Source organism: Pseudomonas sp. PICF6 (assembly GCF_009831705.1).
GTDB lineage: Bacteria > Pseudomonadota > Gammaproteobacteria > Pseudomonadales > Pseudomonadaceae > Aquipseudomonas > Aquipseudomonas rhizophila.
Map to the genome: position 1 here is coordinate 354855 of NZ_WUUD01000035.1, position 43035 is coordinate 397889.

General features: G+C 60.7%; 39 protein-coding genes and 1 pseudogene. 12 read left to right on the forward strand and 28 right to left on the reverse strand.

Going from position 1 to position 43035, the window contains the following annotated elements:
* From GSM73_RS28055 to GSM73_RS26115, 4 genes are all read right to left on the reverse strand, one after another.
* The coding region (locus GSM73_RS28055; protein ID WP_306110031.1) for a condensation domain-containing protein at positions 1–1438 on the reverse strand (1438 nt) is incomplete at its 3' end.
* Between the two features lie 111 nt (positions 1439–1549).
* A complete protein-coding gene (locus tag GSM73_RS26105; protein ID WP_076384134.1) occupies positions 1550–2596 on the reverse strand; it encodes a TauD/TfdA family dioxygenase in 1047 nt (348 codons plus the stop codon).
* A gap of 17 nt (positions 2597–2613) precedes the next feature.
* Positions 2614–6042, reverse strand: a complete 3429-nt coding sequence (locus GSM73_RS26110) for a condensation domain-containing protein (RefSeq protein WP_160894313.1) — start codon at positions 6040–6042, stop codon at positions 2614–2616.
* A gap of 7 nt (positions 6043–6049) precedes the next feature.
* The gene (locus GSM73_RS26115) at positions 6050–7027 is read right to left on the reverse strand and encodes a TauD/TfdA family dioxygenase (protein ID WP_160894315.1); all 978 of its coding nucleotides are present in this window, start codon (positions 7025–7027) and stop codon (positions 6050–6052) included.
* Positions 7028–7275: 248 nt separating this feature from the next.
* On the opposite strand from GSM73_RS26115, the gene GSM73_RS26120 reads away from it, so the two are divergent.
* Both GSM73_RS26120 and GSM73_RS26125 read left to right on the forward strand, forming a co-directional pair.
* Complete coding sequence (locus GSM73_RS26120; RefSeq protein WP_160894317.1) at positions 7276–9336, forward strand: TonB-dependent receptor; 2061 nt, start codon at positions 7276–7278, stop codon at positions 9334–9336.
* Positions 9337–9458: 122 nt separating this feature from the next.
* Complete coding sequence (locus GSM73_RS26125) at positions 9459–10880, forward strand: diaminobutyrate--2-oxoglutarate transaminase (RefSeq protein ID WP_160894319.1); 1422 nt, start codon at positions 9459–9461, stop codon at positions 10878–10880.
* A 115-nt stretch (positions 10881–10995) separates the two neighbouring features.
* On the opposite strand, the gene GSM73_RS26130 is transcribed toward GSM73_RS26125, so the two are convergent.
* Both GSM73_RS26130 and GSM73_RS26135 read right to left on the reverse strand, forming a co-directional pair.
* Complete coding sequence (locus GSM73_RS26130) at positions 10996–11736, reverse strand: NADPH-dependent F420 reductase (RefSeq protein ID WP_257220704.1); 741 nt, start codon at positions 11734–11736, stop codon at positions 10996–10998.
* Positions 11737–11846: 110 nt separating this feature from the next.
* Positions 11847–12605, reverse strand: a complete 759-nt coding sequence (locus GSM73_RS26135) for an SDR family oxidoreductase (RefSeq protein WP_107322857.1) — start codon at positions 12603–12605, stop codon at positions 11847–11849.
* A 122-nt stretch (positions 12606–12727) separates the two neighbouring features.
* On the opposite strand from GSM73_RS26135, the gene GSM73_RS26140 reads away from it, so the two are divergent.
* Entirely contained in the window at positions 12728–13297 is a 570-nt protein-coding gene (locus GSM73_RS26140; RefSeq protein WP_047225855.1) for a TetR/AcrR family transcriptional regulator, read from the forward strand.
* Between the two features lie 70 nt (positions 13298–13367).
* Here the strand turns inward: GSM73_RS26140 and dctA are convergent, their stop codons facing one another.
* Positions 13368–14675, reverse strand: coding sequence for a C4-dicarboxylate transporter DctA (dctA, locus tag GSM73_RS26145; protein ID WP_076384140.1), 1308 nt, complete (start codon positions 14673–14675; stop codon positions 13368–13370).
* 102 nt (positions 14676–14777) lie between these two features.
* The gene (locus GSM73_RS26150) at positions 14778–15947 is read right to left on the reverse strand and encodes a mandelate racemase/muconate lactonizing enzyme family protein (RefSeq protein WP_047225527.1); all 1170 of its coding nucleotides are present in this window, start codon (positions 15945–15947) and stop codon (positions 14778–14780) included.
* A gap of 99 nt (positions 15948–16046) precedes the next feature.
* On the opposite strand from GSM73_RS26150, the gene GSM73_RS26155 reads away from it, so the two are divergent.
* Positions 16047–16922, forward strand: coding sequence for a LysR family transcriptional regulator (locus GSM73_RS26155; protein ID WP_047225528.1), 876 nt, complete (start codon positions 16047–16049; stop codon positions 16920–16922).
* 103 nt (positions 16923–17025) lie between these two features.
* Here the strand turns inward: GSM73_RS26155 and GSM73_RS26160 are convergent, their stop codons facing one another.
* The 3 genes from GSM73_RS26160 to GSM73_RS26170 all read right to left on the reverse strand — a co-directional run bounded on the left by GSM73_RS26160 (position 17026) and on the right by GSM73_RS26170 (position 19842).
* Complete coding sequence (locus GSM73_RS26160) at positions 17026–17952, reverse strand: sugar ABC transporter substrate-binding protein (protein WP_160894321.1); 927 nt, start codon at positions 17950–17952, stop codon at positions 17026–17028.
* Between the two features lie 79 nt (positions 17953–18031).
* Entirely contained in the window at positions 18032–18823 is a 792-nt protein-coding gene (locus GSM73_RS26165; protein WP_160894323.1) for a TIM barrel protein, read from the reverse strand.
* Positions 18820–19842 (reverse strand): Gfo/Idh/MocA family oxidoreductase, encoded by a 1023-nt coding sequence (locus tag GSM73_RS26170; RefSeq protein WP_047225856.1) that lies wholly within the window; start codon positions 19840–19842, stop codon positions 18820–18822. Before GSM73_RS26170 ends, GSM73_RS26165 begins: the two co-directional genes overlap by 4 nt.
* A gap of 194 nt (positions 19843–20036) precedes the next feature.
* Between GSM73_RS26170 and GSM73_RS26175 the strand changes: the two genes are divergently transcribed.
* Positions 20037–22028: a sigma-54-dependent Fis family transcriptional regulator gene (locus tag GSM73_RS26175; RefSeq protein WP_160894325.1), complete on the forward strand. Its 1992-nt coding sequence runs from the start codon at positions 20037–20039 to the stop codon at positions 22026–22028.
* Between the two features lie 117 nt (positions 22029–22145).
* On the opposite strand, the gene GSM73_RS26180 is transcribed toward GSM73_RS26175, so the two are convergent.
* Together GSM73_RS26180 and GSM73_RS26185 are read right to left on the reverse strand one after the other, a co-directional pair.
* Positions 22146–22403 carry an Atu4866 domain-containing protein gene (locus GSM73_RS26180; protein ID WP_047225532.1) on the reverse strand — a complete coding sequence of 86 codons (258 nt, stop codon included), beginning with the start codon at positions 22401–22403 and terminating at the stop codon, positions 22146–22148.
* Between the two features lie 326 nt (positions 22404–22729).
* A complete protein-coding gene (locus GSM73_RS26185) occupies positions 22730–23494 on the reverse strand; it encodes an SDR family NAD(P)-dependent oxidoreductase (RefSeq protein ID WP_160894329.1) in 765 nt (254 codons plus the stop codon).
* Positions 23495–23737: 243 nt separating this feature from the next.
* Here GSM73_RS26185 and GSM73_RS26190 point away from each other — a divergent pair, with 243 nt between their 5' ends.
* From GSM73_RS26190 to GSM73_RS26200, 3 genes are all read left to right on the forward strand, one after another.
* Positions 23738–24679: a helix-turn-helix domain-containing protein gene (locus GSM73_RS26190; RefSeq protein ID WP_372241414.1), complete on the forward strand. Its 942-nt coding sequence runs from the start codon at positions 23738–23740 to the stop codon at positions 24677–24679.
* A 209-nt stretch (positions 24680–24888) separates the two neighbouring features.
* The gene (locus GSM73_RS26195; RefSeq protein ID WP_107322852.1) at positions 24889–25314 is read left to right on the forward strand and encodes a YciI family protein; all 426 of its coding nucleotides are present in this window, start codon (positions 24889–24891) and stop codon (positions 25312–25314) included.
* Between the two features lie 22 nt (positions 25315–25336).
* Entirely contained in the window at positions 25337–25741 is a 405-nt protein-coding gene (locus GSM73_RS26200; protein WP_139049761.1) for a VOC family protein, read from the forward strand.
* A gap of 217 nt (positions 25742–25958) precedes the next feature.
* Here the strand turns inward: GSM73_RS26200 and GSM73_RS26205 are convergent, their stop codons facing one another.
* From GSM73_RS26205 to GSM73_RS26260, 12 genes are all read right to left on the reverse strand, one after another.
* The gene (locus tag GSM73_RS26205) at positions 25959–26783 is read right to left on the reverse strand and encodes a DUF4198 domain-containing protein (protein ID WP_139049762.1); all 825 of its coding nucleotides are present in this window, start codon (positions 26781–26783) and stop codon (positions 25959–25961) included.
* Between the two features lie 8 nt (positions 26784–26791).
* Complete coding sequence (locus GSM73_RS26210) at positions 26792–27082, reverse strand: hypothetical protein (protein ID WP_160894331.1); 291 nt, start codon at positions 27080–27082, stop codon at positions 26792–26794.
* Positions 27083–27111: 29 nt separating this feature from the next.
* Positions 27112–28143 (reverse strand): metal ABC transporter solute-binding protein, Zn/Mn family, encoded by a 1032-nt coding sequence (locus GSM73_RS26215; RefSeq protein ID WP_218575820.1) that lies wholly within the window; start codon positions 28141–28143, stop codon positions 27112–27114.
* On the reverse strand, positions 28140–29045 hold the full coding sequence (locus GSM73_RS26220; protein ID WP_139049764.1) for a metal ABC transporter permease: 906 nt from the start codon (positions 29043–29045) through the stop codon (positions 28140–28142). The genes GSM73_RS26215 and GSM73_RS26220 overlap by 4 nt, the downstream gene beginning before the upstream one ends.
* Positions 29042–29719 (reverse strand): metal ABC transporter ATP-binding protein, encoded by a 678-nt coding sequence (locus GSM73_RS26225; RefSeq protein WP_256677107.1) that lies wholly within the window; start codon positions 29717–29719, stop codon positions 29042–29044. Before GSM73_RS26225 ends, GSM73_RS26220 begins: the two co-directional genes overlap by 4 nt.
* Positions 29720–29733: 14 nt before the next feature.
* Positions 29734–30666: a metal ABC transporter solute-binding protein, Zn/Mn family gene (locus GSM73_RS26230; protein ID WP_139049766.1), complete on the reverse strand. Its 933-nt coding sequence runs from the start codon at positions 30664–30666 to the stop codon at positions 29734–29736.
* On the reverse strand, positions 30663–31550 hold the full coding sequence (locus tag GSM73_RS26235) for a DUF6162 family protein (RefSeq protein ID WP_372241415.1): 888 nt from the start codon (positions 31548–31550) through the stop codon (positions 30663–30665). Before GSM73_RS26235 ends, GSM73_RS26230 begins: the two co-directional genes overlap by 4 nt.
* Entirely contained in the window at positions 31442–31930 is a 489-nt protein-coding gene (locus GSM73_RS26240) for a DUF6644 family protein (protein ID WP_139049768.1), read from the reverse strand. Before GSM73_RS26240 ends, GSM73_RS26235 begins: the two co-directional genes overlap by 109 nt.
* Positions 31931–31961: 31 nt before the next feature.
* Positions 31962–32450, reverse strand: coding sequence for a DUF6644 family protein (locus GSM73_RS26245; protein ID WP_160894333.1), 489 nt, complete (start codon positions 32448–32450; stop codon positions 31962–31964).
* A 27-nt stretch (positions 32451–32477) separates the two neighbouring features.
* Positions 32478–33986, reverse strand: a complete 1509-nt coding sequence (locus tag GSM73_RS26250) for an alpha/beta hydrolase domain-containing protein (RefSeq protein ID WP_160894335.1) — start codon at positions 33984–33986, stop codon at positions 32478–32480.
* Between the two features lie 38 nt (positions 33987–34024).
* Positions 34025–34804 (reverse strand): hypothetical protein, encoded by a 780-nt coding sequence (locus tag GSM73_RS26255; protein ID WP_160894338.1) that lies wholly within the window; start codon positions 34802–34804, stop codon positions 34025–34027.
* 62 nt (positions 34805–34866) lie between these two features.
* Entirely contained in the window at positions 34867–35256 is a 390-nt protein-coding gene (locus tag GSM73_RS26260; protein ID WP_139049772.1) for a DUF6152 family protein, read from the reverse strand.
* A gap of 238 nt (positions 35257–35494) precedes the next feature.
* Here GSM73_RS26260 and GSM73_RS26265 point away from each other — a divergent pair, with 238 nt between their 5' ends.
* Positions 35495–36832 carry an alginate export family protein gene (locus GSM73_RS26265; protein ID WP_139049773.1) on the forward strand — a complete coding sequence of 446 codons (1338 nt, stop codon included), beginning with the start codon at positions 35495–35497 and terminating at the stop codon, positions 36830–36832.
* A gap of 85 nt (positions 36833–36917) precedes the next feature.
* On the opposite strand, the gene GSM73_RS26270 is transcribed toward GSM73_RS26265, so the two are convergent.
* The 3 genes from GSM73_RS26270 to GSM73_RS26280 form a co-directional block, all read right to left on the reverse strand.
* Positions 36918–37481, reverse strand: coding sequence for a cytochrome b (locus tag GSM73_RS26270; RefSeq protein ID WP_160894340.1), 564 nt, complete (start codon positions 37479–37481; stop codon positions 36918–36920).
* 95 nt (positions 37482–37576) lie between these two features.
* Positions 37577–39031, reverse strand: coding sequence for an aldehyde dehydrogenase (locus GSM73_RS26275; protein WP_139049775.1), 1455 nt, complete (start codon positions 39029–39031; stop codon positions 37577–37579).
* Positions 39032–39075: 44 nt separating this feature from the next.
* On the reverse strand, positions 39076–40452 hold the full coding sequence (locus GSM73_RS26280; RefSeq protein WP_160894342.1) for an aspartate aminotransferase family protein: 1377 nt from the start codon (positions 40450–40452) through the stop codon (positions 39076–39078).
* Positions 40453–40668: 216 nt separating this feature from the next.
* Between GSM73_RS26280 and GSM73_RS26285 the strand changes: the two genes are divergently transcribed.
* From GSM73_RS26285 to GSM73_RS28060, 3 genes and pseudogenes are all read left to right on the forward strand, one after another.
* Complete coding sequence (locus tag GSM73_RS26285; RefSeq protein ID WP_160894344.1) at positions 40669–41631, forward strand: helix-turn-helix domain-containing protein; 963 nt, start codon at positions 40669–40671, stop codon at positions 41629–41631.
* A gap of 59 nt (positions 41632–41690) precedes the next feature.
* Positions 41691–42431, forward strand: coding sequence for an IclR family transcriptional regulator (locus GSM73_RS26290; protein ID WP_160894347.1), 741 nt, complete (start codon positions 41691–41693; stop codon positions 42429–42431).
* A gap of 189 nt (positions 42432–42620) precedes the next feature.
* Positions 42621–43035: pseudogene (locus tag GSM73_RS28060) on the forward strand (amino acid permease); the annotation flags it as partial.

Sequence of the window (43035 nt, forward strand, 5' to 3'; positions counted from 1 at the left end):
CGACAATGGCCGCGTTGCTGCGGGCGAACAGGATGCCGACGGGCACCCCTGGACCGATGCCGGCGGCGACCAGTTGATGGGCCAGTTGCGTGGCGCAGGCGTCGAGGCGGCTGTAGCTCAGGTCGCCGTTCTTGTCGCTGAGGGCGATGGCGTTCGGTTGTTGGCGAACCTGACGGGCAATCAATTCCACCAGCGTCACCGGTTCGATGGAGGGTGCGCTCGCGCCGGCACCGATCAACTGCGATTGCAGCGCGCCACCCAGGGGCAATTGAGCCCAGCCCCGTTGCGGTTCGGCCAGGGCGCCGTGCAGCAGTTGCAGCCATTGTTCGGCGAGGCAGCCGGCAGCGTCGGCGCTGAGGACATGGCGGTCGTAGACCACCTGCGCGTGCAGGCTGTCGGGCAACTGGCGGACGTTCAGGCAAGCCTTCAACGGGTTCATGACCGCACTGGCGTGGCGCTCCCGGGCATCGCCGGAGCGCCAGGCAAAAGCGTATCCGGCGTGGTGGTCGCCGGTGTAATAGTCTTGCCAGCCAATCAGCCGTTCCAGGGTGGCGGCCACTTGCGTGCTTTGCTCCAGCAGAGTCGCCTGGGCATCCAGTTCGATGCTCACGGGCAGGCACTGTTCGAACAGGCCCAGGGTGTTCTCCAGTTCCGCGCCGCGACTTTCATGGATCAGAGTGAGTGGCACCTGTTGCTGGCCGGCCAGTCGTCCCAGGACCGCTGCCCATGCCGCCAGCAGCAGTTCCGGGGTCAGGGCCGGGTGACGGGCGAGGTCGGCCGGCAGCGTCAGCTCCAGTCGGGTCGGCGCAAATCCACCATCGAGGGGCGATTCCAGCGGCAGCTGCAAGGTGGCCTGTTCGGTGTCGACCGCAGGTTTCCAGAAGCTCACGCCCGGATGATCCGGTGCGTCTTCCACCAGGCTCCAGCGCCATTCGGCGTAATCGGCGTACTGCAGGGTTTCGGACAGGTCCGTGGCAGTGTCTTGCAGCAATGCAGCGGCCAGCCATTTCAGGCTGGCGAGGTCGAAGTGGCTGCTGGCCGCCGCGAGGTCCAGCACGCCTTGCTCATCGGACAGGCGCACCAGGGTCACCCACAGCGGGGTTGTCCAGTCACGGGGCTGGGTGGCGAGCTGAGCGAGCGCGGCGTCCTGATCGGCGCGGCTGTGCTGGCGCAGGTCCTGGAGGTTCACCGCCAGTGAGCCGGCTTCGTCAATCACCTGCACCGGGTGGCGCAGGCCTGGCACGGGCATCAGGCGTGTGCGCAGGATTTCGCTGCCGGCCACCAGTGCCTGCAGGCGGTTGTTCAGTGCATCGACGTCCAGCGGTTGTGACAGCGACCATTGCAAATGACAGCTGAACGGGTGCTGCGCTGCGCCGTGGGTGTGGGGGTAAACCGATGCCTGTTGCGGGGAAATACGAAAACCTTGAAGTCCGCTCATGTTCATCTCGACTGGAAAAGGGCTTGAGCCTGGATCACCGCACAGACGTCGGGGCTTGCTGGACTCGTGTCAGGCAAGCCGCCTGCGAACGGCGGGTGGACCCGTTGAATGTCAGACGGCAACGTCGCTCGACAGCAGGGCTTCAGCCATGCCGGTCATGATGGCGCGCTTGCCGGTAAAGGGTTCGCGACCGTGCACGGCGAGCATGTTGTCGATGAACAACACGTCCCCCTGCTGCCAACTGAAGCGCACCAGCGAGTCGAGGTAGGCCGCGCGTAGCGATTCCAGGACCTGCGGCTCGATCGGTTCGCCATCGCCGTAAAAGGTGTTGGTGGGCAGGTCGAGGTCGTTGAAGTTGCTTTGCAGCGAATCGCGGATTCGCTCGGGCAGGGTGCTGATGTGGAAGAACGTGGCGTGGTTGAACCAGACCTCTTCGCCGGTGCGCGGGTGGCGCACCACGGCCGGCCCGCGTTGGCGGGTGCGCAGGCGATTGTTGTCTTTCCATTCCACTTCGATGCCGACGCTGGCGCAGTAGGCTTCCACTTCGCGGCGGTCTTCGGACTGGAACACGCTCTGCCACGGCAGGCCGAAACCGTCGCCGTAGTTGCGAACGTACAGCACGCCTTTTTCCCGGAACCGCGCTTCGATCTGCGGGCTGATCCTGGCCTTTACGGCGCGGGTCGAGCCGATCGGTGTTTCACCGCCGGTCTCGGACGGCAGTTGGCAGTAGAAGAACAACCGCAGCGGGAAGCGCGGCGAGTAGGAGTGTTCGTTGTGGGGGAAAATCATCTGGTCGGCCGGGTAGTCGGTCGAGGTGTAGATGTTGCCGCCGACCCGTGTCCGGGGGGACGCGCGGAACATGTATTCCAGCGCTCCGGGGGAGAGGGCGGCGATCACCTGGTCGAACTGCTCGACAGACGCGACGTTGAAGCCGCGAAACAGCAGGGCGCCGTACTGCAGCAGTTTCTTTTCCAGCGACTCGCGTTCCCGGGCGGCCCAGGCGATCAGGTCAACGCCGCTGACCGCCGGTTCGATCACCAGGGGCAGCGCGTGGTCCGGACTGAGCAGGCGCTCGGTGACCAACTGTTGTTCCGAGACGTTCATGGCTTTGCGACGCACGGCGCCAAGGGCGCGTGGCGATGGGGGCACGATAGACATAACGGCATCCGACTCGGTTAAAGGGACAAGGAGCGACGTTTGGCTTGCATCATCTGGCTGCGACCGGCCAGCGCCTGGGACTGCTGTCGCTCCCGGGTAAAGGCCTGATCCCAGCTGTCGATGCGCTCGGCCAGTGCCGGCAACGGCTCGTCCAGCAGGCTGTGCATCTGCTCCAGCAGGCGCGTCCATAGGTGTTGCAGGCGCAAGGCACGGTCCCGGTCGAAGTATTCGCCGCGATACTTGAGGGTCGCGGCGAGGCCTTCGTCGCCGTGCACCAGGTCGAGCACCAGGTGGAAATCCCCCGGTGCCTGGGCCACGTCCAGCGCGGACAACTGCGCGCCAGCGATGGCGGTCGGGGTCACCCGTGACGGTTGATAGTTGAGCTTGACCTGGAACAGCGGCGAGTGACCGGGGCGGCGCTGCGGCGCGAGTGCCGAGACCACCAGATCGAAAGGCAGGCCTTGATGGGCATAGGCCAGGCGCGACTCATCGCGAACCTGCTCAAGGAAACCGGCCAGGGTCGCTGCGCCGCGCAAGTCACAACGCAGGGTCAACTGGTTGACGAAGAAACCGATGACGTCGTTGTGCTCTGCCAGCGGTCGGCCGCTGACGTCGGTGCCCAACAGGAACTGCGGCTGGCCGCCCAGTTGCTTGAGGGCCAGTTGGTAGCTGGCCAGCAACAACATGAACAACGTCATGCCTTGTTCACGGGCCAGCGCTGCCAAGCGCTCACAGTCGGTCTGCGGCACGTTGAAGTCCAGGCTGTATTCGCCCGGGGCCTGGCCGCTGCCACCCAGTTCCAACGTTTGCGGCATGCCGGCCAGGTGTTCGCGCCAGAAGCCTTGCTCGGTGGCGATTCGCTGTTCGCTCCAGTGCAGGGCTTCCCATTGGGCGAAAGCCAGGTATTGCCCCGGCAGCGCGGCGTCCGCCGAACCCGCCAGTTCTGCCAACAATATTTGCGCCGAGCGTCCGTCGAAGGCGATGTGGTGCAGCGTCAACAGTAGGTCATGCTGTTGGTCATGGCGGCTGAGCAACTGCGCTCGCAGCACTGGGCCGGCTTGCAGATCGACCGGGGTGGCGTGTTCTTGGGCCAGGCGTTCGTCCAACGTCTGCTGTTGCTGCGCTTGGTTCTGCTCACGCACATCATGATGGACCAGCGCCACAGCCGTGGCCGGCAACACCTGTTGTTGCGGACCATCGACGCTGTCGCGGTACACCGTGCGCAACACGCCGTGACGCTCGACCAGCGTGTTCAGGCGCAGGGCCAGCGTCTCGATGTCCAGCGGACCTTGCAGGCGCAGGTGCAGTACCAGGTTGTGGCGGGTGTCGTCCGGGTTCAGTTGGCGCAGGAACCACAAGCGACGCTGGGCGAACGACTGATGCCCCTGACTGGGGTTGGTCTGCTCGGTGGGAGCATCGGCCGTTGGCGTTGGATCATTGAGGAAAGCGTGCAGGGCCAGCGCCCATTGCCCCAGGGTGGTTTCCCCGAACAGGCTTTGGGTATCGAGGTTCCAGCCCAGGTCCCTGTGCAGGCGCGCGGCAAAGTCGGCCACGCCGATGGAATCCAGGCCCTGGCCGATCAGGCTGAGGTCGAAGTCGGCGGAAAAATACGGGTTGACCGCGTGCAGCGTCTGTTCCAGCCATTGGCGGCAGGCGGCTTGGGCCTGTTGCGACGTTTCGGTCGCCAGGCTTTTGAGCTGGGCAAGGTCAAGGGGCTCGTCGTTCGAGGCCAGCGTTCCACCGCTCTGGGCGATGATGCTCAACGTGCCGGCGGCCAGTTGTTTGCGCGCACCTTGGCGGGCGATCTTGCCGCTGGTGGTCATCGGGATGGTGCCGGCTTGCACCAGCACAATCTGGTCGATGCCACAGTCGGCGGCTTCGCGCACAGCGTTTTGCATCGACGCGAACAGCGCCGGATGATGCGCCGGGTCGACGAACTTGCGTTGCGGCTCGGCGACAATCACCAGTTTCTCGCGGCCCAGTGCCGGGTCCATTTGCGCGAAGGCGGCGATGCGTCCGGTACGGATGCCCGGCTCGGCGTCGGTAATGGCGAATTCGATGTCGTGGGGGTAAAGGTTGCGCCCATTGAGAATCAACAGGTCCTTGAGCCGCCCGCAGATCACCACCTGGCCTTCGTGCATGAAGCCCAGGTCGCCGGAGCGCAGGTAATGTTCCGATGAGCCGACTATCCGTGCCTCAAAGGCTTCACGAGTGGCCTCGGGATTCTTCCAGTAGGATTCGGCGTTGCTCGGACCCTTGAGCCAGACTTCGCCGATGTGATCGGCGGCGCAGCGCTCGAAGGTGTGCGGGTCGACGATGGCGATGCTGTGCAAGGCTTGCGGATAACCGCAGGCGACGAACTCCACCGCGGCGGCATCGGCAGCCGCCAGGGCCACGCGACCGCTCTCCAGCACGGCTTTGTCCAGGCGCAGCACCACCGGCAGCGCATCGGCCGGCGTGGCGCTGACGCACAGCGTTGCTTCGGCCTGGCCATAACCGGGGCTGATGGCCAACGGGTTCAGGCCGCAGGCGGCAAAACGCTGGGCGAAGGCTTCCAGGGTGCCGGGATGGATCGGCTCTGCGCCGTTGATGGCGTGTTTCCAGTTGCTCAGGTCCAGCTGTGCGATCAGGTTGTCGCTGACCACGCGGTTGCACAGGGCATAGGCGAAGTTGGGGGCGAAGCTGGCGGTGGCCCGGTAGCGACTCAATGCCTGCAGCCAGGTCGACGGCGCATTGACGAAGGTCTGGGAAGCCATCAGGTAGCACGGCATGCCGCTGTAGAGCGGAGCCAGCATGCCGCCGATCAGGCCCATGTCGTGATACAGCGGTAGCCAGTTGACAATGGCGCCGTGCTCGTCGAAATCGTACGCCTGGCGCATCAGTTCGACGTTGGCGATCAGGTTGCGCTGACGCACCTCGACGCCTTTTGGCGAGCCGGTCGAGCCTGAGGTGTATTGCAGGAAGGCTACGGTCGAACCGTCGATAGCCGGGCGTTGCCACTGGCTGGCCGGTGGTGTGCCCAGGTGCTGGACGGTCAGCACCTCGACGCGGCCCTCCACCAGTTCCTGCAGGCTTTCGCAATGATCCGCCGGTGCCAGAATCAGCGCCGGCTCGGCATCCACTACCACGTTGCGGACGCGGTCGAGGTGGCGCGGTTTGCGCGACGGTGGCGGAAACAACGGCACGGCAATCAGGCCCGCATATAGGCAGGCACAGAAGGCGCGGGCGTAGTCGAGGCTGCTGGGCAGCATCAACAGCACGCGATCACCCGGCGCAGAACGCGCTTGCAGCGCGGCCGCCAGGGACTGGGACTGCTCGTGCAGTTGGGCAAAGGTCAGGGTTTCGCCGATGTTTACACCGTCCGGCAAGAAATGCAGGGCAGCACGCTGAGGGAAGTGCTGGGCGTTGGCTTCCAGCACCTCGATCCAATGTTTGAATGAAAACATGTGCAATTCACGCCATGGCCACGATGACTTTGCGGTCACCGGTGAAAGGATTGCGACCGTGTGCCACCAGTCGGTTGTCGAGCATCAGGATATCGCCCGGTTGCCAGGGGAAGCTGATGGCAGTCTCGCGATAAACCTCGCGCACGGTGTGGAGCATGTCGTCGGCAATGGCCGAGCCGTCGCCGAAATAGACATGGCGCGGCAGGTTCTCTTCACCCACCGCTGCCAGCAGGCTGGCGCGTACGCTCGGTTCGATGGCCGAGACATGGAACAGGTGCGCCTGGTTGAACCAGACCCATTCACCGGTATCGGGATGCTGCTGCACGGCGGCGCAACGCTGGCGGGTGCGCAGGTCGCCATCGGCTTTCCATTCCCACTCGATGTCATTGTCCCGGCAGTAGCGTTCGACCTGGGCACGGTCCTGGGTGTTGAAGACTTTTTCCCAAGGCAGGTCCAGGGCGCCGCTGTAGTTGCGTACATAGAGCAACTCGCGGCTGGCGAACAGCTCGCGGATCTCGGCGGGCATGCGCTGGTAGATCAGGCGGCTGTCGGCAATCGGGGTCTCGCCGCCGGTTTCACTGGCCTTGATGCAGTGAAACCAGATGCGCGAAGGCCAAGGGCGGGTGTAGGCCTGCTCGTTGTGCAAGGGTATGAATTGATGGGCCGGGTATTCCGTGGAGCTATAGACCCCGGCGAAGACCTTGCTGCGTGGCGTGGAGCCGAATTCGTAACTGGCCAGCGGTGTACCGAAGCTGGCGGCGAAGCGCTTGAAATCGATGGGCGTGGCGACCGTGAAACCGCGAAACAACACGCCGCCAACCGTGGTCAGGGCATGAGCCAGGCTGTCGCGAATCGAGGCGTCCAGATCGTGGATCGACTGTCCCGATGCCCCCTGCACCAGCAGGGGTAGCGACTGGGCGCTTGCATCCGTGGGCGCCATGGAAAAAAGCTCGGAACGCCCGTTCAGGTGTTCGATTGAGGTCATCCTTGTACATCCTCTTTTGTCTTCTTCGACCAGTCACAAGACCTTGAAAGCAGGGCAGCGGTCGGTTGTGTAGGACTCGTCTGTAATGTATTCAAATCAATACAAGACGTCATACTAGGTACAAATGAGATGGATTATCAATACTATTTATTTAATTTTTTTTTTGGATTAGACTCCGCTCCGCTGGCGCCACACAGCCTTCGGCCAGCTCAAAAAACCTAAAAATATCTGTCGCAGGGGAGCGGGGCGTGAATTTCAAAAAGAACACAATTGCGTTGGCTGTAGGGTCGGCCATAGGCCTGAGCAACGCTGCATGGGCGGCCGAAGAAGCCGGCACGATGGAGATTGCTCCGATCACCGTGACAGGTGAAAAAATCGACCGCACGCTTGAGCAGACCCAGTCCAGCGTCGTGGTCGTCACCGACAAGAATCTGCGTGAGCACGGCGACAAGGACCTGGTGGATGTGTTTGCTCGCACACCTGGCGTCTATAGCCAGGCCGGCAATGAGAACTGGGGTATCCGTGGTGTTCCGGTGTCCGGTTTTGACGATCAGGGCCCGGCGGCCCTCAATGGTGCGGTATCGGTGTATGTCGACGGCGCCGTGCAGCCCAACCGTGCGCTGACCCTCAGCCCGGTCCCGCTCTGGGATGCCGAGCAGGTCGAAGTGTTCCTTGGCCCGCAATCCACCACCCAGGGCCGTAATTCCCTGGCCGGCGCGGTCGTGATCCGGACCAAGAACCCAACCTTCGAACCGAGCTTTTCGGCGCAAACCAATGTGGGCAATTACGGTGAGCGCGGGGCGGCGGTGGCCGGTGGTGGCTCCATCGTCGACGACAAGATCGCCGGGCGTATCGCCGTGGACTATGGCGAAGGTGACGGCTATATCCGCAACACCGCGCTCAATGACGACGCCAACCCGCGTCGCACCAGCAACACCCGCGGCAAATTGCTGATCCTGCCCAATGACGACACCGATGTCTTGCTGACCTACGCCCATAGCGAACACCGCCAGGGCGACCGTTCGACCATGCGCGTCAACGGCAAGCCGAGCTATTACGATATCTCGTCCAACACCAAGGCCTTCGACAACCTCAAGCAGGACACCCTCAGCGCCAAGGTGGATTATCGTCTGAACGATGCCTGGTCGCTGACGAGCATGACCGCCAATACCAGCACCGACTACAGCAACCGTCTGGACTTTGACCAGACGGCGTTGGCTGACGAGGTCGTGCTGCGTAAGCAAGACGGTAACCTGTTCAGTCAGGAGCTGCGCCTGAATTACGCCTCAGACACAGTGAAGAGTTTTGTGGGTGCGTACTATGGCCACAACACCAACGCTTTCCACGACCGGTTGTTTTTCGATGACGTGCTGGTTCGTACGGTCAAAGGTGATACCAAGATTGAAAACAAGGCGGTGTTCGGTGAAGTCAACTGGACGTTCGCACCGCGCTGGACGTTGATCACCGGTCTGCGTTACGACCATGAGACGAACGATACCGATATCGAAGAGGACGGCCGCTTCGTTCCCGAGAAAATCAAGAAGTCATTTGATGCCGTGCTGCCGAAACTCGGCATCGACTATGAACTGGCAACGGACCAGTACCTCGGTTTCATGGTGCAGAAGGGCTATCGCGGTGGCGGCGTCAACCTGCGCTCCGGTAGTGGTCACCAGGCCTACGACCCGGAATACACCACCAACTACGAGCTGTCTTATCGTGGTTCGTTCTTCGACAAGACCCTGCGCACCCGCGCCAACCTGTACTACACCGACTGGAAAGACCAGCAGGTCAGCGTTCGGCAGAACGGTAGCGCGGTCATTGATATCTACAACGCCGGTCGCAGTGACATCAAGGGCCTGGAAGTCTTCGTCGAAAAAGACATCACCGAGCAACTGACCCTGAACGTCGGCGCGGCCGTGACCGATAGCAAATACAAGGACTTCGTCTCTGACAGCGGTCAGGACAGGAGCGGTGAGTCGTTCCTCTTCTCGCCTAAATACAAGGCCTCTGTGGGGGGTGTCTATCGCTTCGACGACCGTCTGATATTCGGCACGGACGTTGTCTATCAGGGCACCGCGCCTTCGGAGTATGAGTTCGATTCAAACGGCAAAGTCACTGGTGAGCGTAAGAGCGACGCCTATGTGCTGGTGAACTTCAACACCGAGTACAAAGTCACCAAGAACGTCGCTGTGTCCGCTTACGTCAAAAACGCCTTCGACAAGGAATACGTCACCAACAATCGTAACGACGACATCATCGACGTCGGCGCACCGCGCACGGTGGGCATGAGCCTTCGTTACGATATGTAAGCGACGACATGTAAACCCAAAGGCGCGGGGAGGCAATCTCCTCGCGCCTGTCCTGCAACGTATCGGATGTTTGTTTTCAGGCTGTTCGTTCCCTTCCAAACCCAGCCTCCATGGAGGAAATCATGAGTGCTTTTTCGAATGTCACAGCGGGTGGCGCGCAACAGCTGCGCCTGTTGCACACCGGTCTGTCGAGTCCTTACTGCCTCGATCCGACCCCACTGCTGGAACGTCAGCAACAGCAGGAATCCAACGCCCGCAGTTACCCGCGACGCATTCCGCTGGTGCTTGAGAGGGCCCATGGCATTTATGTGCAGGACAGCCGGGGGCAAGTGTTTGTCGATTGCCTGGCCGGTGCCGGCACCCTGGCGCTGGGCCACAACCATCCGGTGATTATCGAAGCCATCACTCAGGTCATGGCAGCCGGTGTGCCGATGCACACCCTGGACCTCATGACCCCCGTGAAGGACGCATTCGTCCAAGAGATTTTCGCTTGCCTGCCTAGCGAGTTCGCTCGCCATGCACGCATCCAGTTCTGCGGCCCGAGTGGGGCCGATGCGGTCGAGGCCGCGCTCAAGCTGACCCGCACCGCCACGGGGCGGCATTCAGTCCTGGCGTTCGAAGGGGCCTATCACGGGATGACCCTGGGTACGCTGGCCATCAGCGGCAACCTGTCACCGAAAAATGCCCTCGGCGCATTGATGCCAGGTGTGCAGCGCCTGCCGTTCCCGCACGACTATCGTTGCCCGTTCGGGGTGGCCGGCGATCAGGCAGTCACGTTGAACGTGCGTTACCTGGAGCACTTGCTCAACGACCCGGAAAGCGGGGTGACCGCACCGGCGGCGCTGATCCTGGAGCCGATTCAAGGGGAGGGTGGGGTCATTGCCGCGCCGGACCGCTGGCTGCAGGAACTGCGCCGATTGACCCAGGCCCACGGCATCCCGCTGATCGTCGACGAGATCCAGTGCGGCATTGCCCGCAGTGGCCGGATGTTTGGCTTCGAGCAATCGGGGATCACGCCGGATGTCATCACCCTCTCCAAAGCCATCGGTGGCGGGTTGCCGCTGTCGGTCATGGTCTACCACGAGTCGCTGGACGTCTGGCAGCCGGGTGCCCACGCCGGCACATTCCGCGGCAATCAGTTGGCGATGGCGGCCGGTACCGCGACCTTGCGTTTCATCCGCGATGAAGGTCTGGTCCAGCACGCTGAAAAGGTCGGCGCTTACCTGCAAAAACAACTGCAGGCGCTGCAAAACGAGTTCGCCTGGATCGGCGATGTGCGGGGTCGCGGCCTGATGCTCGGGATGGAAATCGTCGACCCGCAGGGCACCCTTGATGTACAGGGCCATCCGCCGGTGGACACAGCCCGGGCCAAGGCCTTCCAGCAGGCTTGCCTGAAGCACGGCTTGATCGTCGAGCTTGGTGGGCGCCATGGGGCGACGGTGCGCTTCTTGCCGCCGCTGATCATCACTGAGCAGGAGATCGATTTTGTGGGGCAGATCCTGTTTCAGGCAGCAAGCACGCTCAGCGAAGGCTCCGCGCAATAATCATTTGATCCGCCGATGCGCGCCCGCCGTAACGGATTGTGCTTTGCCGGCGTTGAGATTGAGCGACGGCTACCGCCTAATCTGGCGGTGGCCGCGCGATTCAGCAGTTCGATAGTCAGGCTGTCATTGCACGATTTGTGGCAACAATTTGCTCATGTGTAAACTGACCACCGGGAGCCATGAATCTGGCCAGAAGTGCGTCCCGGTTTTGAGGCGCCCTGATTTTATCAGCCGCACACAAGGCCGATTTTAGCTCCGGCAGGGTTAGTTCGGTGCAGTATGCAGGCGTGCCTGGTTGCTGATGCCATGAACTTTCAAGGCTGCCAGCGGCAAGCGCGGTGAACCCGGTATCCTCGACAAGATCCTGCGCGATTGCCTCGGCATAGGGGTCATCCCCAGCCACGGGTAAGGCGATGCGTGTTGAAGACCCGGCTGGTTGGCCTTTGTCGGCAAGAGTCGCTGCGAGAACGGCGTTCCATGCCTTGACGACCGGGCGACCAATCTGCTCGCTTACCCAGATGCTCTCGGGCTTGCCGTCGTCTACCTCCTTGATCGCCCCGTCTCGTCCCGGATAGTAATTGGACGTGTCAATGACGACGACCTTCTCGGGAACATGACTTAACGTTTGGCGCAGATCGGGGTACTTCGCGAAGGGGATCGAGAGGATAACCGCATCCACATCCGACACAGCGTCTTCCTTGGTCACCGCCCGTACACCGATTTCGTTGGCGAGGTCCTGAATACTCTGAGGGCTCTTCGAGTTGGCCAGTTTCACTTCATGGCCGCATGCAGCGAGCTTACGGGCAAGAGTAGCCCCAATGTTGCCCGCGCCGATAATTCCGATTTTCATGTCAATAACCTCCTCGCATACAAACAATATTCAATTACCGTTGCCTGGGGGTGCGAACGAAGTAAGCGTGTGGCGAAGATCCAGCAATACTTCAGGTGTCATCCGCACGGTTGAGATCATTCTGCCGGTGGTTTGTATCCCGCAAGCATTTCGAGTACCTCAGCATGTGAACCGCTCGCTTCAGCAAACCGTAGTGGCTTGGCGCGCTCGACGACCAGTTCTTGTGGGGTCGGAGCGATCTCGAGCAGTGCGAAGATTTCATTCAGGAACTCGTCCAAGGGCATGGCGTGTTCGTCATTTTCCTGTCCAAGCAAAGTGGTACGCACTCCCGGTGGCGCAAGCTCGATGACCTCGACTGATGAGTTCTCCAGCTGCACTCGAAGACTTTGAGTGAATGAATGAACTGCCGCTTTGGTTGCGCTGTAGGTCGGTGTCGCAGGCAGCGGGACGAATGCCAAAGCCGAGCTGACATTGATGATCGTTGCACTGGGCTGCTTGATCAGTTGGGGAGTCAAGGCGTACACCATGCGAATCGTGCCAAGCAAGTTCGTTGTCACGATATCTTCGGCTGTGCTCAGGTATTGGGAATCAGTCAGATCCTCCCAGTGCATGATGCCCGCGTTGTTTATGAGCACGTTCAGGTTTGGGTGACTGATCGCAAGCGCTTCGCTGGTGCGCTGGATGGATTGTGGATCGCAGACGTCCAGCACTACCGATTCAATGCCTGGATGTTCCGACACGATCTTGTCGAGCAGAGCCTTGCGCCGTCCCGCGATGATTACGTTGTTTCCCGCCTGGTGAAGCCTTAGCGCCAGACCAAGGCCTATGCCTGAGGTGCTGCCGGTAACCAGAATCGTGTTGCCCGTGCTGTTCATAGTAAACTCCAGTAAGAGAACAAAAGCGGACAACTGTCCACTTGTGTTGAAAATTACCGGACAACTGTCCGCTTTGCAATGCAGCGAAGGAAATAACTTTGCCCAGGAATGACGAAGTGGCGATGCGTTCTGACGCCAAGAAAAATCGAGAACGAATTCTGAAGGTCGCTGTGGCAGAGCTGACGCTCGATCCTGCGGTCCCGCTGAGTGCGATTGCGAAGAAGGCTGGAGTGGGACAGGGCACGTTCTATCGCCATTTCGCCAACAGAGAGGCGCTGGTATTCGAGGTCTACCAATTCGAAATGCAGCAAGTGGCCTCGTTGGCCGAACAGCTGCTCGCCACAAAACCCCCTAAGGAGGCCCTCCGAGAGTGGATGGACTGCCTCGTTGAATATGCAATGACCAAGGCGGGACTTGCGACCGCGATACGGCAAGCAGCCTCTACTTACGAATTTCCTGGGAAGTCGGGATACGCGCCGGTCCAGGCAGCCGCCGAGTTGCTTTTGAGGGCTAATGAAAAGGCCGGAACGATTCGTAGCGGGGTTACCCACGACGACTTTTTTCTAGCCACTGCTGGAATATGGCAAATAGATTCCCAGAGCGAATGGCGCCCACGTCTCGCCAGATTGATGGACTTGGTGATGGATGGTCTATGCGCAGGTAGCCCTGAAAGCCTGAAGAATAACGTGTAGCTTTCGTCCAAACGCAAACCACTACCGGTCATGCCGTGGTTTAAACGGAATGACCGGAGCGCCTTACGGATTATTTTTGCGCCAGCAATGCCTTTCTTGTCGCCTTTTGGTGTTTCATTGCGGCGATCTCACGCTCGCAGGCCTCGACATCGAACGAGTTGTCCCACTTGGCAATGGCGATGGTGCCGATACCGTTACCGATCAGGTTGGTCACGGCTCGCGCTTCGTTGAGGAACCGGTCAATGCCCAGGAGCAAAACGAGGCCGACCAGAGGAATGGAGTGAATGGTTGTGAGCGTTGCAGCCAGTGTCACAAACCCCGCACCCGCCACCCCAGCCGAGCCTTTTGAAGTCAGCAGGAACACGCCTAGCAGAATCATCTGATCCACAAAGGTCAGTGGCGTATTGGTCGCCTGTGCGATGAAGATGGCGGCCATGGTGAGATAGATACAGGTGCCGTCCGCATTGAAGGTGTACCCCGTAGGCAACACCATGCCCACTACCGATTTTTTGCAGCCAAGCTTTTCAAGTTTCACCATCATTCGTGGCAGCACGGCTTCGGTTGAGCAGGTGCCAAGGGTGATGAGGATTTCATCTTTGAAATAACGAAGAAATTGCAGAAGCGGCATGCCCGACCATCGAGCAACCGTACCCAGCACGACCACGATGAAAAACAAGGTCGTGATGTAGAGCGCGACCAGCAACTGGCCGAGTGACAGCAAGGTGCCAATCCCGTATTTGCCGATCGTGAAAGCCATGCCGGCACCCGCGCCAATCGGCGCCAAGCGCATGACCATTGCAACGATCTTGAACAGGCCTTGCAGGAACAGGTCAAGGGTGTTGATCAGTGGCTTGCTGGTTTCACCCATTTGAACCAGGGCGACACCCATCAATACCGAAAGCAGGATGACCTGAAGCATGACGCCATTGGAGAATGCGCCGATGAAGGTTTGCGGGATGATATTGAGAAAGAAATCAATGGTGCCGCCTTGCTCACTGGCAGCTTGGCTGTATTTGCTAATGGCACCTCCATCAAGCGCGCTGGCGTTGATGTTCATACCGACGCCAGGCTTCACGATGTTGACCACAATGAGGCCGACGACCAGGGCGATGGTTGAAAGAATCTCGAAGTAGATCAGCGCTTTCACGCCAATCCGGCCGACTTCTTTGATATTGCCCATCTTTGCGATACCCACAACGACCGTACCGAAAATAATGGGCGCCAACAGCATTTTGATCAGTTTGATGAAGCCATCGGCAAAGGGTTGCAGCTTGGCTCCGATATCAGGCACGAAGTAACCGATTGCTGCACCGATCACGATGCCGATCAGCACTTGCACATACAGCTGGCCATACCAGCGGGACTTGGAGATTTCCACGGAAGCACCTCATTTTATTGTTGTGATGGGCATGTGGCTCGGCGTCAGTGGGTGACGCCGGGGGCTGCGGCCTCTTTCAAAGAGACCGCAGATCGAGGTTGATCAGCCTTCGCCCAACTCACGCATCACTGCGTACAAAGCGGACTTGGCCTCGAAGCCAACACCTGGAATATCCGGCAGACCGACATAGCCGTTTTCCACGCGGATGCCGTCAGCGAAGCCGCCGAACGGCTGGAACACATCCGGGTAAGATTCGTTGCCGCCCAGGTGCAGACCCGCTGCGATGTTCAGGGACATCTGGTGACCGCCATGGGGCACTACGCGGCGGGAAGACCAACCCATTTCTTCCATCACCTTCAGGGTGCGCATGTACTCCACGAGCCCGTAGGACAGAGCACAGTCGAACTGGAGGTAGTCGCGATCGGGGCGCATGCCACCGTGGCGCAGCAGGTTACGGGCATCCTGGTGAGAGAACAGGTTTTCACCGGTAGCCATGGGCAGTTCATAGTGATTGGCAAGCTCGGCCTGGAGTGCGTAGTCCAGCGGATCGCCAACCTCTTCGTACCAGAAGAGGTTGTACTTCTTGATGGCTTCAGCGTACGCAATACCGGTCTGAAGATCGAAACGACCATTGGCGTCGACCGCCAACCGACGGCCGTCGCCAACCACTTCAAGTACCGCTTCGATGCGACGGATATCTTCGTCCAGCGGTACCGCACCAATCTTCATCTTGACGACGTCGTAGCCACGATCCAGATAGCTCTGCATTTCTGCCTTGAGCTTGGTCTGGTCTTTGCCAGGGTAGTAGTAGCCGCCCGCTGCATAGACCCAGACCTTGTCATCGGCCACGCCGTTACGGTAACGGTCGGCCAGCAGGCGATACAGCGGTTTGCCTTCAATCTTGGCGACGGCATCCCATACCGCCATGTCGATGGTGCCAACGGCGACAGAGCGCTCGCCATGGCCGCCTGGCTTTTCGTTGGTCATCAAGGTCTTCCAGATGGCGAACGGATCCAGGTTGTTGTTTTCATGGTCGACGAGCGTGTCTGGATCCGCTTGCGTGATACGCGCCAGGAAACGATCACGCATCAGTGCGCCCTGGCCATAGCGACCATTGGAGTTGAACCCGTAGCCAATGACAGGCTTCCCATCACGAATTACATCAGTGATGACCGCGACAACCGAGCAGGTCATTTTCGAAAAATCGATGTAGGCGTTAGCGATTGGGGAGGCAATGGAAACAGTTTTTTCACGAATGTCTACGATGCGCATGACGGGGTCCTCTTGTTGTTTGTAGGCCCACGTTAGGCTTTGCGATGGCACCCGCCCAATGCTATTAATGCCGCACCCTATGCACAGGAGGCATGGCCCTTGGAACTCGTCTGGCTTGAAGATTTTTCAGCGCTTGCGGAGTACGGCAGCTTTGTTCGGGCGGCTGAAGCGCGGCACGTTACCCAGCCGGCATTCAGCCGCAGAGTGCGCTCGTTAGAGAGTTGGATGGGGGTGCAGTTGTTCGTTCGAACGCCTCAAGGAGCGACGCTTACTGAAGCCGGCAGGCAAATTTTGCCAAGTGCCCAAGAGGCTGCCAGGCGCTTGTACAGAATGCGCAACGAGGCTCAAGAGGTTGCTGGAATGGCCGCCAAGTCGCTTCAATTCGCGGCAACTCACTCCCTGTCGTTTACATTTTTTCCCAAGTGGCTGCGAAGCTCAGAGAACGGTGCCCCCATTGAGGCTGTGCAACTGCACTCAGACAGCATGGCTGCCTGTGAGCAAATGCTGATACATGGCCAGGTTCAGTTTCTGCTCTGCCACCGCCATCCCGATGTTCCACCGCTACTGGCCCCTGATCAGTTCATCGGCAAGAAGGTGGGTGAAGATGTTCTCGTTCCTCTTGCGAGTGCCTGCGCTAACTTCGGCACCTCGCCTGCGGCATTGCCGTACCTCGCTTACACCCATGAATCCGGTTTGGGGCGTATCGTCGCGCACAGACTGCGTGGCAAAGAAGATTACCTTCACCTCAAACCACTTTTTAGCAGCCACCTTGCAGCGGTGCTAATGTCCATGGCCCTGGAAAGCAAAGGCGTGGCCTGGTTGCCCAGGAGCCTCACCGAGCAAGAAATACTGGATGGGCGCCTGGTCAGAGCGCTCGACGAAAGCTGGGATATACCGCTGGAAATTCATCTGACCCGTCCAGTAGCGCCACTCAGTCCATCTGCCGAAGAATTCTGGGCCAGGGTGGGGCAGTGACTCGGCGGGTTTTATATGACGCGCTGTGTTGCTCAATAGGGTTTGGGGTTGTGAATCGCCGCTGATCCCTTGCCGGGATCGCGGCGAAGTGTTGAGCTTTTCGCTACTTGTAATGTTGTTCAAACACCGCCAATTGCTCAGGCTTGATCAACTGAAAGGGTACCCAGACGTCCGTTTCCACCGGCTCTCCCTTGATCATCTTGAGTGCTGCTTGCACCGCGCTGGTCGCTTGGGCCTTGGGGTCCTGGAATACCGAGGCGACCAGCATCCCGCGCTTGATTGCCGCCAGGCCGTCAGGCAAGCCGTCGATGCCGACAATCGCGATCTCGCCCTTGGCTTTGCCGGCCTGTTGCAGTGCCATGGCCGCACCGATGGCCATCTCGTCATTGTTGGCGACGATGGCATCGAAACGGCTACCCGCCAGCAACCAGTTGCTGGTCAGGTCCATCCCTTTGCTGCGCTGCCACTCGGCACTTTGCTGCTCGACAACCTTGATCCCGGGATAATCCTTGAGCACCTGTTTGACGCCTTCGGTGCGGTCGTGGGTAGCGTTTTGCGCCAGGTCGCCCATGATGATCGCGAGGCTGCCCTTGCCGCCGAGCTTTTCGGCCAGATAGCGCATTTGCAACTGTCCGGCCTCAATGTCATTGGACGCCACGGTGACGACGCCTTTGGGCAAGGTACGCTCGTCGGGGTGACGGTTGACGTAGACCAATGGTGTCTTCGCTTCGACCGCGGCGCGGGTGATGTTGGCCGTGGCGGAGGTGTCCACCGGCAGGACAATGACCGCATCCACTTTCTGATTGATAAAACCCTGGACCTGGTTGAGTTGGCGCACCACATCGCCTTGGGCGTCCTCGAATTGAATCTGCACGTTTTCCTTTTTCGCGGCCTCGTCCAGGCCGTTACGCACGTAGGTCATGAAGTTGTCGTCGACCCTGGCGATGCTGACGCCGATGCGATAGTCGGCGACGGCCCATTGGCTCAAGAGCAATAGCAGGGTGGCGAAAAGCAGTGTGCAACGACGCATGATGGTTTTCCTTTTGTTGTTATGAGTTGAACGTCACCAAGAAATTTGCCGCGGGCTTTAAATGAATCCAGTGCCGGCCTCATCCATCAAGCGTGAAGGCCTGTCTGAAACGCTCAAGCGCGACTTCGCTGTCACCGCTGGCCCAGCCTTCGAGGCCGACGACACCGCTGTATCCCATGCCGAACAACGCCCTGGCAATGGCGCGATAGTGGATTTCGCCGGTGCCGGGCTCCATGCGGCCAGGAACGTCGGCGACCTGGATTTCGCCGATGGCGTTGCCGGCGCGCTGGATCAGTTCGATCAGGTTTCCTTCACCGATCTGTGCGTGATAGAGGTCCAGGTTCATCTTCAGGTGCGGGCTGCCCACGGCCTCGATCAGTGCCAGGGTATCGTCAGCGCGGGCGAAAGGCGTGCCCGGGTGGTCGACTTCAGTGTTGAGGTTTTCCAGCAGGAATACCCGGCCCGCGTCTTCGCCCAGGCGGGCTATTTTTTCCAGTGTCTTGCAGGCGCTCAACCACATGCGGCCGGTGGTCTGGGCAACGGGTTTGACTGGCAATCCTTGATCACCCAGGCCGGTGCCGTGCAGGTTCAGGCTCGGGCAACCCAATTGGGCTGCGACGGCTAGAGATTCCTGGGCGCTGTCGAGCAATTGCTGGATACCCTCGGGATCGGTCAGGTTGCCCGAGATGTAGCCGGTCATGGAGGTGAAATCCGCGCCAGTCGCGACGAGAGCCTGGAGGTCTTTGGTCGTCCAGTTCCATATCTCGACGCTGAAGCCCAGCGCATGGATGCGTTTGACCCGCTCGGTAAAGGGCAGGTCGAGAAAGACCATCTCGGCGCTGATCGCCAGTTTGAACGGTATGAAACTCATGAATGAGCTCCTTGTACGCGCACCGGTTTGCCCAGTTGGAAGGACTCGATACAAGCGCGAGCAATGGCCAGTGCCGCCCGGGCGTCTTCACCGCTGGCCAGAGGTTTTTCGCCACTGCGTACGCAACTGACAAAGTGGTTGAGCTCAGCCACATAGGCATCACGCAGCAAGTCAGTGTCCATGCGCTGGGTGTCGGCCTGAACCCCATTGGCCAGGTAGCGCAGCAGGTCGGAGTCGTTGACGTTGCCCATGGTCAGCATGCCAGCGCTGCCGAACACTTCGCCCCGGACGTCGTAGCCATAGACCGCCTGGAAATTCGCCTCGGCCGTGGCGATGGCGCCATTGTCGAAACGGATCGTGACCACCGCGGTGTCGAGAAATCCTTTGTCTTTGTAGGCCGGTGCGATCAGGGCATCGGCCATCACAAAAACTTCAACCGCCTCGGCGCCCGGATTCAGGTAGCGCAGGGTATCGAAGTCATGGATCAAAGTTTCGAGGAAGATCACCCATTGCGGTGACGCGGCGGGGTTGTTCAGCGCCGGGTCGCGGGTCAGCGAGCGCAGCAGTTGTGGCGTACCGATCCGGCCGGCAACCACGTCCAGATGAGCGGTGCGGAAACTTCTGGCAAAGCGCCGGTTGAAGCCGACCTGGAGTGTCACCCGTGCATCGGCAGCGGCAGCGATGGCGCGATCGGCTTCGTCCAGGGTGATCGCCATCGGTTTTTCACAGAACACACTTTTGCCGGCCCGGGCCGCACTGATCACCAGTTCGGCATGGCTGCGCGCCGGGGCGGCAATCAACACGGCGTCGATGTCCGGGTCATCAAGCAGTTGCTGTGGATCGGCATAGACCTTCTGCACGTCCAGTTCTGCCGCCAGGCGCGCGGCTTGGCCGGGAGTAGGGTCGGCGATGGCAGCGAGGCACGCGCCGGGGATGTGACGGGCGGCGGTGAGGCCGTGAAAACTGCCCATGCGGCCGGCGCCGATAAGGCCAAGGCGGATGATCCTGGATGTACTCATGAACATGACTCCCTTTATTGTTTTTACGACTCGGCGCTAAGAATGTCCTCGTCTGGATAAGCAGGGAGCAAGCGCTGTGCCAATAATCAACTCATTGATATTAAACAGATTTTATTCATTGTCGTTTGTATTCATGTTTATTTTGATTACATGTCTATACTGACATGTCGAAAATATGAACATATGGCCGAATAATGAATCAGCAACCTGCCGCCTTGAGCGCCGAAGACCGCGATTACCTCACCGCGCTTGGCCCAGCGTCGTTGAACGAAGGGCCCGGCACTGCGCTGGATGAGGCCTGGCGAGCGTGCTTGCAGGGGGTAATCGATCGCCCTGCCGGAATCAGGCGGATGATTTGGGAGTCCTGGTTGCGCAGCGTCCATGCCGGCCTTGATCCAGAAGACGGTGAGTACCGTTTTGTCGCGCCCGACGACCTCGCCGCGACACTGGCAGCCAACCGGGTGCTGATCGCCGCGGCGGCGCAGGTCATGCGCGGTTTGCTCGCCTACAACCCCAAGGGCCATATCAATCTGACCGATACCCAAGGCACGACTTTGTACTTTTGTGGCCTGGACCTCACCCCCATAGGCAGTCGCCTGCTGGAGTCGGTACAGGGCACCAATTGCACCGGGCTGGCGATCGTCGAAGACCGTTTGGTCTATGTGCTAGCCGAGGAGAACTTTGGGCTTGGCCTGCGCCAGCGCCGCATGCATTGCGCCGCCGCGCCTATCCGGGATGCCCAGGGCCGAACCTTGGGTATGTTGACCTTGACGGCGGAGCCAGGCTGGTTTCATTTCCATACGCTGGGCACCGTCCAGGCCGCAGCCGAGGCGGTCTCGAGGCAGATGGCGCTGCAGGCCTTGCTGGAAGAGCAACAAACCGTGCTTGAAGTGCTCAACGAGGGCTTGGTGGTATTGGATGAGCAGGGCTGCATCAAGGCGCTCAACCATTACGCCCGGCAGTTGTTCCGCGTGGGTCATGACCTGCTCGGCAGTCCGTTCAAGAGCCTGGGACAAAGTGAGCTGACCGATGCCGTCCTGCTTGCCAGCGGGGAGGGCGTACGGGACCTGGATTGCACCTTTGAACTGCACGACCACAGCCATCTGGCCTGCCTGGTGTCGGTCTGCCCGCTGGAACAAGGCGGGCGGATTGTTTCGTTGCGCGAAAACCGACGCATTCGGGAAATCACCCGGCGGATCATGGGCACCCAGGCCAGCTACACCTTCGAAACCATCCTCGGCCATTCACGGGCGATTCAGGATGCAGTGCACCTGGCACGGATTGCCAGTCGCAGTGATTCGACCACGCTGATCCTCGGCGAGAGCGGCACAGGCAAGGAGCTGTTCGCCCAGGCGATCCATAATGCCAGCGACCGTTGTGGCGGTCCTTTCGTGGCGGTCAATTGCGGCGCCATTCCCCGTGACCTGGTGCAGAGCGAACTGTTCGGTCATGTCGAAGGCGCTTTCACCGGATCGGCTCGCGGTGGCTCGGCAGGCAAGTTCGAATTGGCCGATGGCGGGACGATCTTCCTCGACGAAATCGGTGACATGTCCTTTGATGCGCAGGTCAGCTTGCTGCGCGTCCTGCAGGAAGGCGAGGTGACACGGGTGGGGGCAAAAAAATCGCTGCGGGTCAACGTTCGCATCATTGCCGCCACTCACCGCAACCTGAGTCAGGCGGTGGCCGAGGGCGCCTTTCGTGAGGACCTTTACTACCGGCTCAACGTCCTGAACCTGACCGTGCCGCCACTGCGAATGCGCCGCGAAGACGTGCCGTTGCTGGCGCGGCATTTTCTCGCGCGTTGTGCCCGGTCGCTCCGCAAATCGACGCAGGACCTTTCTCCCGTGGCACTGGATATGCTTGGCGCCTACGATTGGCCGGGCAATGTTCGCGAGCTGGAAAACGTCATTGAGCGGGCGACCAACCTGGCGATGAGCGAACTGATCCAGCCGAGCGATCTTGCGCTGGAGATAAGGCAGCGAGGGCGACTATCGACGTGGGCGAGCGTCCCTGAACCTCGGACGGCGCCGGACCTTGGCACCCATGAAATGAATGCAATCATTGCCGCCCTCACAGACACGCGCGGAAACATCCGCCTGGCGGCTCAACGGCTGAATGTGTCGCGTGGTGGGTTGTACAACAAGATGAGTCGGTATGGGCTCAAGGTTGATGCGTTCCGTTCTTAGCCGGTGGCGCAACGCTGGCGATGAAACGGACGACCAGTCTCCGCTCAAGGTGGTTTTATGCATCCTTCATGCTGGCGAGACGAGAAACGCCCGGTCAAAAGGAGCCGAGCGTCTCTGTCACTTGCGATAGAGGACCATCCCGGCGTGGTAGAGGACGCCGTCCCGAAACGTTCCATCTGCAGTGAAGCCCGTGTCGTCCCAGTAGCGGATGTAATCGCCTTCCACCTCGTAACGCCCCTGATAAGCGCTTTCGCGATTTCCGCGAGCCTCGTCGTAGCGCCCATTTGGCAACAGCTCATGGCGAATATTCCCATCAGCGGTGATCCACATGCCGGTGTAGGGGTGACTGGCGGTAGTAGGTTGAATACGTTGCATGTTCCATTCTCCTTCTGCGGTTAGATCAGCCGAGACGACAACGGCGCTCAAAGTGGTACCGATCAACAATCGGCTGATGCTTTTCATGTTCTGCCCTCACATTTGAACAGCGAGTTCGGATGGCCCTGTCCGGGCCGTCCGGTGTCATCCGTTTCGTGAGTCCAGAGTAGGGAGTGGATCCGCTTGGCCGTTATGTCAAAAATGTCGCGGGTTTGCTTGATCCTGTATGGCGTAACCGACACCGAACCGGCTTATCGATCCAGACCAAAGTCAACAGACGCCGGCCGAGGGCATCCTTGCCCGGGGTGTGCAGCGACAACGCCGCATTAGCCCGCGGTGACGGTCATGCCGCCATCGGCCATAACCACCGAGCCGACCATGAAACTCGCGCGGTCCGAGGCGAGGAAGGCGACGATTTCGGCAATTTCCTCCGGCTGCGCAGCGCGGCCGATGGGTGCCGCTTCGCCGTGCTTGGCCAGAAAGCCCGGGCCGTCGTCGACCACGTCATTAAGGATGTTGGTCACCACATCGCCGACGCCGATGGCATTGACGCGGATGCCATGCTCGATCACTTCGAGCGCCAGCGTGCGGGTCAACTGGGCCAGCGCGCCCTTGGACGCGGTGTAGGCCGCGATCGTCGCAAAGGCGAAGTAGGATGCGTAAGAGGCGATGTTGACGATTGCCCCGGATCTGTTGGGAATCATCGCTTTCACCGCCTCGCGGCAATGCATGAAGGCCGCGGTGGCGTTGACTGCCTGAATGCGCTCCCAGTCTTCACGGGTCATGTCGATGACAAGCTTGTTGATGATGATCCCGGCGTTGTTGACCAGGATATCCAGCCGGCCGAACTGCTCGACGGCCAGGCCGACCGCGCGCTCGGCGGCTCCGTCTTCGCAGATGTCCGCCACCAGCGGCACCAGCCCGGGACGGGCGAGCTCTTCGACGGCGGGGTTCAGGTCTTCAGCAACGACCTTGGCGCCACGAGCGTGCAGCAACAGTGCGATGGCTTTGCCGATGCCACTGGCCGCGCCGGTGACCAGCGCGACTTTGCCTGCGACTTCGTGGGGGATGCTGTAGGTGATATCAGTCATGATGCTCTCCTGCGTTGCGAGCCGAGGAGACATTCGCCGGCTCCGCGCCCGTGAGGCGCTGTCGTTATCGACGGCTTCACTGTCTCTCAATGTGCATGTTCGGGCTTTCGCAGGCTTGCCTGGACTGTTGGGGTTTTGCTCCAGCATGCGAGGCTCCGGCGCACACGGTCTGTCGCGCAACCTTGCTCATGGCCGCCGCCGCGTTATCCTGTTGGCACCAGCCCTCGTCAGAGGGCTTTGTCGATGGAGCATCCTGTGCACCAACCCGATCCGCAAAACCTCGCCAGCGATGCTCAACGCATTACGGGCGAATCGATGCTGCACTATTTGCCGGGAACGCCGCAGACGTTACCGCCGCGCCCGCAGATGCAGGACGTGGTGATGTTGCGGTTCAGCCATCACAGCATCGTCGAGCCCATCCTGGTGCCTGCGGTGGTCGAGCCTCTGCTGGTGTGGGTGCTGGCGGGCGCGGCTCGGGTCGAGGAGCGCGTTCTGGGTGGGGAATGGGTAGCGTCCGACGTCAAGACCGGCGACTTCTTTCTCACCAACACTGGCGAACCCTACGAGATGCGCTGGCAGACCCAAGGCTGCGACGCTTTTGAGGTGATGCACCTGTATCTCGGCCTGCCATTGATTGATCAAGCCGCGCGCGAGGTACTGGGCGAACACGCCGACCCGGTCAGCTTCCTCGATGTTTCCGGTGACCGGGATGAACGAATCAGTTTCCTGTTGGAGCAACTGCGCCAGGAACTCATCGACGAGCGTCAGCCCAGCCCCTTGTTTGCCCACAGCCTGGCTCAGGCGCTGGCCGTGCATTTGGTGCGGCGCTACCTTGACCCAAACCGCAGTGCCCGGCGCAACAACGCGTTGCAGGCCTACAAACTGCGCCGCGTTATCGAGGCAATGACCGAGGGGCTTGGCGCCGATTTCAGCCTCGCGAACCTTGCTCGGGTTGCGCAACTGAGCGAGTACCACTTCAGCCGCATGTTCAAACGCGCCACCGGGCTTTCACCCTCGCAGTACTTCATTCGCTTGCGCATGAGCCGCGCCCGGCATCTGCTGCTGGAGACGGACCGAAGCATCATCGATGTCGGGTTGGAGGTCGGCTATTCGAGCCCCAGCCATTTTTCCCAGGTGTTTCGCCGCGAAGTGGGGGTCACGCCCAGCATCTATCGTCGGGCATGACGGCTGTTTAAGCGTTTCTGCGGTTTGCAGTGTTCATTCGGATGGTGTGAAAGGCTGCGCCGTTGCTCCGAGTGATCCATGGCTGAAGCCGCAACGGTCTGCCAAAAAAATAATTGCGTCAGGCTGTCGATTTCGACCCTTGCCATTCGATTAGTCCGCAGAGCCACCACAAGGGCGGCTTAATCCATCCACTCTCAGGAGATAAGCGCATGCGATTTATGGTGATCGTCAAAGCCAGTCCGGAATCGGAAGCCGGACAGATGCCCAGCGAAGAATTGCTCGCCGCCATGGGCGCCTACAATGAAGAATTGCTCAAGGCCGGGGTGATGCTCGCCGGGGAGGGGCTACATCCCAGTGCCAAGGGTGTGCGCGTGCAGTTTTCCGGCAAGAACCGGACCGTCGTCGAGGGGCCTTTTGCGCAAACCAGGGAATTGATTGCCGGCTTCTGGATCTTCCAGGTCCAGTCGCTGCAGGAAGCCATCGACTGGGTCAAACGCTGCCCGAACCCGATGATCAGTGACAGTGAAATCGAGATCCGCCAGATCTTCGAAGCCGAGGATTTTGGCGAGAGCTTTACCCCCGAGTTGCGCGAGCAGGAAGAGCGTCTGCGGGCGCAGTTGTCCAATCAATCGTGAGCCGACTACAGGAGTTGCGAGCATGAAAATCATCCCTTACCTGACCTTCAACGGCCGCTGCAAGGAAGCCTTTGCGTTGTACAAGGACGTACTTGGTGGCGAGCTGTTTTCCATGTCCTTTGCCGAGGCGCCGGAGGACGTCGGCATGCCCAAGGACGCCGACCTGATCATGCACACCTGCCTGACCGTGGGCAATTTCAGCCTGATGGCTTCCGACTGCCCGCCAGGCCAGCCGTATCGCCAACCGCAAGGCGTGTCGGTTTCCCTCAACGTCGACAGCGTGGAAGAGGCCGAACGGCTGTTCAATGGCTTGAGTGCAGGTGGCACCGTGCAGATGCCCCTGGCGAAGACCTTTTGGGCGGAACGTTTTGCGATGTTCGAAGACCGTTTCGGGATTGCCTGGATGGTCAACTACGAGGGGGAATAAGCTGCATTGACGTGCGTGAGCCGTGACAGGCAGAGCGCGTTATTCGCCGAAATTCTCGCAGAATTCGGCTACGGGAGCGAAGAACTTGAAGCGTTGCGAATAGCGGGGAGGCGTCAACGGTGATCAACGGTTTCGGGATTGGCATAACCAAGGCGCGTTCGACCTGGAAACAAGGATGATCGACTCCAAGGCTTTACGCGCAACGGTTGGGTTTGTGTCATTTCATGTCTCTGGCCTGCACCCACAGCACTGCGTCTTGCGACAGGGCTTTGCCTTTGTGGGTTTTCGTTGTCCCGATGTCGAGTGCTGCGATACCCCACCACCCGGCACGGGGCAGGCCAATGGTCACGATGCCTTGGGAATCCGAGTAGGTGCTAAGGGCTTTGAAGGAAGCCTGAGGAGCCGTTATGTAGTCCTGCTCGCCGAAGGCGTTTTTCTCGACATCAACGGAATGGTTGAGGTATTCGATTTCGATCTCGGCGAACGGGACGGGCTTGCCGTCGGCCAGCACCAAGGCGCGGAATACTCCGCCGGTCCAGTTGGCATAAGGTTTGTTCAGGGGCTGGATCTCAACCGGCAACCCTTGTGGTTCTGCCCAGTGACCGGGTACTCCACCCACGTTCACGATCAGCTTGGTGAATTGCTGGATGTAGACACCTTCTTCGGTTTCCAGATAAGGCTCGGGCTCGAGTACGAAGATATGGTCACCCAGTGAGCGCACCAGCTCACGTGGGATCGATGCTCGATAGGCCGTCGACCGGTTATCGCGACTCTGCCACTCGACTGGACGTAAGTATTCGAGCAGATTGATTTTTTCCCCGCCGTGCGCGCTGGTGTGGTTAAAGGCCCGGGGTTCATCCATGGCCATGGTGGGGCCGCCGGAGAAGGGATGAGTGAACACTAGCGCGAACTCCAGTTTTTCCGCACGCTGCAGCGCTGTTTCCTCGAGGTAGAGCATCTGGAAGTGCGCCTGTGCAGCGCCGGTCAAGCCACTGAATGTAGTCGCGGCAATGGCTTGGAGCAGTTTTCGTTTGAACGTCATGGTCATTTTCACCTTGATATGTCGGAGGACTGGATCGTTACGTCATGGCCGGCTCCACCGAGGAACACCACGGAATAGTTTCCGGTGGGGGCCTGGAAGGTGTAGGTGTTGTCCTTGCCGACCTCGCCTTCGAGCAACACCTTGTCGCTTGGGTTTTGGATATGGATTTTTCTGCCGGCGGCCGAGCTGCCATCGGTGAACCCGGCCTCGCACTTCACCTGGTCATCGCGCTCGATGTAGCAGTCGAGCACGGGCCCATGGGCCAACGCTGTCTGGCAGAGCAAGAGGGTGCCTGCCATCGATATTCGAATGGTTGAAGTTATGTGGCTCATAGGATCTTTGGTCTCAGCGCACGAGGTTGATCATGGGATGGCGATTGATCATCGCCGCTTGTAGTGTCGTTGCCAGCCGGGGAGAAGGCCGCCAGCAACGCCTCCAGGTTCGAGCGCAGAAATGCGATGTAGTCGCCGGCTGCGTCGGTGAGTTCTCCCGGGTTGCCGGTGTCCAGTAGCAGCAACCGTGCGCCGCCGTCCTGGATGGCCCTGGCGATCTTTTCATCCGGTATCCACTTGTGGACCACTACGCGGATGTCACGCTCGCGCAGGTATCGGGTCAGTGCGGTGCGATCGGCGTCGCTCCAGTCAAGGTCCTGGCGCACGAACCAGCCGTCGACAAAGATGCCGAACTCGCCAAACAGGTAGGTGAACTCGTTCGCCAGCGACAGCACGCGCACATCCGGCAGCGCTACCATCCGCGCGCCGTAGTCGGCCTTGAGCCGGCGCAGGCGGCTTTCAAGTGCGGCGAGGTTGCTCTCGATTCGAGGCGCATCGGCGGGGGACAGGCGTGTCAGGTCGGCAGCGATCAGCGCCGACATGCGCATGCCGTTGACGGGACCGAGCCAGGCGTAGGGCGACGGGCCGCTGTCGATGTTGCTCGCGACGGCCCAGGGCACGTCGTTCGGTGGCACGCGCATCACGGCCACGCCGGGCTTGATCGTGTCCCATGAACGCGAGGCATCGATCTCGATGATGCGCAGGTTGTGGCGCCGGGCCGTTGCATACAATGGGTCCGCACGCCAGAGATGACTCAGGGTCACCACGGCGTCGGCTTGCTGGAACACGGCCGGATCGAGACGCGACAGCGCATTGGCCAGGCTCTCCATGGGTACGGGGCTGTCCGGCGGTAGCCGCATGACCTGGATGAGCGTGTCTTCGCTGAGCGCCGACGTAAGTGCGTACACCGCCGGCAGCGCAACGAGCACCCGCTGGCGGCCGGTATCGGCAAAGACCGGGAACTGGGTGCCCAGCAGCAGGGCCAACACCGCCAGCCAGGATCCACGTGACAGGCAAAGCCATTTCATACGCTGGTCCCTCTGAATCGCGACGAGGTCGCACGGATGATGGTGGTCAAGACAAACACCAGAGCGGCGACCAGCACGATCGCACCGCCGGTCGGCACCGGGATGTGGAATTGCATAGGCGCCAGGATGCCGACCACGCAGGAAAACGTCGCAATCAGGATGGCCAGCGTGACCAGTGCCGCAAGTGAGCGGGTGACGTTGCGGGCCGCCGCGGCGGGTATCAGCAGAAGGGCCTCGACCAATACCGCACCGATGATTTTCAGGCAGGCCACCGTCACCAGAGTGACCAACACCACAAACAGGTACTCGACGCTGCGCACCGGCACGCCGCGCGCATGTGCCAGGCTCGGATTGAGGCTGGACAGCAACATGCCGTTGTACAGGGGCAGCCCGATGAGGGCGCAAATGACCGTTACGCCGAGCAGCACATTCATGTCGGTGTGGTCCACGGCCAAGATGGAGCCGAACAGCACGCTTTCCATCACGTGGGTGTTGATCTTCGCCGACACGAACAGCAGCAACGAGGCGCCGACTGCCAGCGAAATGGACAGGAACACCCCGATCAGTGTGTCGTTGGCCAGCGTCGTGCGGTGCTGGGTGTATTTCAGCGTCAGCGCAAACAGCAGGCAGAAGCCGAACATCGACAGGTAAGGAGAGGTATAGGACTCGCCAATCAGCACGCCAATGGCAACGCCAGTCATCGCAGCATTGCCAACGGACTGGCTGAAGAAAGCCATGCGTTTGATCATCACCATTGAGCCCAGCACACCCAACAAGGGTCCGATCAGAACGGCGCACATCAGCGCATTGATCACGAACTCGTATTCGAACGGTTGCGGCAGCATCTGGCGCGCGGCAAGCGTCTGGAGGTGATCGCGGATGAAGTCGTACAAGGCACTCATCGAATATCCTCCAGTCGGCAGTCGATCTGATCGGCCGGGCCATGAAACAGCACCCTTTGATTGATAACGGTCACGGACTGGGCGATACGCCTGACCTGTTCGAGATCGTGGTTGATCCACAGGACGGTGACGCCGCAGTCGTGCAACTCGGCCACCAATGCTTCCACCAGGCGCACACCGGCCTCGTCGATACCGGCGGTGGGTTCATCGAGGACCAGCAGCCACGGCGCGGGGCTGATCGCCTGGGCCAGCAGCACGCGCTGGCGCTGCCCACCGGACAGGCTGCCAAATGGTTTTGTGCCTATTCCGGCCACACCGGTACGCGCCAGGGCCTCGGCCTGCGCCGCCCTCGCGGAGCGACTTGAGCCCAGGAAAGCCGGCCGGCGCTGAGTGAGCAGTGCCATCACATCGTTGACCGTCATCGGCACGTTGCGGTCGAAATCCAGCAGTTGCGGCACGTAGCCCACCGGCTTGGCGACACCCTCGAAGCGGATAACCCCGGAATGCGGCATCTGGCCCAGCAGCGCGCGCACAAGTGAGGTCTTGCCCCCTCCGTTCGGGCCGACCAGGCAGTGCAGCGCACCGGCTTCCACCCGAAAGCTCACCGCATCGAGCACCTGTGTACCGCCCAGTTGCAGCGAGACGTTATCGAACATCACGGCAGGTCCGCGCATCGCTTGATCCTTCTTCATCGTTGCGTGAACTCGACGGCTTCGGCCAACGTTTCAAGGTTTTCGCCTATGGCTACCTCGAATTCGTCCGCGCTGTAGGTGCTGCCGGTGATGTGGGACAGGGTGAAGACTTTTACTCCGGTGGCTGCTTCAATCGGTTTGGCCAGATCCATGGAAAAGTTCTTTTCGGCGAAAAGCACCCTTACATTGGCCTTCCTGATGGTGTCGATCGTGGTGGCCAACTGGCGCGCAGTCGGCGCCACACCGTGACGCGGCTCAATCACGGCGCTCACAAACAGGCCGAACTCTTGCATCATGTAGTCGTAACCGCCGTGCAACGTCGCGCAACGAAACGGCGAAAGATCCAGCGCGGCAAAGCGACTCATGAAGCGCGCGCGCAGGGCGCGGATCCGTCCGGCATACGCCAGGGCGTTCTGCCTATAGGCCGCCGCGTTGTCCGGATCGCGCTCGCCCAGGCGGCGGGCGATCTCGAACACCTGTTGTATCGCCGCCGTGGTGGAGACGAAGGTATGTGGGTTCACCACCTTGACGCCGCCCTGGTCGCCGCCGATGGGAATGAGTGCCACCGAGGCATTGGCCTGAATGATCGGCAGCGTCTCGCGACGGCCGGCGGCCTTGATGATCTCGAAGGCCCATTCATCGTGGCCAATGCCGTTGACTACCAGCACATCGATGTTCATCGCGCGGGTAATGTCGTCGGGTTGCGGCTGGTAATTATGCGGATTGGCCTGCGCCGGGATCAGCGCAACGACGTCCGCCCGATCACCAACAATGTTGGCCACGAAGCTGTAGTAGGGATGCAATGTGACGCCGACTTTGAGCCGCTTGCCGGCGGGGTGTTCCGGGCTGGCGCAGGCGATGGCGGGGATCAGCAGCAGCAACGCCAGGCAACGGCGCAACAGTGTGCGGTGTTTTATAAAGGCATTCATGGCTGGGTTCCTTTTACGCGTTCGATTTCACTGGTGCCGTCGTAAGGAATGACTTGTCGCCAGCCGTCGCCGACCAGCGACTCGGCCTTGACGATGGAGGGGTAGGGCGCGTTCGGATTGGGATGGATCCAGATCGTCGCCTGGTTGGCCCACATCACCCCGGCATGGGCATGACCGATGACGAGCAGGTAGGCGCTCTGGCCCGGCACACTGCCGCCGGAGCCGTAATAGACCGTGGCGCCCTGGCCCTGAGTGGCTTGCGACACCTCGCTGGAGGGGAGAGGCGCGGGAACCGCGGCGGCGTCGGCATGGGCGTCGTTGTCGGTGTGTTTGTCGGCAGACTGCCTATGGGACAGGTGGGTACCGGGCAGGATCAGTTGCCAGTGCACCTGACCATTGGCCTTCCAGAATGCGTCCCGATAGAAGGGCGGCAGCACAAGCTCTTGGGCACGATCCAGGGTGATCCAGCCGCCGGTGTCGTTGTTGTTCCAGATGATTTCTTCACCGGCAGGCAACAGCGCACTATGGATGGCCTGATCGACCGAACTCAGGCCATCGAAGGAACGCACCTGCCAGCTCAGCGCGGTGGGTGGGCCGACTTTCTGTGGCCGCAACAACATATAACCGGCCACGCTGGCGATGATGATCAGTGCAGCAAGCAGCATGCCCGCGGTTTCCCATCGGCCGGAGCGCGGGTGCACAAGCGTGAATGCACTGCTGGCGGCATCGCCGGGTGTGCCGTTGGGGTGGTGCCTGCGTGGCGATAGCCGGGCCATCAGATAAACGCAATCCAGCGGCCAAGGCAGATCACGCCGATCCACAACGCCATCGAACTGAACCCGGCGATACGCGCCTGGCCGGGGGGTGGCAGCACGGCGTCCCATTCGTCGATGCGGCGAAAGGCGCCCAGATGGAATATCACCATGTTCAGGCCCGCCAGCATCAACACGCCCATCTTCCACAGGAACACGGAGTTCTGCGCATAGGTGATGGCATTGGCGGCAAACATGAGCGAACCGGTGATCACGCACGCCACGAAGGCAGCCCAGGTGTACGGCAGCAGCTCCCGGATCAGCCTTCGCGCGCTGCTGCGGTGGGAGGCAATGCCGAGCAGGCGCAAGTCCACCACTGCGATACTCCCGAACACCAGGGCGATGCCGATCACATGCACCGATTCCAGGGCCGGAAAAGCCGTGTCCGATTCACGGACAAAGGTGGCGAGCGAACTGGCCTCGATGGCTTGCAGTATTGATTGAATGTCCATGACGGATACCTGAGAACTGGGTTGAAAACGTTTAAATCGAGTAGGCGATCCAGCGACCGCAGATGATCACGACGCACCACAAGGCGATCGACAGCCAGACCAGCGCCTTGACCGGCGGCTTGTCGTCGTCACTGTGTGCGGGGACGGCAGGGCGCAGAAAGGGTCGCCGCAGCCGCCAGGCCAGGGTGAACGCGCCGATGACCAGGGCCATCTTCAGCCAGAACGTGTTGTTGAGGAGAACGCGGTCCGGTTCGCCGATGGCCATGATCAACCCCGTGGCAAGCAGGACGACAAGCGCATTGCGCATCCACGGGTAGTAGCGTTGAACCACGCCGCGCAAAGGCTCGTCCGTGGCGAGTACGCCGGCCAGGCGCAGGTCGGAAATGACGGCGGAGCCGAAGATCACCGCGATGGCAATGATATGAATGCTCTGCACAGTGGGCACCACCCAGAGCAAGTCCCTGATGGCGGTGCTCACCGGTGTCGCATAGAGCCAGGCAATGATAGGTATGGAGGACATTTGTTGCTCTCCCGCGGGGTCAGAGGGTTAGAAATCTTCAGGTGTTGCGATCGTGTGCAGGCCTGCCGCATCTTCCGGCAGCAGATACCCTTGCTTGATCGACACGCCCTTGGCGTCTTCGAATGCCTTTTGGTAGTGGCTGAAACTTCCATAGCGCCGGCGCAGCGTATCCTGCGAATAAGCCACCTTCGTGTCGTAGATCAGGCCGCAGCCGGTCTCTTGATCGGTGAGGTAGGTCGCACTCGGCACCTGGACCCACGGCGGGCGTACGCCCCCTTGCAGATTGCCGGTAGCAGGGTCGCGCGCTGCCACCTTGCCGTCGCGCACGACCCTGGGTGCCTTTGGCATCGGCTTGCCCTCGCGTACCCATTTGTCCATGCCATCGAGTAACGCCGACACCACCATTTCCACCGGCTCGTCGTACAGCGTCCGGCACTGTGGGTCATCGCCTTTGCCGATGTCGGCAGCGAGGTGCTCGGTGTGCTCGGTGCCGAGGTCGGCCAGGCGCAAATGCGGCATGCCGGTCACTTCGTAATAACGCAACTGCGGGCTGTCGGTGTCCGGCGGCAGGTCGATGCCTTCGATCACGTCGTGCATCAGTTCCGACTGGCTGTATACGGTCACGAACGGCACGCCGTCGGGCATCTGGCGCGGCACTCGAATGACGTCGCCGCCCACTTCGCCGTAGGCCATGCGACCGGTCATGTAGCCATCGATCAGCGCGCTTGCGTCGGGCATTCGCCATTGCTGGTGCCGGCCCTGGTCGAGGTAGTCCATCCAGACTTGGGCGGTGACGGCCCAGCTGTCGACATACACGCGTTGCACGTCCAGACCTGCCAACGGGCCTTGTGGCCCATTGCTCTTGAGTAATAGCGCCAGCTGCGCACCGATGCCCTGGGATTGCGGCGCGAACGGGTCCGGCGCGTCACCGCGGATGAAACGTTGCGGATCGTAGTAGGCGCCCAGCGGCGCATAGCGGGCGTAGTCGAAGCGGCGCATGAACTCGAAGTTCACGATCCGCCCGTACTGGGCGATCTGTTCGGCCTCGGCGGCCGGGGTGTCTGAAAGGAACTTGGGATCGACTGGCGGTTGGTTGATATTCAGCGTGTATCCGACATACGCGTAGCCGCGTCGCAGCAAGTAATCGCGGGTCAGGATCCAGCCGGCAGCACGCTCGCCGAACCAACTGAACGGCTCGATCACGACGGTGCCGTTGAAGCGTGCCGGGTCCGTCGGCTTGCGAATCAGGATACGGGTGGTATAAGGCGCCTCGAGCAAAGGCTTGCCCGCGGCAGTGATTGCCGGGGCAATGCCTTGCAGGTAGAACTCCTCCTCGACGTAACCGTAGCGGTCGAGGTCGCTGTGTTCGGTGCCCGCGCGCTCTGCCGATGACAGAGGCAGTTGGCCGGACGGCGGCACCGCAATGGCCGTGGGCATCCGGGGCACCTCGGCGGACGCGCTGGAGATCAACACGAGTGACAGAAAGGCGCTTTGCATCGACGGCCGCAGGATGCTGATTGTGATCAGTCGTTCCATTAGGTCACCTCCAAGTGGTTATCGATGAGGGCATCGGTTCAGTCGCGTTTGAGGCTCGTCTTGCCCTCGCTGTCGATCACGATCTGGTTGTTCTCGCAGACATATTCGTGAATGCGGTAGTCGGAGCGCTTGTAGTCGAACGTGAAACGGTAAGGGCTGTTGAGTACCTGCGGGTCCTCGATCACTACCTTGTTCTCCAGGCGATCCGGCGCCTTCAGTCTGATGCGCTCGGTGATTTTCATTTCCTTGCTGTGCGGAACGTCGTAGAAGGCCACATCTGTGCGCACGCCTTGTGTTTGCACCACCAGCGTGTCGCCCTCCCAGCGGCCGCGCGAGTAGCCCTGGTAGCTGGGGTCCAGCGTATCCAGCGCAGGCATGGCTTCGTTGAGGATGATGCGGCGCACTTGCTGGAGATATTCGCCGAGCACCACCACTTGCTTATCGTCATGAATGAGTTGGATGGGGAAGAGCGCCGCCATCAATACCGGCATGCCTTCGGGCAGGCACATGGAGCTGGTGGTGGCCAGTGGCGTGCCGGCCTCATTCGCGGCGGCCTGGCGCTTTTTCAACGCGACGTATTCGCTGGCATAGGGCTCCTTCAGGTCCATCGGGCCACCGGGGTGCACCGGATTGTCCGGGTCCTCTCCGAACCAGTCGTCCGGAGTCCGCTCCCACGTGCCGCTGATGTCGGGGCGTGCGCCCGCGCCGTGTTTGGCGTCCTGGGTTTTAGAGGCGGCGGCGCTGCTCACCCCGGTGACAGTCATGAGTAGCACGCCCAGGAAGAAGCTTGTCAGGTTCAAGGTTCGTGTCGGTTTCATTGAAAGCGTCTCCATCCCGTTGGTCTGTTCATTCAGGTCTCATGGCGTAGGAATGCGGTTTCTCAGCCTCCACCGGACAGCACCACGTCACCGATCTTGATCTCCACGAGCAGCCCGCCCGGATCACCGTTTTTCAGCGGCTTGAAGGTGATCTCGGCGGCATCGCCGGCCTTGATCAAGTCGGACTTCCAGCCGGTGCGGCTTAAGGCGTTGACACTGCCGGTCTCGATCTTGAATTGCTGAGGCGGGGGGCCTGGCGAATCGAAATAAATCGAGACGTGGGGGTTGCTCCAGACGAAGCGTCCGACCACGCCCTTGAGCGTGATCGTTTTGGTCTGGTCGAAAATCGCGAACGAATGGTGGGCAGAGACCACGGAGGGTAGGGCGATGCAGGCGGCAATGGTCAGCAGACCAAGCCCCTTGCGTAATAGCGGGGACGACAAAGGTGTCATGGCGAGTGCCTCGGTTTTTATACGTTCTTATGGGCCCAGCATAGGGGGGTGGGAGCAGGGGCCGTAGCCCAAAACGGCAACTGCTGCCCGTCGTGGAAATGTTTATTGCGGAGAAGGGATAACGCGCACGAAGAAACGGGCATCGAGCCCCTGCAAGTGCTGATTTGGGTTACCGCTTGCGCAACCCAGGCGGAACACTCGCGCCTCGCCTCATAAATATAAAAACAGGAGAGACGTCATGCGCACCCCCCCTTACGCCCCATTGCTTTCGCTGGTCGCACTCTGTGCGTTTGAGCCCCAGGCTCATGGCTACGAGCTCTACAATGAAAATGACGGTGCCACCGTGCTGAACGCCGAGCTATGGGCGGGATTTGGCTGGTTCGGCAGCGAAAAGAACTACATCGGCGACCCCGAAGCAGAGCCCGGCAGGATGCGATGGCAGGAAGGCTTCGCCAAGTATGGTGTAAACGGCACGACGGATAAGATCGGTGCAGGTTCGATCTACGGCGGGTTCAGTCTGATCAGTACGGGATCATGGGGTGATGGGGACGCAGGATCACTCACCGCCGGGAATGAAAGGGAAACAGCCGTGGAAGACGCCTACCTGGGCTGGAAGTCGGGTGATCTGATTCCGGCGCTGGGCATGGACGGCGTTGATTTCTCCTTTGGCCGACAGGTCGTTACGGTGGACGGCTTTCTGATCACCGATGATGGGTTCGCCCCCGGAAATGCCTTCAACCCTATCGAGGGCGTAGCAGATGGCCGGTTCAATCGCGGCGGAGCCTTTTACCTGGGCCCGCGATTGGCGTTCGGGAACACTGCTGTCCTCAAGGTGGGTGGTACGCAGGGCCTTCACGGTAGCCTGATATGGTTGAAATCGGATAATCCCGGGCAGTCGAAGACCGAAGTGGCGGCCGCCACCATCGACTACACGACGCCCATTGGCTCGATCGGTTCGACGTACGTGCGTGGCCTGGATGTCGAAGAGCGATACGTTTTTGCCGATCGGGGTGAGCGCAAGGGCATGGATATCTACAGCATCCGTGGCCAGGGCAATGCTGGCATCGAGAATGCCGACTTCGCGTTCGAGGTGGCGCGCCAGGAAAAGCGTTCGGGCTCGCAGCGGGCGATGTTCTTTGATGCGGGCTACACCTTCGCCGATGTCAAATGGCAACCGACGGTGAGCTATCGCTACGCGCGTTACTCCGAAGGGTGGGACTTCCTGTTTCAGGGCGGCTACCGCAAACGTTACCAGGGTGAGATCGGTGTGAACTACGCCGGCTCAGTCACCTCGAACATGCGTATCAGCGACGTGCTGCTCTCAGTCAACCCGACTGATAAGTTGACCCTTAACGCAATGTACTTCGACTACCATCAGCTCTCTGATCGGCAAGATCAGGATTACAGTGCGCGCGAGGTCAATCTGTTTCTGGATTGGATGGTGACGGATAACATCACGCTCTCGCCGCTCGTTGGTTTCTACAAGCCTGACAAGTGGCTCGGCAACGGAGGCAACCAGAGTGGTAGCGCATCGCTCAACACCTACTTCCAATTCATTGTTTGGGTCGCATTCTGAGCTGCTGTTTGCGACGTAAGAATAGTTAGACCAGGGGGCGTCACCAGCGGTGGCGCATCCCTGCATTCACCGAGTCGTGATTCAGTCACAGCATGCGGCGCAGGACGTCGTTGCGAGGGTCGCTATCGAAGAACCGATGCTTGAGTGCACCTGCGACGTGCAACACGATCAGCGCCAGCAGGGTATAAGCCAGCACTTTGTGCAGCCATTGGAACACGACGAACAAATCGTCATTCTTCGCCAGCAGCTCCGGGAGGTTCACGCCAAAAAAGAACACGCCGTCGCTCATGGTGTAACTGCTCGACATCGAATAGCCCATCAGCGGTACGGCCACAATCAGTACGTACATGGAACGTTGCACAAAGCGCGACAAGAATCGCTCATGCCCGGCCAGTGTTTGCGGTGGTTGCGGAAGCGTGGGGGTGCGCCAACGCAGGGCGATCTGGACCAATACCAACAGGAATGCCAGCACCCCGAAGGATTTGTGCCATGGGTAATAGAGCTCATACTTGCTCGCCACTTCATCATCGAGCCCGGTCATATACCAGCCGGCCCAGAGCAGGCCCGCTATGACGATGGCACGCACCCAGTGCAGCATGCGCAGGGAGGTCGGATACCGATCAATTGTCGCTTGTTTTAAGGTGTTCATCGCAGTCTCTTCATTGATCATCAAGGCATCGAAAATGCACGATTCATACCCCCTCGGGACCCAAGGCCCTGAGAGGGCAGGTGCAGTGAGTTTTCTCAGGTGGGCAGTAGCACGGTGATGACTTTCTCCTCGGTGTAGGCCAGCGCACCGGCAAGCCCACCTTCACGACCAATGCCGCTGGCCTTGACGCCGCCCCATGGCAGGTTGGCGTCCAGCGGGCTCCAGCAGTTGACGCCGATGGCGCCGGCCTTTACCGCAGCGGCCACGCGGTGCGCACGTACCAGATCGGTCGTCCAGACCGTGGCCGCCAAGCCGTAGGCGCTATCGTTGGCCAGTGCCACAGCCTCTTCTTCGCTGTCGAACGTGATGACCGTGCCGACGGGGCCGAAAATTTCGTCCTGGGCAATCGTCATGTCATTGCGGGCGTTGGCGAAGATCGTCGGTCGCACGAACCAGCCTTGCTCCGGGGTGGATACACCGCCGGCCAACAAAGAGGCGCCTTGGTCGATACCCATCTGGATGTAACGGTTGACGCGATCGAACTGCGCTTTCTTGGCTACCGGCCCCATCTGTACGCCAGGCTCGCGAGGGTCGCCTACCTTGACCGCGCGCGCGGCCTCGGCAAGCGCCGCGGCGAAGCGCTCGGCCAGGCTGCGGTGTACCAGGATGCGCGAGCCGGCGGCACAGATCTGCCCCTGGTTGACGAACAGGCCAAGTGAGCAGCCAAACAGCGCGTCATCGAAGGGCGCATCGTCGAACACAATCTGTGGGCTTTTGCCGCCCAGTTCCAGCGCCACGCGCTTGAACAACACCCCGGCGGTGCGCTGGATCTCGCGTCCGGCCTCGGGGCTGCCGGTGAAACTGATCTTGGCGACGTGCGGGTGTTCGCACAAGGCGCGACCCACCTGCGCACCGTAGCCGGTGACCACGTTGATCACGCCGTCAGGAAAGCCCGCTTCTTGAGCCAGCGCTGCCAGGTGCAGGGCCGATTGTGGGGTTTCTTCCGAGGGTTTGATGACCACGGTGCAGCCTGCCGCCAGCAAGGCGGCGAGCTTCCACACGGTGATCATCAGCGGTGAGTTCCACGGCACGATGGCACCGACCACACCTACCGGCTCACGTACGGTGTACGAGAGGGTTTTGCTGCCGAAGTAGCCGCCGGTGGGAATGGTGCGCCCTTCAAGCTGGTTGGCCCAGCCGGCGGCGGCGCGCAGGTTGGCGATTGCGTTGGGCAGGTCCATCCGGCGTGGTTCGAGCGGTGAGCGACCGATGGCGTTGGCGTCCATATCGGCCAGCAATTCGCTGTCGCGCTCCACCAGGTCAGCCAGTTTCGACAACAGGCGACCGCGCTGGGCGCCGTCCAGGCGGCTCCAGGCGCCCCCCTCAAGTTGGGCGTGCGCCGCTGCCACAGCGCGGTCCACATCCTCGGCGGTACCGCTTGCGCAGCTACCGTTGACCTGTTCGGTCACGGGGTTGATAAGAGGAATGCGACCTCCGTCGCTGGCTTCGAAGGGCGCGCCCTGGATGAAGTGTTTCAGGTACTGAGTCATGTAGGTGTCCATGCGTGATGGGGAATGGTCGGAGGTGACACACCTCATGCCTTGAGGGAGGCCAGGGCGTCGCCGAAGATGTCCAGGGCCTTGAAGAACAGCGAGCGCGGGATCGTCAGCGAGGGCATCACGCGCATCACGTTGCTGTAGCGTCCGCACGGGATCATCAGCACACCGTGGTTCATCAGGTAGCCCATGAGCTGACCGATCTTGGCGCCTTCCAGCGGTGTCTTGGTGATGGGGTCTTCGACGAGTTCGATACCGATCATCAGGCCGCGGCCGCGGACTTCGCCAACGAACGGGCTGTTGAAGCCACGGATACGTTCCTGCGCCTCCAGTCCCAGGATGTGGGCGCGCTCGAGCAGACCAAGCTCCGGGTCCTGCAGGATGCTGATATTGGTCAGCGCCACGGCCGCGGACAATGAGTTGGCGGCGAAGGTATTGGGCATCGAGCCGTCGGGAATCAAGGCCGCGAGGTCCGAGCGCATGATCAGCCCTGCCATTGGCAGGTCGCTGCCGATGCCTTTGCCGAAGGTCAGCATGTCGGGTTTCACGCCGGAATGTTCGACTGCCCACATCTTGCCGGTACGCCCGGCGCCGGACTGTACTTCATCCACGATCAGCAGCGCGCCGGCGCGATCGCAGGCCTTGCGCAACAGTTGCAGGAACTCTGGCGAGGGCGGCACGTAGCCGCCTTCGCCCTGTACCGGTTCCACGATCACGGCCGCCACGTCATCGGCGGCGGTGTAGGGGCTGTTCAGCAGATAGTCCACGTAGTCGCCGGCGATCTGCTCGGCGCTTTGGTGCGTGGTGTCGAAGGGAAAGCGGTAGGCATAGGGGTAGGGCGCGTGAATCACGCCGCCCATCATCGGACCGTAGCCCTTGCGGTAGGCCGTGCCAGTAGTCAGGGCGCCGGAGGCGTTCCACACGCCGTGGTAGCCGCCGTGGAAGGCAAGGATCTGGTGGCGCCCGGTGATGCGCTTGGCGAACTTGATCGCGGCCTCCAGCGCATCGCTGCCGCTTTGCGTGAAGAAGGTGATGCAGTCGCCGCGCAGGCCGTCGGGAGCGATTTCCGAGAGCTTGGCGGCCAGTTCGGTGCGCCGGGTGCTGTTGATTTCCAGGGCATGCATCAGCACCTCGGACTGTTCGCGGATCGCTTGTACCACCTTGGGGTGGCAGCGGCCTACGCTGCTGACGCCCACGCCTGCGGACAGATCGATATAGGTGTTGCCATCCGGGTCCTTGAAAGTCGCGCCGAACGCGCGGTCCATGGCGATGGGCATACGGCCGCCGCCACGCGCCATCGACTCGGTACGCGCCGATAACGCCAGGGCCTCGCGGGTCAGGGGGCCGGGCAGTGTGCTGGAAATAATCCGCGGGGCATCCGCGAAGTGTAAGGATTCTAGTTTGGATTCACTCATGACGAACTCTCTGGATGGCGTTTTCAGTGTGCCGATCATTCTCATGGAGTGTCCCTGGCCGTTATCCCGAATCGGCAAATAGACGAGCCGACCCCACCCGCCGGTTTCGACGAGTGGCAGATACGAGAATTAGCTATGCGCTATTTTATCTATGTGCGAATATCGCAAAGAAATGCGAGCAAAAAACAATAATATCGGCCGAGGTTTTCGCGCATCATGAAAAACCACCAGATCAGCCAATTTCGCGATATCCATGTCCATGCGGCCACCATTCAGGAGTGGAACCAGGACTACAGCCAGTTAACCGCCGGCCTTGCCGAAAGTTCTTTGATGCAGCTGAGCACCGCGCGTTGCCACGTGTTCAGCGAGCAGATCAACCAGCGTGTGGTGCAGCACGGCGTGGCTCCGCGCGGCAAGATGTGCTTTGCCGTGCCGATCAACGTGCCGGGTTCGACGCGGATGCAAGGTCGCGAGGTGGACGACAGTAGCCTGTTCTTTCTGCACGGCGGCGAGGAGTTCATGTTCCATATGCCGATGGGCATGGAACTGTTATCCATCACATTCGAACGCGAATGGTTCGAGCAGGCGCTGGAGCAAACAGCGTCGGCCAGGGAAATCAGCCGGTTGCTGCGCCAGCCGGTGATCCGGGTGTCCGCGCAGCGCTTCGCCCAGGCCCGGCGTCGATTGCTGGCGGTGCTCTCTCTGGCCATAGGCGACGAAGCGCTCGACAGCGCGGGCGAGCAGGGGCTGGAGCAGGCAATGCTCGGTGAGTTGCTGCAGCTGCTCACCGACCCGGCCTGCGACAAACAGCAGCGCAGCCCCAGCTCCACGCGCAGCTTTATTGTCGAGAAATGCCACCGTCTGACGACTGTCGAGATGCTCAATGTGCCCAGCGTGATCGAGTTGTGCCAACGCCTCCAGGTGAGTCGGCGCACCGTGCAGAACAGCTTCCGCTCGGTGGCCGAGACCACACCGCTGAACTATTTGCGTTCGGTTCGGCTCAACGGAGTGCGCCGCGCCTTGATGTCTACCCCGGCCTCCCATCTCTCGATCGGCGATGCCGCCGCCCAATGGGGCTTCTACCACCTCAGCCATTTTGCCGAGGAGTACCAGGCGTTGTTCGCAGAGTTGCCCTCCCAAACCGCCCGTGCTGCCATCCCTGTCTGCGCGCGCGCCTGAACCAAAACCCCGCTGTACCCGGCGGGGTAGCTGTCACTTCATCAGGATCTTAAGAAAACATGAATAGTCTTCGCCGCCTGCTTCAGGTCTTCGACCTCTTTCGCCCGGAGCAGCCGCTCATCGATGTGGAGATCATTTGCCGGGAGCTTGGCTACACGCCCGCCACTGCCTACCGCTATCTGCGTGAACTGGGCGATGCCGGCTTGTTGAAGCGCTTGCCGCGCGGTTACGCGCTGGGCCCGCGAATCATCACGCTGGAGCATCAGATGGCGAACTACGATCCGCTGCTGGCGTGCAGTCGGGACCTGGTGGACAAACTGGTCGCCGACACCGGCCTGGATGCGTTGGTCAGCGAGTGGCATGGCGACTCGGTGATCAACGTGCTGATCCAGCGTGGCTCCGATGCTGGTCCGGTCGGAGGTGGCAAGGGACGACCGATCGACCTTTTCCACAGCGCGACCTCCCGGGTCGTATTGGCTTATCTGCTGCCACGCCAGATACGACGCCTCTATGATGCCCACGCGAACCAGGACCAATTGCTGCATCTGGGGCTGGAATGGAAGCCGTTTACCAAGAGCTTGCTTGCCATTCGCAAACAAGGTTATTGCATCAGCGAAAGTGAGCTGTACCCGGGACGCAGTGGCGTCGCGGCGCCGATCTTCGACGAAAAGCGACGAATCCTCGGGAGCATGACCCTGGTTGGGCGCAGTGAGCGGTTCCACGCGTTTCAGCGCAGCTACCTGTGTGATCTGGTGATGGGCGCGGCGGCGCAGCTGACGACACGTATCGCTTTGCAATGAGGTGATAAAGGCCGGGTGGATGGCTTTTTTGAGGCGAGTTCTGCGAGTTACCGATTTGGGATAGTGGGGTGCTTATGGGCGGGCATAGGATCGAACCCAGCGTGCGATAACGCGACAAGCTATTGGGTGACGGTAGCGGTTGACCTCACCGATCTCACAGCGGCTGCCTCATACAAGAAGGTCAATAACATGAGTGTATTTACCCCGGTCAATAGCTCCACGGAGCTCAAGCGTGGCGCCCTGGGTGTCGGCTTCATCATTTTCTTCGTGGTTTCGGCGGCGAGCCCGTTGAGTGTCATCGCCGGGGGCTTCCCCATAGGCATCATGCTAGGCAATGGTGCCGGGACACCGGCCTTGTTGCTTCTGGCTCTGTTGGTGTTACTGGCGTTTTCAGTGGGCTACACCACCATGTCCCGACATCTCACCAACGCCGGTGGTTTCTATGCGTTCACCTCCCGAGGTCTGGGGGGCATGGCCGGAGGAGCGGCCGGGGTGCTGGCGATGTTTGCCTACAACATTCTCCAGGTCGGTCTGTACGGCATGTTCGGCGGCGTGGTCAGCGGCACCATGGCCAGCGTCTTCGGCCTGGAGTTGCCCTGGTGGT

What these genes read in the sequence shown, in the direction of transcription:
- GSM73_RS26190 (WP_372241414.1), top strand. Translation starts at nt 23,738, where the DNA reads ATGGAGCATCCTGTGCACCAACCCGATCCGCAAAACCTCGCCAGCGAT.
- GSM73_RS26150 (WP_047225527.1), bottom strand. Translation starts at nt 15,947, where the DNA reads ATGCGCATCGTAGACATTCGTGAAAAAACTGTTTCCATTGCCTCCCCA.
- GSM73_RS26265 (WP_139049773.1), top strand. Translation starts at nt 35,495, where the DNA reads ATGCGCACCCCCCCTTACGCCCCATTGCTTTCGCTGGTCGCACTCTGT.
- GSM73_RS26245 (WP_160894333.1), bottom strand. Translation starts at nt 32,450, where the DNA reads ATGTCCTCCATACCTATCATTGCCTGGCTCTATGCGACACCGGTGAGC.
- GSM73_RS26215 (WP_218575820.1), bottom strand. Translation starts at nt 28,143, where the DNA reads ATGAAATGGCTTTGCCTGTCACGTGGATCCTGGCTGGCGGTGTTGGCC.
- GSM73_RS26280 (WP_160894342.1), bottom strand. Translation starts at nt 40,452, where the DNA reads ATGAGTGAATCCAAACTAGAATCCTTACACTTCGCGGATGCCCCGCGG.
- GSM73_RS26275 (WP_139049775.1), bottom strand. Translation starts at nt 39,031, where the DNA reads ATGACTCAGTACCTGAAACACTTCATCCAGGGCGCGCCCTTCGAAGCC.
- GSM73_RS26115 (WP_160894315.1), bottom strand. Translation starts at nt 7,027, where the DNA reads ATGACCTCAATCGAACACCTGAACGGGCGTTCCGAGCTTTTTTCCATG.
- GSM73_RS26205 (WP_139049762.1), bottom strand. Translation starts at nt 26,783, where the DNA reads ATGACGTTCAAACGAAAACTGCTCCAAGCCATTGCCGCGACTACATTC.
- GSM73_RS26225 (WP_256677107.1), bottom strand. Translation starts at nt 29,719, where the DNA reads ATGCGCGGACCTGCCGTGATGTTCGATAACGTCTCGCTGCAACTGGGC.
- GSM73_RS26290 (WP_160894347.1), top strand. Translation starts at nt 41,691, where the DNA reads ATGAATAGTCTTCGCCGCCTGCTTCAGGTCTTCGACCTCTTTCGCCCG.
- GSM73_RS26140 (WP_047225855.1), top strand. Translation starts at nt 12,728, where the DNA reads ATGCGTTCTGACGCCAAGAAAAATCGAGAACGAATTCTGAAGGTCGCT.
- GSM73_RS26250 (WP_160894335.1), bottom strand. Translation starts at nt 33,986, where the DNA reads ATGGAACGACTGATCACAATCAGCATCCTGCGGCCGTCGATGCAAAGC.
- GSM73_RS26125 (WP_160894319.1), top strand. Translation starts at nt 9,459, where the DNA reads ATGAGTGCTTTTTCGAATGTCACAGCGGGTGGCGCGCAACAGCTGCGC.
- GSM73_RS26110 (WP_160894313.1), bottom strand. Translation starts at nt 6,042, where the DNA reads ATGTTTTCATTCAAACATTGGATCGAGGTGCTGGAAGCCAACGCCCAG.
- GSM73_RS26235 (WP_372241415.1), bottom strand. Translation starts at nt 31,550, where the DNA reads ATGGGACGCCGTGCTGCCACCCCCCGGCCAGGCGCGTATCGCCGGGTT.
- GSM73_RS26230 (WP_139049766.1), bottom strand. Translation starts at nt 30,666, where the DNA reads ATGAATGCCTTTATAAAACACCGCACACTGTTGCGCCGTTGCCTGGCG.
- GSM73_RS26220 (WP_139049764.1), bottom strand. Translation starts at nt 29,045, where the DNA reads ATGAGTGCCTTGTACGACTTCATCCGCGATCACCTCCAGACGCTTGCC.
- GSM73_RS26135 (WP_107322857.1), bottom strand. Translation starts at nt 12,605, where the DNA reads ATGAACAGCACGGGCAACACGATTCTGGTTACCGGCAGCACCTCAGGC.
- GSM73_RS26105 (WP_076384134.1), bottom strand. Translation starts at nt 2,596, where the DNA reads ATGTCTATCGTGCCCCCATCGCCACGCGCCCTTGGCGCCGTGCGTCGC.
- GSM73_RS26195 (WP_107322852.1), top strand. Translation starts at nt 24,889, where the DNA reads ATGCGATTTATGGTGATCGTCAAAGCCAGTCCGGAATCGGAAGCCGGA.
- GSM73_RS26200 (WP_139049761.1), top strand. Translation starts at nt 25,337, where the DNA reads ATGAAAATCATCCCTTACCTGACCTTCAACGGCCGCTGCAAGGAAGCC.
- GSM73_RS26210 (WP_160894331.1), bottom strand. Translation starts at nt 27,082, where the DNA reads ATGGCAGGCACCCTCTTGCTCTGCCAGACAGCGTTGGCCCATGGGCCC.
- GSM73_RS26285 (WP_160894344.1), top strand. Translation starts at nt 40,669, where the DNA reads ATGAAAAACCACCAGATCAGCCAATTTCGCGATATCCATGTCCATGCG.
- GSM73_RS26160 (WP_160894321.1), bottom strand. Translation starts at nt 17,952, where the DNA reads ATGCGTCGTTGCACACTGCTTTTCGCCACCCTGCTATTGCTCTTGAGC.
- GSM73_RS26185 (WP_160894329.1), bottom strand. Translation starts at nt 23,494, where the DNA reads ATGACTGATATCACCTACAGCATCCCCCACGAAGTCGCAGGCAAAGTC.
- GSM73_RS26260 (WP_139049772.1), bottom strand. Translation starts at nt 35,256, where the DNA reads ATGACACCTTTGTCGTCCCCGCTATTACGCAAGGGGCTTGGTCTGCTG.
- GSM73_RS26240 (WP_139049768.1), bottom strand. Translation starts at nt 31,930, where the DNA reads ATGGACATTCAATCAATACTGCAAGCCATCGAGGCCAGTTCGCTCGCC.
- GSM73_RS26255 (WP_160894338.1), bottom strand. Translation starts at nt 34,804, where the DNA reads ATGAAACCGACACGAACCTTGAACCTGACAAGCTTCTTCCTGGGCGTG.
- GSM73_RS26270 (WP_160894340.1), bottom strand. Translation starts at nt 37,481, where the DNA reads ATGAACACCTTAAAACAAGCGACAATTGATCGGTATCCGACCTCCCTG.
- GSM73_RS26165 (WP_160894323.1), bottom strand. Translation starts at nt 18,823, where the DNA reads ATGAGTTTCATACCGTTCAAACTGGCGATCAGCGCCGAGATGGTCTTT.
- GSM73_RS26170 (WP_047225856.1), bottom strand. Translation starts at nt 19,842, where the DNA reads ATGAGTACATCCAGGATCATCCGCCTTGGCCTTATCGGCGCCGGCCGC.
- GSM73_RS26175 (WP_160894325.1), top strand. Translation starts at nt 20,037, where the DNA reads ATGAATCAGCAACCTGCCGCCTTGAGCGCCGAAGACCGCGATTACCTC.
- GSM73_RS26180 (WP_047225532.1), bottom strand. Translation starts at nt 22,403, where the DNA reads ATGCAACGTATTCAACCTACTACCGCCAGTCACCCCTACACCGGCATG.